The 56689-nt window shown below is 69.9% G+C and carries 55 protein-coding genes and 1 riboswitch (1 of these 56 cut by a window edge); of the genes, 27 read left to right on the plus strand and 28 right to left on the minus strand.

Annotated features, from left to right (window positions below):
• Positions 1-25 precede the first annotated feature (25 nt).
• The 7 genes from RUH65_RS00615 to RUH65_RS00645 all read right to left on the minus strand — a co-directional run bounded on the left by RUH65_RS00615 (position 26) and on the right by RUH65_RS00645 (position 4341).
• On the minus strand, positions 26-901 hold the full coding sequence (locus RUH65_RS00615; protein ID WP_313815322.1) for a copper resistance protein CopC: 876 nt from the start codon (positions 899-901) through the stop codon (positions 26-28).
• 116 nt (positions 902-1017) lie between these two features.
• Complete coding sequence (locus RUH65_RS00620; protein WP_313815231.1) at positions 1018-1800, minus strand: hypothetical protein; 783 nt, start codon at positions 1798-1800, stop codon at positions 1018-1020.
• Positions 1801-2001: 201 nt separating this feature from the next.
• Positions 2002-2286, minus strand: a complete 285-nt coding sequence (locus RUH65_RS00625) for an HU family DNA-binding protein (protein WP_115932098.1) — start codon at positions 2284-2286, stop codon at positions 2002-2004.
• A gap of 429 nt (positions 2287-2715) precedes the next feature.
• Complete coding sequence (gene rpsN / locus RUH65_RS00630) at positions 2716-3021, minus strand: 30S ribosomal protein S14 (protein ID WP_115932099.1); 306 nt, start codon at positions 3019-3021, stop codon at positions 2716-2718.
• Between the two features lie 3 nt (positions 3022-3024).
• On the minus strand, positions 3025-3192 hold the full coding sequence (gene rpmG, locus RUH65_RS00635) for a 50S ribosomal protein L33 (protein ID WP_159552753.1): 168 nt from the start codon (positions 3190-3192) through the stop codon (positions 3025-3027).
• A 1-nt stretch (position 3193) separates the two neighbouring features.
• The gene (gene rpmB, locus RUH65_RS00640) at positions 3194-3430 is read right to left on the minus strand and encodes a 50S ribosomal protein L28 (protein WP_115932101.1); all 237 of its coding nucleotides are present in this window, start codon (positions 3428-3430) and stop codon (positions 3194-3196) included.
• A 422-nt stretch (positions 3431-3852) separates the two neighbouring features.
• Positions 3853-4341 carry a MarR family winged helix-turn-helix transcriptional regulator gene (locus RUH65_RS00645; protein ID WP_396179355.1) on the minus strand — a complete coding sequence of 163 codons (489 nt, stop codon included), beginning with the start codon at positions 4339-4341 and terminating at the stop codon, positions 3853-3855.
• Positions 4342-4646: 305 nt separating this feature from the next.
• On the opposite strand from RUH65_RS00645, the gene RUH65_RS00650 reads away from it, so the two are divergent.
• Positions 4647-6026: an aspartate aminotransferase family protein gene (locus RUH65_RS00650; protein ID WP_313815235.1), complete on the plus strand. Its 1380-nt coding sequence runs from the start codon at positions 4647-4649 to the stop codon at positions 6024-6026.
• Here RUH65_RS00650 and RUH65_RS00655 read toward each other — a convergent pair.
• Positions 6016-6579, minus strand: coding sequence for a DUF6328 family protein (locus tag RUH65_RS00655; RefSeq protein WP_313815236.1), 564 nt, complete (start codon positions 6577-6579; stop codon positions 6016-6018). The two genes, RUH65_RS00650 and RUH65_RS00655, sit on opposite strands and share 11 nt — an antisense overlap.
• Positions 6576-9206, minus strand: a complete 2631-nt coding sequence (locus tag RUH65_RS00660; RefSeq protein ID WP_313815238.1) for an ATP-dependent DNA ligase — start codon at positions 9204-9206, stop codon at positions 6576-6578. The genes RUH65_RS00655 and RUH65_RS00660 overlap by 4 nt, the downstream gene beginning before the upstream one ends.
• Positions 9207-9250: 44 nt before the next feature.
• Here RUH65_RS00660 and RUH65_RS00665 point away from each other — a divergent pair, with 44 nt between their 5' ends.
• Positions 9251-10264: a Ku protein gene (locus tag RUH65_RS00665; RefSeq protein WP_313815239.1), complete on the plus strand. Its 1014-nt coding sequence runs from the start codon at positions 9251-9253 to the stop codon at positions 10262-10264.
• Between the two features lies 1 nt (position 10265).
• A complete protein-coding gene (locus RUH65_RS00670) occupies positions 10266-11264 on the plus strand; it encodes a DNA topoisomerase IB (protein ID WP_313815240.1) in 999 nt (332 codons plus the stop codon).
• Here the strand turns inward: RUH65_RS00670 and RUH65_RS00675 are convergent.
• A complete protein-coding gene (locus tag RUH65_RS00675; RefSeq protein ID WP_313815241.1) occupies positions 11261-11545 on the minus strand; it encodes a Rho termination factor N-terminal domain-containing protein in 285 nt (94 codons plus the stop codon). The genes RUH65_RS00670 and RUH65_RS00675 overlap by 4 nt on opposite strands.
• A 155-nt stretch (positions 11546-11700) precedes the next feature.
• Between RUH65_RS00675 and RUH65_RS00680 the strand changes: the two genes are divergently transcribed.
• Complete coding sequence (locus RUH65_RS00680) at positions 11701-12942, plus strand: divalent metal cation transporter (RefSeq protein ID WP_313815324.1); 1242 nt, start codon at positions 11701-11703, stop codon at positions 12940-12942.
• Between the two features lie 5 nt (positions 12943-12947).
• On the plus strand, positions 12948-13736 hold the full coding sequence (locus RUH65_RS00685; protein WP_313815243.1) for a putative hydro-lyase: 789 nt from the start codon (positions 12948-12950) through the stop codon (positions 13734-13736).
• 6 nt (positions 13737-13742) lie between these two features.
• Here the strand turns inward: RUH65_RS00685 and RUH65_RS00690 are convergent, their stop codons facing one another.
• The 7 genes from RUH65_RS00690 to RUH65_RS00720 all read right to left on the minus strand — a co-directional run bounded on the left by RUH65_RS00690 (position 13743) and on the right by RUH65_RS00720 (position 22468).
• Positions 13743-14441 carry a GntR family transcriptional regulator gene (locus RUH65_RS00690; protein WP_313815244.1) on the minus strand — a complete coding sequence of 233 codons (699 nt, stop codon included), beginning with the start codon at positions 14439-14441 and terminating at the stop codon, positions 13743-13745.
• Entirely contained in the window at positions 14434-16212 is a 1779-nt protein-coding gene (locus RUH65_RS00695; protein ID WP_313815245.1) for a biotin carboxylase N-terminal domain-containing protein, read from the minus strand. The genes RUH65_RS00690 and RUH65_RS00695 overlap by 8 nt, the downstream gene beginning before the upstream one ends.
• Positions 16209-18002, minus strand: a complete 1794-nt coding sequence (locus RUH65_RS00700) for a carboxyltransferase domain-containing protein (protein WP_313815246.1) — start codon at positions 18000-18002, stop codon at positions 16209-16211. The genes RUH65_RS00695 and RUH65_RS00700 overlap by 4 nt, the downstream gene beginning before the upstream one ends.
• Entirely contained in the window at positions 17999-18775 is a 777-nt protein-coding gene (locus RUH65_RS00705) for a 5-oxoprolinase subunit PxpA (protein WP_313815247.1), read from the minus strand. The genes RUH65_RS00700 and RUH65_RS00705 overlap by 4 nt, the downstream gene beginning before the upstream one ends.
• Positions 18776-18913: 138 nt before the next feature.
• A complete protein-coding gene (locus RUH65_RS00710; protein WP_313815248.1) occupies positions 18914-19957 on the minus strand; it encodes an alcohol dehydrogenase catalytic domain-containing protein in 1044 nt (347 codons plus the stop codon).
• A 123-nt stretch (positions 19958-20080) separates the two neighbouring features.
• Entirely contained in the window at positions 20081-21319 is a 1239-nt protein-coding gene (locus RUH65_RS00715; protein WP_313815249.1) for an alpha-hydroxy acid oxidase, read from the minus strand.
• A 39-nt stretch (positions 21320-21358) separates the two neighbouring features.
• A complete protein-coding gene (locus tag RUH65_RS00720) occupies positions 21359-22468 on the minus strand; it encodes a glutathione S-transferase C-terminal domain-containing protein (RefSeq protein ID WP_313815250.1) in 1110 nt (369 codons plus the stop codon).
• Between the two features lie 11 nt (positions 22469-22479).
• On the opposite strand from RUH65_RS00720, the gene RUH65_RS00725 reads away from it, so the two are divergent.
• From RUH65_RS00725 to RUH65_RS00735, 3 genes are all read left to right on the plus strand, one after another.
• Complete coding sequence (locus RUH65_RS00725; RefSeq protein WP_313815251.1) at positions 22480-23346, plus strand: MBL fold metallo-hydrolase; 867 nt, start codon at positions 22480-22482, stop codon at positions 23344-23346.
• A 180-nt stretch (positions 23347-23526) separates the two neighbouring features.
• Positions 23527-24366 carry an SDR family NAD(P)-dependent oxidoreductase gene (locus RUH65_RS00730; protein ID WP_313815252.1) on the plus strand — a complete coding sequence of 280 codons (840 nt, stop codon included), beginning with the start codon at positions 23527-23529 and terminating at the stop codon, positions 24364-24366.
• A 27-nt stretch (positions 24367-24393) separates the two neighbouring features.
• Positions 24394-24933, plus strand: a complete 540-nt coding sequence (locus tag RUH65_RS00735) for a universal stress protein (RefSeq protein WP_313815253.1) — start codon at positions 24394-24396, stop codon at positions 24931-24933.
• A gap of 104 nt (positions 24934-25037) precedes the next feature.
• Here RUH65_RS00735 and RUH65_RS00740 read toward each other — a convergent pair whose 3' ends face one another.
• Entirely contained in the window at positions 25038-25793 is a 756-nt protein-coding gene (locus tag RUH65_RS00740) for a GntR family transcriptional regulator (protein WP_313815254.1), read from the minus strand.
• A 305-nt stretch (positions 25794-26098) separates the two neighbouring features.
• Between RUH65_RS00740 and RUH65_RS00745 the strand changes: the two genes are divergently transcribed.
• From RUH65_RS00745 to RUH65_RS00770, 6 genes are read left to right on the plus strand one after another with little or no spacing between them, the layout of a single operon-like run.
• Positions 26099-27220: a TIGR03364 family FAD-dependent oxidoreductase gene (locus RUH65_RS00745; RefSeq protein WP_313815255.1), complete on the plus strand. Its 1122-nt coding sequence runs from the start codon at positions 26099-26101 to the stop codon at positions 27218-27220.
• Between the two features lie 50 nt (positions 27221-27270).
• Positions 27271-28215 (plus strand): phosphate/phosphite/phosphonate ABC transporter substrate-binding protein, encoded by a 945-nt coding sequence (locus RUH65_RS00750; RefSeq protein WP_313815256.1) that lies wholly within the window; start codon positions 27271-27273, stop codon positions 28213-28215.
• A gap of 13 nt (positions 28216-28228) precedes the next feature.
• Positions 28229-29071, plus strand: a complete 843-nt coding sequence (phnC, locus tag RUH65_RS00755; RefSeq protein WP_313815257.1) for a phosphonate ABC transporter ATP-binding protein — start codon at positions 28229-28231, stop codon at positions 29069-29071.
• Positions 29068-30762, plus strand: coding sequence for a phosphonate ABC transporter, permease protein PhnE (gene phnE, locus RUH65_RS00760; protein ID WP_313815258.1), 1695 nt, complete (start codon positions 29068-29070; stop codon positions 30760-30762). The genes phnC and phnE overlap by 4 nt, the downstream gene beginning before the upstream one ends.
• A gap of 50 nt (positions 30763-30812) precedes the next feature.
• Complete coding sequence (locus tag RUH65_RS00765; protein ID WP_313815259.1) at positions 30813-31496, plus strand: HAD-IA family hydrolase; 684 nt, start codon at positions 30813-30815, stop codon at positions 31494-31496.
• Positions 31493-32536 (plus strand): zinc-binding dehydrogenase, encoded by a 1044-nt coding sequence (locus tag RUH65_RS00770; RefSeq protein ID WP_313815260.1) that lies wholly within the window; start codon positions 31493-31495, stop codon positions 32534-32536. Before RUH65_RS00765 ends, RUH65_RS00770 begins: the two co-directional genes overlap by 4 nt.
• Positions 32537-32558: 22 nt before the next feature.
• Here the strand turns inward: RUH65_RS00770 and RUH65_RS00775 are convergent, their stop codons facing one another.
• Complete coding sequence (locus RUH65_RS00775) at positions 32559-34199, minus strand: mechanosensitive ion channel family protein (protein WP_313815261.1); 1641 nt, start codon at positions 34197-34199, stop codon at positions 32559-32561.
• A 103-nt stretch (positions 34200-34302) separates the two neighbouring features.
• Between RUH65_RS00775 and hisD the strand changes: the two genes are divergently transcribed.
• The 7 genes from hisD to RUH65_RS00810 all read left to right on the plus strand — a co-directional run bounded on the left by hisD (position 34303) and on the right by RUH65_RS00810 (position 40388).
• Complete coding sequence (gene hisD, locus RUH65_RS00780; RefSeq protein WP_313815262.1) at positions 34303-35610, plus strand: histidinol dehydrogenase; 1308 nt, start codon at positions 34303-34305, stop codon at positions 35608-35610.
• 89 nt (positions 35611-35699) lie between these two features.
• Positions 35700-35819: riboswitch (SAM riboswitch) on the plus strand.
• A 73-nt stretch (positions 35820-35892) separates the two neighbouring features.
• Positions 35893-36438 carry a flavin reductase family protein gene (locus RUH65_RS00785; RefSeq protein ID WP_313815263.1) on the plus strand — a complete coding sequence of 182 codons (546 nt, stop codon included), beginning with the start codon at positions 35893-35895 and terminating at the stop codon, positions 36436-36438.
• Between the two features lie 90 nt (positions 36439-36528).
• Positions 36529-36999, plus strand: coding sequence for an RNA-binding S4 domain-containing protein (locus RUH65_RS00790; RefSeq protein ID WP_313815264.1), 471 nt, complete (start codon positions 36529-36531; stop codon positions 36997-36999).
• A 249-nt stretch (positions 37000-37248) separates the two neighbouring features.
• Positions 37249-37452, plus strand: a complete 204-nt coding sequence (locus RUH65_RS00795) for a cold-shock protein (RefSeq protein ID WP_115932123.1) — start codon at positions 37249-37251, stop codon at positions 37450-37452.
• Positions 37453-37589: 137 nt separating this feature from the next.
• Positions 37590-38594 carry an aldo/keto reductase family protein gene (locus RUH65_RS00800; protein ID WP_313815265.1) on the plus strand — a complete coding sequence of 335 codons (1005 nt, stop codon included), beginning with the start codon at positions 37590-37592 and terminating at the stop codon, positions 38592-38594.
• Between the two features lie 223 nt (positions 38595-38817).
• Positions 38818-40002: an Ig-like domain-containing protein gene (locus tag RUH65_RS00805; protein ID WP_313815266.1), complete on the plus strand. Its 1185-nt coding sequence runs from the start codon at positions 38818-38820 to the stop codon at positions 40000-40002.
• A gap of 71 nt (positions 40003-40073) precedes the next feature.
• Positions 40074-40388, plus strand: a complete 315-nt coding sequence (locus tag RUH65_RS00810) for a hypothetical protein (protein WP_313815267.1) — start codon at positions 40074-40076, stop codon at positions 40386-40388.
• Between the two features lie 22 nt (positions 40389-40410).
• Here the strand turns inward: RUH65_RS00810 and RUH65_RS00815 are convergent, their stop codons facing one another.
• Positions 40411-41745 (minus strand): MFS transporter, encoded by a 1335-nt coding sequence (locus RUH65_RS00815; protein WP_313815268.1) that lies wholly within the window; start codon positions 41743-41745, stop codon positions 40411-40413.
• A gap of 186 nt (positions 41746-41931) precedes the next feature.
• Between RUH65_RS00815 and RUH65_RS00820 the strand changes: the two genes are divergently transcribed.
• Complete coding sequence (locus tag RUH65_RS00820; protein ID WP_313815269.1) at positions 41932-43086, plus strand: MFS transporter; 1155 nt, start codon at positions 41932-41934, stop codon at positions 43084-43086.
• Positions 43087-43169: 83 nt separating this feature from the next.
• Here the strand turns inward: RUH65_RS00820 and RUH65_RS00825 are convergent, their stop codons facing one another.
• Together RUH65_RS00825 and RUH65_RS00830 are read right to left on the minus strand one after the other, a co-directional pair.
• Entirely contained in the window at positions 43170-44408 is a 1239-nt protein-coding gene (locus RUH65_RS00825; protein ID WP_313815270.1) for an MFS transporter, read from the minus strand.
• Positions 44405-45163: an IclR family transcriptional regulator gene (locus RUH65_RS00830; RefSeq protein WP_313815271.1), complete on the minus strand. Its 759-nt coding sequence runs from the start codon at positions 45161-45163 to the stop codon at positions 44405-44407. Before RUH65_RS00830 ends, RUH65_RS00825 begins: the two co-directional genes overlap by 4 nt.
• Positions 45164-45317: 154 nt before the next feature.
• On the opposite strand from RUH65_RS00830, the gene RUH65_RS00835 reads away from it, so the two are divergent.
• Complete coding sequence (locus tag RUH65_RS00835) at positions 45318-46367, plus strand: ABC transporter substrate-binding protein (protein ID WP_313815272.1); 1050 nt, start codon at positions 45318-45320, stop codon at positions 46365-46367.
• Positions 46368-46410: 43 nt separating this feature from the next.
• The gene (locus RUH65_RS00840; protein WP_313815274.1) at positions 46411-47481 is read left to right on the plus strand and encodes an amidohydrolase family protein; all 1071 of its coding nucleotides are present in this window, start codon (positions 46411-46413) and stop codon (positions 47479-47481) included.
• Between the two features lie 82 nt (positions 47482-47563).
• Here the strand turns inward: RUH65_RS00840 and RUH65_RS00845 are convergent, their stop codons facing one another.
• The 3 genes from RUH65_RS00845 to RUH65_RS00855 form a co-directional block, all read right to left on the minus strand.
• Positions 47564-48739: an amidohydrolase gene (locus RUH65_RS00845; protein ID WP_313815326.1), complete on the minus strand. Its 1176-nt coding sequence runs from the start codon at positions 48737-48739 to the stop codon at positions 47564-47566.
• Positions 48740-48872: 133 nt separating this feature from the next.
• A complete protein-coding gene (locus tag RUH65_RS00850; protein ID WP_313815275.1) occupies positions 48873-49637 on the minus strand; it encodes a hypothetical protein in 765 nt (254 codons plus the stop codon).
• Positions 49638-49687: 50 nt separating this feature from the next.
• Entirely contained in the window at positions 49688-50455 is a 768-nt protein-coding gene (locus RUH65_RS00855) for a DUF5058 family protein (RefSeq protein ID WP_313815276.1), read from the minus strand.
• A gap of 142 nt (positions 50456-50597) precedes the next feature.
• On the opposite strand from RUH65_RS00855, the gene RUH65_RS00860 reads away from it, so the two are divergent.
• Positions 50598-51629: an Lrp/AsnC family transcriptional regulator gene (locus RUH65_RS00860; protein ID WP_313815278.1), complete on the plus strand. Its 1032-nt coding sequence runs from the start codon at positions 50598-50600 to the stop codon at positions 51627-51629.
• 9 nt (positions 51630-51638) lie between these two features.
• Here RUH65_RS00860 and RUH65_RS00865 read toward each other — a convergent pair whose 3' ends face one another.
• On the minus strand, positions 51639-52175 hold the full coding sequence (locus tag RUH65_RS00865; protein ID WP_313815279.1) for a DUF3237 domain-containing protein: 537 nt from the start codon (positions 52173-52175) through the stop codon (positions 51639-51641).
• Positions 52176-52286: 111 nt separating this feature from the next.
• On the opposite strand from RUH65_RS00865, the gene RUH65_RS00870 reads away from it, so the two are divergent.
• A complete protein-coding gene (locus RUH65_RS00870) occupies positions 52287-53699 on the plus strand; it encodes an MFS transporter (RefSeq protein ID WP_313815280.1) in 1413 nt (470 codons plus the stop codon).
• Between the two features lie 37 nt (positions 53700-53736).
• On the plus strand, positions 53737-54642 hold the full coding sequence (locus tag RUH65_RS00875; RefSeq protein WP_313815281.1) for a LysR substrate-binding domain-containing protein: 906 nt from the start codon (positions 53737-53739) through the stop codon (positions 54640-54642).
• A gap of 12 nt (positions 54643-54654) precedes the next feature.
• On the opposite strand, the gene RUH65_RS00880 is transcribed toward RUH65_RS00875, so the two are convergent.
• Positions 54655-56622: an FMN-binding glutamate synthase family protein gene (locus tag RUH65_RS00880; RefSeq protein WP_313815282.1), complete on the minus strand. Its 1968-nt coding sequence runs from the start codon at positions 56620-56622 to the stop codon at positions 54655-54657.
• Between the two features lie 66 nt (positions 56623-56688).
• Position 56689, minus strand: partial view of an acyl-CoA thioesterase gene (locus RUH65_RS00885; protein WP_313815284.1) — a 1-nt sliver only. The gene runs 557 nt beyond the window's last position; just 1 of its 558 coding nucleotides falls inside the window; its start codon lies beyond the right edge, outside the window — the gene reads right to left on this strand; its stop codon straddles the right edge of the window (only 1 of its three bases is visible, at position 56689).

A 56689-nucleotide genomic window follows, 5' to 3' on the forward strand; every position in this document is an offset into this window, starting at 1 on the left:
TGCCGTCCAGCGGCGCCGTGACAGGTCAGCGGCCGCTGGTTCCCGTACCGCTCGGCCCTCCGTCGGTACCGTCGGTACCGTCGTCGCCGTTGGTTCCGTCGGCGTTGCCGGCGCCGTCCCCACGGCTCGGGGAGCCGGCGTCGATGGCCCTGGCCTTGCGGAACACCATCAGCATGGCGACCACGACGACGAGGACGCCGCCGATGGCCACCGGCCAGACCCAGCCGGCGACAGGTCCGGCGGGTGCCTGGCTGTTCTCGGCCGTGGCCTCGCCGGACGCCGGGTCGGTGGCCGCGGTGCCGGGTTCGGCGGTTGCCGCCGTAGTCGCGGGATCCGTGGCGGCGGTGCCGCCATCCTCGGCCGGGGAGCCGGCGCCATCGGTGGCGGTCCCGGCGCCATCGGCGCCCGTGCCGTCCTCACCCGGGGAGGCGTCCGAGGAGACCGGCGCGTCCGGGTTCGGCACCCCACAGTCCTCCGGGGCTGCCGATTCGGGTGCGGCCGGGTCCTCCAGCGTGAACTCGTAGCCTTTTTCCTCGGAGTGGCCGTCGGAATACACGACGCGGTAGTCCACCGTGTATTCGCCGTTGGGCAGGCCCTCGCACAAAGCGGCGGTGAGACTCGGGCCAGTGACCTCGGCTTCGCCGTCCTGCCACTGGTGGCCGTCCTCGTCCGTGACCGTCACGAGGTTCTGAATGCCCTGGCCGGTGGTCAGGTTGCCGGAGAATTCCAGGCCGATCTCGGCCGGGGTCTCGAGGACGGCGGTGCCGGCAGCCGGGGTGGCGGACAGCAGCTGATCGTGTGCCGCCGCCGGGGAGGCGGTGGCCAGGATGAGGAGCGCGGCGGTGGGCCGCCGTGCCAGCCCCCATGCCGCGGGCGCGCCGGGAGTGCGGGGTTCGTGCAGGAGTGGTTGTTCTGTGCGTGGTCATGGTGTCCTTCACAGCCCGCGCCGTGAACGGCACTGGGCAGGGGTCTGTCGGGTGGAGGGTGGGGCTTGCCTGGCGGAGGATCAGGGGAGGATCAGGCGGCCAGGGCGAACTCCGGCGGACCGCGCAGACGCTGTGACGCCAGCAGCACCTCATCCGGACGTCGCGCCACCCGGACAGCGCGGACGGCCACCCGGCGGACGGGCACGTCTGGGACCCACCGGGCCAGCCGAGCGCCCGGGGACCGCAGGACGAGCCCGACGGCGAGTGCCCCCACCCGCGCCGCGAGCAGTTCCCCGCGGCGCAGGACCAGGACGGTCCCGACGGCGGGCAGCACGTGGGCGAGCACCATCGCGGCGGAGAGCGTAGTGAGGGCGTCGTCGGCGACAGCGGGGCTGGGCACACCGACCAGGGAGCCGGCGCCGAGATCGCCGGACTGGTGGGCCTGGTCTGCGGACCCCGGATGGCCTACTTGTCCTGCATGGCCCGCCGCCGCCCTAAGCCTGCTGAGTGCGCCGGCATCGGCGGGCACGGCGGCGATGGAGTAGAGCCAGTGGAAGAGCAATTGGCTGGCGCCCACCCCGGAGGCCAGGCGCCACCAGGACAGCCGGCGCCCGGCCAGCGCGGTGCAGAGGGGGCCGGCCAGCGCGAGGGTGAGGATCCAGACGATCGGTGCCGGACCGGCGTCGTGCAGGTGAGCTGGAAGATTGCCGTGCGCGGGCAGATCAGCCGAGCGCGTGGAAACGGACGCAACGGTGTGGGATCCTGCGGCCCAGAGGGTGGCGACGACGGCGGCCGCCCAGCCGCGCAGTAGGCGGGCGTGGCCGCGCACCGGGGTGGCGCGGGGCGCCGGGTACCGAGCAGGGTCTGTGTCCACCGTGCACCTCCCGGGCGTCGAGCGCTTGGACCGTCCTCTATGCTACGAAGATTCTACCGGCTGTAGAAAACTGCGAGACCGGGCGGACGAGGGCCCGGGGCGCCAAGGTGTTAACCGACGAAGGCGCCCCACCGAGTGGAGCGCCTTCGTCGATGGCCGGGTGGCCGGACCTGTGGGGGCCCTGGCCGGGGCCGTTCTGGATCACTTGCCGGTGGCAGCAGCCTTCAGCTTGGAGCCAGCGGAGATCTTGACCGAGTGGCCGGCCGGGATCTGGATGGTCTCACCGGTCTGCGGGTTGCGGCCGGTGCGGGCGGCGCGATCGGTGCGCTCGACGGCGAGCCAGCCGGGGATGGTGACCTTCTCGCCCTTGGAGACCTGGGCGGAGAAGATCTCGAAGACGGCATCCAGCACGCCGTTCACGGCGGCCTGGGAGTTGCCGGTCTTCTCGGCGGCGGCGGCGACAAGTTCACTGCGGTTCATAGCCATGTGTCCTCCTGGACTTCGATGGTGGTTTCCGTTGGCCCGAACCGGTCAGATCCGGGCACGTGCTTCGAAAGCTACCACCCGACAGCGCGGAAACACGCCGTGGAAGCCTGCAAACACGCGGATTCTGGGCGAATTTCCACAAATTTCCGCCTTCGGGGGCCCTCCTAGCGGCAACGGGCCCTCTCCGCAGGGGAGAGAGCCCTTCGACCCAGGGGGCCAGGCCACGGTGGCCCAGGCCTGCCGGGCGGTGGTCGCGGCCGGTCAGGAGGTGCGCCCCGAAAGGCCATCTAGAGGGTTGCCGGCACCAGGGACGGAGAACGGCCGAAGGGGTGGGAGACCCAACGGTCTGCCACCCCTTCGGATGGTGTGTTTGGCGCCGGGAGGCACCGTCACCGGGCCAGCGGCCGGCGGGTTGTCACCGGGTAGACGTCACCAGGACGACTTGGTGATGCCCGGCAGCTCGCCACGGTGGGCCATGTCACGGAAACGGACACGGGAGATGCCGAACTTCTGGAAGGTACCGCGCGGGCGGCCGTCGATGGCATCGCGGTTGCGGACGCGGACCGGCGAGGCGTTGCGGGGCAGCTTCTGCAGGCCCACGCGGGCGGCCTCGCGCGCTTCGTCAGAAGCGTTCGGGTCGACCAGGGTCTTCTTCAGCTCCAGGCGCTTCTCGGCATAGCGGGCAACGATGACCTTACGCTGCTCGTTCTTGGCAATCATGGACTTCTTAGCCATGCCTCAGCGCTCCTCTCGAAATTCGACGTGCTGGCGTGCGACCGGATCGTACTTCTTGAGCACGATGCGGTCCGGGGTGTTGCGGCGGTTCTTGCGGGTCACGTAGGTGTACCCGGTGCCGGCGGTGGACTTCAGCTTGATGATGGGACGTACGTCCTTGTCCTTGGCCATGTCAGAGCTTCACTCCCTTGGCGAGCAGGTCGGCGATGACGGCGTCGATACCGCGCACGTCAATGGTCTTGATGCCCTTGGCGGACAGGGTCAGCGTCACGTTGCGGCGCAGGGACGGAACCCAGTAGGTCTTCTTCTGGATGTTCGGGTCGAACCGGCGCTTGGTGCGACGGTGCGAGTGGGAAATGCTGTGGCCGAAACCTGGCCCAGCCCCGGTTACCTGGCAGTTTGCTGCCATGATCACTCCTCGTTGCAAGTAGTAGTAAAAGAACGGGCGGAACCCGTTGTGAAGCCTCCGGACGAACCGGGCGCTCCACGAGTCCCGCCACCAGTTGTGACACCGCGCTCTTACTGCGACTTTCCGAAGGGGTAACCAGGCTGGGTGAGATCCAACCGAAGTGCCCTATATCGCGGGGGAAGACGGTGAGTCCCCAGCCGGCGCCGGTGAAGGCTGGCCGGAGATCCGGTTACGGGAAGCACGTTGTTTTCCGATGTCCTGGCGACCCCTGCCGAACAGGGGCACACCACAACTCAACGCGGCTTAACGCCGTTCCATCTTAGGGCACAGTCCCGCATCGTTCAAACCGGAGGAGCGGCGCTGGTCAGCCGGGCGGGCGCCGGTCAGCCAGGGTGAGACCAGACGGGCGCACCGGGGGCCGGTCAGGCAGGTCGGGGCTGGTCATTCGCCAGGGCTGGATCCCGGAAGACCCAGTGGTCCGGGTCCAGGTGCGCGAGAATTTTGGAGCCGATCCGACCGAGGTCGGCCAGATCGCGGTCATCCAGGCTGTCCAGCAACCGCGCGCGCACGCTGGCCACGTGGTGGGGGGCCAGCCGGACGATCTCAGCCATCCCTCCCTCCGTGATGACGGCCATGGTGACGCGGGCGTCCTCGCTCGAGGGGTTACGTCGCATGAGGCCACGACCCTCGAGCTTGCGGGCCACATGGGACAGCCGTGACAGGGAGGAGTTCGTGCGGGCGGCCAGCTCGCTCATCGGCAACGCCTCGGCGCTCTCGGAGAGCATGGCCAGCACCTGGTACTCGAAGAAGCTGACGGTGCCCTCCACCTGAAGGTCGGCCTCCAGCGTGGGCATGAGCTGCATGTGGGTGGCCACGAGGGTCAGCCAGGCCCGGCGCTCCGCGGCGGACAGCCAGCGGACGCCGTCAAGGCCGGTCTCCGCGGAGGAGTCCGCGCCCGGGTCCGCCTGAACAGAATCTCTCACGGAGTCCATGGTGCCATGGTGCCATTCCGCCGGCCGTGCCCGGCACGCATCACGCCACGTGAACATCCTGGTTCGACTTGGTTCGCCATGGTCCGCGCTGGTTCGCACGTGTTCGCATTCGTCCGCGCAGGCCCGCCGTCGCGGTACATCAGGCATGCTGGTGGACGGGAGTGTTCCCTGACACGTCACGATGGACACCCCACCACGCCCGCCGGCCAGTACCAGGAGAGTCGATGACCATTCTGCCCGTGACCCCTGACCCGTCCATCAGTGAGGACCTGCTGGCCGCCGGCCGCAAGGCCTACGACCTCGACCGCGAGCACGTGTTCCACTCGTGGAGCGCCCAGCGGACCATCACGCCGATGACGGTCGTCAAGACCGAGGGCCCGTACATCTGGGACGGGCAGGGCCACCAGCTCATCGACTTCTCCTGCCAACTGATCAACACGAACATCGGCCACTCCCATCCGAAGGTCGTGGCCGCCATCCAGGAGCAGGCCGCGGACATCGCCACCATCAACCCTGCCCACGTCAACGCCGCCCGGTCCGAGGCGGCCCGGCTCGTGGCGGACCTGGCACCCGGGGACCTGAACCATGTGTTCTTCACGAACGCCGGGGCGGACGCCGTGGAGCACGCCGTCCGGATGGCCCGGGTCCACACGGGCCGGCCCAAGGTGCTGTCCGCCTACCGCGCGTACCACGGGGGCACGGACCTGGCCTTCGCCCTGACCGCCGATCCCCGGCGGAATCCCGTCGACACGGCGACGGCCGGCGTCGCGCATTTCATGCCCTCCTATCCGTACCGCAGCTACTTCAACGCGGCCACCGAGCAGGAGGAGTCCGAGCGCGCCCTGGCGCACCTGGAGCAGACCATCCTGCTGGAGGGGCCGCAGTCGATCGCGGCGGTGATCCTGGAGTCCGTCCCCGGCACGGCGGGGATCTATGTGCCTCCGGCGGGGTACCTGCAAGGCGTGCGGGAGCTGACACGCACGTACGGCATCCTCTTCATCGCGGACGAGGTCATGGTGGGCTTCGGCCGCACCGGCCAGTGGTTCGCGGTCAACCACTGGGGCGTGGAGCCGGACCTGCTGACCTTCGCCAAGGGCGTGAATTCCGGTTACGTGCCACTCGGCGGGGTCGCCCTCTCGGACGCGGTCTACGAGACCTTCGCCGAGACCCCCTACCCCGGCGGACTGACGTACTCCGGCCACCCGCTGGCCTGTGCCGCGGCTGTGGCCACGTTGACCGCGATGCAGGACGAGGGCATGGTGGCCAACGCGGCACGGCTGGGTGAGGAGATCATCGGACCGCGCCTGCGGGAGATCTTCGAGGCGCACCCCTGCGTGGGAGACGTCCGCGGTCTCGGCGCCTTCTGGGCCGTGGAGCTGGTGAAGAATCGGGAGACCAAGGAGCCCATGGCTACCTATGGCGGTTCCTCGCCCGAGATGAATGAGCTCGTGGCCGAGTGCAAGAAGCTCGGTCTTCTGCCGTTCCAGAACATGAACCGCATCCACGTGGCGCCTCCGCTGAATGCCCCGGACGAGGTGGTGCGCCACGGACTGGACATCCTGGACCAGGCGCTGGCCGTCACCGACCGGTACGTCACCGGCTGATCCGGCGACCGGCCGACGGGCCGGGGCGCAGCAGCGGCGGCAGTACCCCCATCAGCACCGCGATCACGAGGGCGGTGGCACCGGTGATCCACCAGGCCACGTCCGTGGCCACCAGGACGTGGGCGATGAACGCCACGCAGCCGGCCAGCAACAGCCCCATCCCGGCCAGGCAGATCCGCACCACGCGGTCCCCGAGCGCCACGGTGCGGTTCTTGACGAGCCGGCCGAAGAAGCGCCGGTGGATCACCACGGGCAGCAGCATCAGGACGGTCAACAGCACCGCCGTCACGAGCAGCGCCAGGTACCACCCCTGGAGGTGGCTGGCGACCTCCGCGAACCGGGCCTGGAACGGCAGCGTCATCAGGAACGCCGTGACGATCTGCGTCCCGGTCTGCATCACCCGCAACTCCTGGAGCAGGTCACTCCAGTTGCGGTCCAGCTTCTCCCCCGGCGTCTCATGCCGGAAGGCCGTCTCCGGGGAGCCGTTCTCATCGGCCTGCGCCGGGGATTCCCTCTCTCCGGCTGGCTCGGGGCCGAGTTCCGCGCGGCTCACGGAATCTCCCAGCGCACCTCGTCAGGGGACTTGTCCTCGCGCCAGCCACGCCACGAGGCCTGGCGGACCCGGCCGGAACGGGTCCGGCCGGCCAGCGACACCTCACCCACCAGGGACGGGGTGACCCACCAGGCGTCGGACCGGTCCCCGGCGGGCACGTCCGGCACCGGCGGGGTCTTGCGGTGCAGGCGCCGCAACCGGGACTCGGCCTCTGCCAGCTGGGTCGCCGAGAATCCGGTCCCCACGCGCCCGGCGTAGCGCAGCTCACCCTCCTCGTCCGGGACGGCCACCAGCAGGGAGCCGATCCCGCCCGACCGTCCTCCCCTGCCCTCCCGGGCCCCGATGACCACGACCTCCTGGTGCTGTTGCAGCTTCAGCTTGATCCAGGCGGAGCCGCGCCGCCCCGGCAGGTACAGCGAGTCCGTCCTCTTGGCGACCACGCCCTCGAGCCCGAGATCGCGGCTGGCCCGCTGGGCCCGGGCGAGCGTCCCGCGGTATCCCGGAGGCACGGACACCACGTCTCCGTTGCCGACGCCGGCCTCCAGGATCTCTCGACGCTCACCGTAGGGGGTGCGTAAGAGGGAACGGATGTGCCGTCCCGAGCCGCCCGGCGGCCCCAACTGGAGGACGTCGAACACCAGATACCGCAGTTCGATGTCCTCCGCATCGACGGTGGCCCCGTCGGTCTGACGGGTCCGTCCGGTCCGGCTGGACCGGTCCTGACGCCGCATTCCCCGGCTGGTGCGGCCGCTGACCTCCTGGAGCAGTCCGAAGTCCGGCCGGCCCTGGCCGTCCAGGGCCACCACCTCCCCGTCGAGTACCGCCCCGCCGTACTCCTCCGCCGGTCCGGTGAGCAGCTCGGTGAGTTCCTGCAGGGAGGGGTAGTCGGCCGTCAGATCCTTGCCGTTGCGGCTGGCCAGGACGACCTGTCCGGGCGACACCCCGGCCAGGAGGCGGTAGCCGTCCCACTTCATCTCGTAGGACCAGTCCTCGTCCGCCGTGAGGTCGGAGGGCTGACCGGCGGTAGCCAGCATCGGAGCGGGCAGGTCTGCCACCGTGAAAGCGGAGTCCTCTGAACCTTTCGCCGCAGGTTTCCCGGTGGCCTCCTCCGCGGGTTTCCTGGCTGGTTTCGCAGCAGGTTTCCCCGCAGGTTCCCCGGTGGCCTCCGATGCGGGTGGTGTGGGGTTCGCCTCCGGCTGGTCCTGCATGAGGTGGAGCAGCCAGTTGTCCTCCCCGCCCATGCCGAGGGCGTTGATGAGGGCGTAGCGCCGCTGCACCCCGCCGAGGCCGCCGTCCGGCCGCCCGGACAGCACCGCGATGACCTCCTTGCCCTCCCGCCACTTCTCGATCTCGATGGTCCCGGCGTCCCAGATGGTGACCTCCCCGGCGCCATACTCGCCCTTCGCGATGGTGCCCTCGAAGGTGCCGTACTCCAGGGGGTGGTCCTCGGTCTGGACGGCCAGCCGGTTGGTCTCGGTGTCCAGGGGTGGCCCCTTGGGCACCGCCCAGGACACGAGCACCCCGGAGTGCTCGAGCCGGAAGTCCCAGTGCAGGCGCCGGGCGTGGTGTTCCTGGATGACGAAGGTCGGCCGCTCGTCTTTCCCGAGCTGCCGCTCCGCCGGCGCCTCCTCCGGCACCGGCTCGGCCGTCTTGGTCGCATCCCGCATGGACCGGTACTTCGCCAGGCGGTCGATCGCGGCGCCGGTGCCTGCGCTGCGGGCGTCTGTGCCGTCCGGCACCCAGCCGAGGGGAGCCAGGGGGTCCTGGCCGTCGGCGACCCGCTCCAGCACCTCCCCGAGCTCCAGGTGCTTGAGGTCTGGGTCGTCCAATTCCGCCCAGCTGCGCGGCGCGGCCACCCGGGGCCGGTCCCGCCCCCGCAGCGAGTAGGGAGCCACGGTGGTCTTGGACCGGTAGTTCTGGCTCCAGTCCACGAACACCTTGCCGGCGCGGCTGGCCTTGCGCATGCTCGAGATGACCTCGTCCGGGTGATCGGCCTCGAGCGCCCGAGCCAGCTCGTGGGCCACGGCGCTGATGGCGTCCGCGTTGTGCTGGCCGTCCAGAGCGGCGTAGAGGTGGATTCCCTTGGATCCCGAGGTCACGGGGAAGGACTCCATGCCCATGTCCGCGAGGATGTCCCGGCACCAGCGCGCCACCTCGGCACAGTCGGCCAGGCCCACCCCCTCCCCCGGATCCAGGTCCAGCACCAGGCGGTCCGGATTGCGAGGCTGTCCGTTCCGCCCGAAGCGCCACTGGGGGGTGTGCAGTTCCAGGGCGGCGACCTGGGCGAACCAGGCCAGCACGGCCGGCTCGTTGGCCAGCGGATAGGTGTTGGTGTGATCGGAGTGCTCGATCCTGCCGGTCGGGATCCAGGACGGCGCCGAGTCCTCCAGGTCCTTGCGGAAGAACACCTGTCCGGGCTGCTCCGCCGTCCCCACGCCGTCCACCCACCGCTTGCGGGTGACCGGGCGATGGGCCACCTGCGGTATGAGCACGTCCGCCACCGCGAGGAAGTACTGCATGATCTCGGCCTTGGTGGTGCCGGTGGCCGGGTAGAGCACCTTGTCGAGGCTGGAGACGGAGAGCTGGTGTTCACCGACGGTGTAGGTCTGCCGCGCGGATCGTGCCATGTGAACCCTCCCGCAACGGTCGATCGGGGCCTAGGCTGGCCTCCATGCGAGCCGTTTGGTCTGGATCTATTACCTTCGGACTGGTGAACGTCCCTGTCAAGGCGTATTCGGCGACGAAGAGACATGATGTCGCCCTGCACCAGGTCCACGATGCCGATGGCGGGCGGATCCGCTACCAGCGGCGATGCGAGGTGTGCGGGAAGAAGATCGACTACGAACACATCGACAAGGCCTATGAGGACGGCGAGCAGACGGTGGTGCTGACGGACGAGGACTTCGAGTCCCTGCCGGAGACCCAGAACGACGAGATCGAGGTGGTGCAGTTCGTCCCCTCGGACCAGATCGATCCCCTCACGCTCGGCAAGAGCTACTTCCTGGAACCCCAGGGCAAGTCCCCCAAGTCCTATCTGTTGCTGCGGCAGGCCCTGGAGGACACCGACCGCACCGCCGTGGTGACGTTCTCCCTGCGGCAGAAGACCCGCCTGGGGGTGCTGCGGGTCCAGGACCGGATCCTGGTGCTGCAGTCCATGCACTGGGCCGATGAGGTCCGCGAGGTGGACTTTCCCGCCGTCCGGTCCCGCGCCAAGATCGGCGCCAAGGAGAAGAAGCTGGCGTCGGCGCTGGTGGACCAGTTCGCCTCCGACTTCACGCCGGAGGACTTCGTGGACTCCTATCAGGTCGAGTTGCGCCAGCTCATCGACGCGAAGCTCGAGCAGGGCGAGGCCCTGGACACCGAGGCCACGTTCGGCGAGCGTCCGGACGAGTCGGACGGCGGGGACACCGGCGAGGACGCCGAGGTCATCGACCTGATGCAGGCCCTGAAGGCCTCCCTGGACAAGAAGCGGGGTGGCCGCAAGACCGCAGCGAAGAAGTCCCGATCCACGTCCGGGACCAAGGCGTCGGGAACGGAGAAGCCCGACTCGAAGGCGTCGAGTTCGAAGACGTCCGGAGGCCGGAAGACAGGTGCGAAGAAGTCCGGCTCGGCCGGCAAGAAGCCGACGAAGTCCAGCGCGACGTCCGAAGAGAAGTCCGGCTCCCGCCGCCGCAAGAGCGCCTGAGATGGCCCGGCTGCGGAGGTCGACGCCGGGCACCGGGGGCTACACCCGGCGCCGGGCGGGCACGGGGTTCAGTTACCGTGGTGCCAACGGGCACCGGATCACCAACGCCGCCACCCTCGAACGCCTCCGGGCCCTGGCCGTCCCGCCCGCGTGGACGGACGTCTGGTTGGCCGCGGATCCCCAGGCGCACATCCAGGCCACCGGGGTGGACGACGCCGGCCGGACCCAGTACCTCTACCATCCCCAGTGGCGTGCCCGGCGCGATGCCGAGAAGTACGAGCGGGCGCTGTCCTTCGCCGAGGCCCTGCCCGCGCTCCGCCGCCAGGTGACCCGGGACCTTCGCCCTGCCGCTGCGGCCGGCGCGAACGGGGACGCGGCGGGCCGGCGTCGGACGCTGGCGGCCGCCGTGCGGCTGATGGACCGGACAGCCTTGCGGATCGGCGGCTCCGAACACACGGGACAGCTGGAGGCCTTCGGGGCCACCACCCTGCAGCGCCGGCATGTGGACGTCCATGTTCCCCACGTGCACCTGGTGTTCCGCGGCAAGTCCGGCAGTGCGTGGGACGTGACGGTCAAGGACCCGGACCTGGCGGACTTCTTTGACGGCATCCCAGCCACCCCGCGCACCGCGCCGGCGGTGGCGTACCCCGTCAGAGCCGGCCGGCGCCGCCAGTGGAAGGGCGTGACGGCGGCGGAGGTGAATGACTACCTCAAGGACCTGGCCGGGCTGGAGTTCACCGCCAAGGACTTCCGCACGTGGCAGGGGACCGTGGCGGCGGCGCGATCCCTGGCCCGGTCCCACCGGGCCGGAGTGAGCGGCCCGGAGGCGGTCAAGATCGCCGTGCAGGCCGCGGCCGAACTGCTCCACAACACGCCCACCGTCGCCCGGGAGTCCTACGTGGACCCCCGGGTGGTGGACCTGTTCGAGCGCGGACGGGTAATGGACCTGGACCGTCAGCCGGACCGGGCGCTGCTGCAACTGCTCACCGGCGGTGACTAGTGGTTGCGCAGCTTCTCGATCAGCTCGTCTTTGCGGAGATCGGAGTAGCCGGAGAGGTCGAGTTCCTTGGCGCGGTCCTTCAGCTCCTCGACGGTCCAGTCGTCATAGGAGCCGGACTCGCCGCCGCGCTCACCCACCTCGGACCGGCTGTCCCGGGCGGCGGCATTCGAGATCCGGGCCGCCTTCTCCTTGCTGGCCCCGTCCTCGCGGAGGGATTCGTACATCTCCTCGTCCTTGATCTGCGGGGCGTCGGATTCCTTGGATGCATTCTTCTTGGCCATGCGGCCAGTCTGCTCCCGGCGAGCGGTCCGTTTCAACAGCTCGCTGATTGTTGAACAATGCATTGCCATGATTGTTGAACAACCTGTAGTGTTCCCACAGATTCGATCGGTGACCGGCATCACGCGCCCCCTGGAAGGACCACATGAAGGAACCCATGCAGGACCCCGCCCTCGCGAACGCCCCCACCGCGCGGAAACGGCGGCCGAGGAACGCCCAACGCACGGCCCTGCTCGGTGCCCTGTTCCTCATGGCGACCAGCGCCATCGGTCCGGGCTTCATCACCCAGACCACCACGTTCACCGTCCAGCTCGGCGCTGCCTTCGCCTTCGCCATCCTGATCTCGATCCTCGTGGACATCGCCGTCCAGCTGAACGTCTGGCGCATCATCGGCATCTCCGGACTGCGCGCCCAGGAACTCGGCAACAAGGTCCTGCCGGGCATCGGCTGGGTGCTCGCGGTCCTGGTCTTCGCGGGTGGTCTGGTCTTCAACATCGGCAACATCGCCGGAACCGGCCTGGGCGCCAATGCCATGCTCGGCGTGGACCCGAAGATCGGCGGCCTGGTCTCCGCGGTGGTCGCCATCCTGATCTTCCTGTCCAAGCGGGCCGGCATGGCCCTGGACCGGATCGTCGTGATGCTCGGTGCCGTGATGATCCTGCTCATGCTCTACGTGGCCGTCGTCGCCGCGCCACCCGTCGGCGAGGCCCTGAAGAACACGGTCATGCCGGAGACCGTGGACATCCTGGTCATCACCACCCTGGTGGGCGGCACCGTGGGCGGCTACATCACCTACGCCGGTGCTCACCGCATGATCGATTCGGGCATCCGCGGCCCGGGCGCCGTGAAGGAGATCACCCGCACCTCCGTCCTCGGCATCATCGTCACCGGCGTCATGCGGGTGCTGCTGTTCCTGGCGATCCTCGGTGTGGTGGCCGGCGGCGTGGCCCTGACGAGTGACAACCAGGCGGCTGAGGCCTTCCAGCACGCCGCCGGCGAGATCGGGCTGCGGATGTTCGGCGTGATCCTGTGGGCCGCCTCGGTGACCTCGGTGATCGGCGCCTCCTACACCTCGGTCTCCTTCATCACCAGGACGGACGGCAGCCCCCGCCGCCGCAACCTGCTCACCGTGGCCTTCATCGCCGTCTGCGCCGTGATCTACGCCTTCCTGGGCCAGGCGCCCCAGACCCTGCTGGTGTTCGCGGGGGCGTTCAACGGCCTCATCCTGCCCATCGGCTTCGCCGTGCTGCTGTGGGTCGCCCTGCGCCGCCGGGACCTGCTGGGCGGCTACCGCTACCCCGTCTGGCTCATCGTCATCGGGGTGATGGCCTGGCTGGTGACCGTGTTCCTCGCCGTCTACTCCTTCGCCCCCGCCATCGACCTGCTGACCGGGGCCTGAACCGCATGAGCGAGAACCTGTCCACCCTCTCCCCCGCCGAGGCCCGGGCGCGCTTCCGCGCCGGGCTGGTGCGGCCGACGTCGGGCATCTCCGCCGGGTATGCCCAGGCCAACCTGATCATCGTTCCGGCGTCCCACGCCTTCGACCTGCTGCTGTTCGCCCAGCGCAATCCCAAGCCCATGCCCCTGCTCGGCGTGCTCGACGCCGGCCAGGTCACCTCGGGCCTGCTGGCCGGCGGTGACATCCGCACGGACGTCCCGCGGTACGTGGTCTACGAGGACGGGGTGCCGGTGGCGGAACCCACCGAGATCACCGACTGGTGGCGGGACGACCTCGTGACGTTCATCGTCGGCTGCTCCTTCACCTTCGAGGCGGCACTGGTGGCCGGCGGCGTGCCGGTGGCCCACCAACAGCAGGGGGTGAACGTGCCGATGTACCGCACCTCGACCCGGTGCGCCCCGGCCGGGAACCTGGCCGGGCCCCTGGTCGTCTCGATGCGGCCGGTCCCGGCGTCCCAGGTGGCCGACGCCGTCCGGATCACCTCCCGCTATCCCGCGGTCCATGGGGCACCCGTGCACGTGGGGTCGCCGCACGAACTCGGGATCACGGACCTGTCCCGGCCGGACTTCGGCGATCCTGTTCAGATCCCGGCCGGGCATATCCCGGTCTTCTGGGCCTGCGGGGTGACCCCGCAGGCGGCCGTCATGGAGTCGCGGCCCCCGCTGGCGATCGGCCACGCGCCCGGCCACATGCTCATCACCGATGCGCGGGACTCCGACTACCTGGTGCCCTGACCCGGGTCAGCGCCCCCAGCGGTCCAGGTGGCCCAACAGTTCTGCCTCGGCGGTGTCCAGATACGTCCGCAGGGCGGCGGCTGCCTCCTCGCGGCGGCCGTCCCGCAGCATCCGGACCAGGTCACGGTTGTGCTCGGCGTACCCCGAATGGAAATCGGGGGCATCGGACATCCGGTAGAACACCAGCCGCATCCGGGCCAGCGTCCGGTCCATGACCGTGGACAGGGTCGGCGAGCCGGCCATCGCCACGATCACCCCGTGCAGCTGCTGATTCGCGTCCGCCATGCCGGGGACGTCACCGGCCGCGAGCGCGTCGAGCGCGCGCCCGACGATCTCGTCCAGCTCGGCCAGCGCCGGAGCGGTCAGCTCTCCCCAGAGCAGGGCGGCCGGCTCGATCATCCGGCGGATCCGATAGATCTCGCGGATGTCCTCCGCATCCGGCTTGGCCACGAAGACCCCGCGGTTGGGCACGCGTTCGACGATCAGCTCCTCCGCGAGCGTCCCGAAGGCCTCGCGCAGGGTGTTCCGGGAGACGGCCAGCTCGGTGGCGAGGGCCTGCTCCGCCAGCTTGGCCCCGGGCAACAACTCACCGCGGGAGATCCTGGCCCGCAGGAGGTGCGCGGCCCACGCCCCCGTGTGCGCGTGCGCGGCCCGCGCCGTGGGTGCCGGGGCTGGGGCTGGGGCTGGGGCTGACGGCTCAGTCAAGGCGACCCAGCTCCTGCCCACGTTCCACCGGATCACCCGGCGTGAGTCCGGCACGGGCGAAGACACCGGCCGCCGGCGCGGGCACGGCCGTCTCCATCTTCATCGCCTCCAGCACCACCAGATCCTCCCCGGCGGCCACCTCGGCCCCGTCCTCCACGAGCCACGTCACCACGGTGCCGTTCATCGGGGCGGGGACGACGCCGGCCCGTTCCCCTGAGGGGGCGGGTCCCGGCCCGCCGTCGGTCCCCGTGGCGTCACCGTTGCCGCTGCTGTTGCCGCCACTGCGCAGGGCACGCACCAGTTCGGCGGGCAGGCCGAGGCTGACGGCCTTGCCGTCCACGGTCACGGTCATCTCGGTGCGTTCGGCTCCGGGGGCGGCGGCGGCCAGATAGGGCGAGGCCTCCAGCTCGGCGGCGAAGGTGGACTCGATCCAGGTCGTGTGGACGCCGAGACTGTCCTGCGAGGTGAAATCCGGGTGGTCCAGAACGGCCTGGTGGAACGGGACCACCGTCGGCAGGCCACGGACGGCCAGTTCGCGCAGAGCCGTCCGCGCCCGCCGGAGGGCCTGCTGGCGGTCCTCCCCCCAGACGATGAGCTTGGCCAGCAGCGAGTCGTACTCGGCCGGAACGGTGGATCCCGAGCGCACTCCGGTGTCCACGCGGATCCCTGCACCGGTGGGCGCCTCGAAGGCCTCGACCGTTCCCGGGCAGGGCAAAAAGCCCAGGGCCGGGTCCTCGGCGTTGAGCCGGAACTCGAGGGCATGGCCGCGCGGGGCCGGGTCCTCGCTCAGAGAGAGCCGCTCCCCCGCGGCGATCCGGAACTGTTCACGGACCAGGTCCACGCCGGTGGTCGCCTCGGTGACGGGGTGCTCCACCTGGAGGCGGGTGTTGACCTCGAGGAAGGAGATCAGTCCGTCCGGGGCCACCAGGTACTCGACGGTCCCGGCGCCGGTGTACCCGGCCTCGCGGCAGATGGCCTTCGCGGAGGCATGGATGCGCTCGAGCTGCTCCGTAGTCAGGAACGGGGCCGGGGCCTCCTCCACGAGCTTCTGGTTCCTGCGTTGCAGGGAGCAGTCCCGGGTACCGGCCACCACCACGGTGCCATGGGTGTCCGCCAGCACCTGCGCCTCCACGTGCCGCGGCTTCTCCAGAAACCGTTCCACGAAGCACTCGCCGCGACCGAAGGCCGCCACGGCCTCCCGCACGGCGGAGTCGAAGGCGGACTCCACCTCCTCCATCCGGCGCACGATCTTCAGACCGCGGCCCCCACCACCGAAGGCGGCCTTGATGGCCACGGGCAGGCCGTGCTCCTCGGCGAAGGCCCGCACCTGGGCGGCGTCCTCTGCCGGCCCATCGGTTCCCGGGACCAGGGGTGCCCCGGCGGCCACGGCGATCCTCCGGGCCGAGACCTTGTCCCCGAGAGCACGGATCGCCGCCGGGGACGGACCGATCCAGGTCAACCCGGCCTCCATCACGGCCTCGGCGAAGTCCGCGTTCTCGGACAGGAAGCCGTAGCCCGGGTGCACGGCGTCGGCCCCGGAGCGCCGGGCGATCTCCAGCAGCCTGCCGATGTCCAGGTAGGTGTCCGCGGCAGAGGTGCCCTCCAGCGCATAGGCCTCGTCAGCGAGGTGCACGTGCAGCGCGTCCGCATCCGGATCCGAGTACACGGCCACGGAGGTGAGGCCGGCATCCGTGCAGGCGCGGGCCACGCGCACGGCGATCTCCCCGCGGTTGGCGATCAGGACCTTGGTCAGGGTTGCGTGTGGGCTCATGGATCAATCCTCTCGGGGACGGTCTCCGAGGAGACGGTCGCGGGCGGGGTGGTCTGGGGCGGGGCGGCCTGGGTCGGGGTGGTCAGCACGAACCGGACGTGCGCCCCGGGGGGCAGCTGCGCGGCCAGGGTCAGGTCCTCCGGGAGCACGACCCCGATCACGGGGTAGCCGCCGGTGACGGGGTGATCGGCCAGGAACAGCACGGGCAGCCCGGACGGTGGCACCTGCAGCGCACCGGTCACGGCTCCCTCGCTGGCCAATTCGCCATCCCGCCTCCGTTCCAGGGGTTTGCCGGCCTGCGCCGTCCCGCCCTCGGACACGGCGAGCCGCACGCCGATGCGGTTGGATTGGTCCGTCACGAGCCAGTCCTGGCCGGCCAGCCGGTCCAGCCCTGCCGGGCCGAACCAGTCGTCGCGGGGTCCGGGGACCACCCGCAACACGGTCGTCGCCTCGGCCCGCGGCATCGGGCGCAACGGCGCTTCAGCGTTCCCGACGGCGGCATAGCGCGGGCCCGCGCCCGCCGGGACCTCGGTGCCGGCGACCAGCGGTGCGGGCCCGAGCCCGGACAGGGAGTCCGTCGAGCGGCTGCCGAGCACGACGTCGGCCTCCAGTCCTCCGCGCACGGCCACGTAGGTGCGCAGCCCGGCCGTGGGCTCGCCGATCTCGAGGGTCTCTCCGTCATAGAGGGCGAAGGGCGCCCGATGGGCCACGGCCCGGTCGGACGGCAGCCCGCCTGCGACGGCCGTGATGACCGCCGGGGTCTCGGCACCGGTCAGCGCCAGGACCTGGTGTCCGCGTGCGCGCAACCGCAGTCCGCCGAGCAGCGTCTCGATCACGGCCGCTCCCGGGGCGTTGCCCACGACTCGGTTCGCCTGTCGGGCCGAGTCTGCGTCTGCGGCACCGGCGGCGGAGACCCCGAGGTCGCCCTGTCCCGGACGGCCCTGGTCTTGGATGAGCGACTGCAGCCCGGGGTGTTCGATGACCACCGCTGGGCCGGTGCCGGTCGCCGCGGTGCCGGCCGGCGTCGTACCGGGGTCACTGTTTCCCGCCGGTCCGATGCGCGCCTGCTCCCGGACCGCCCGGTAGCGGACGCGGTCCCCCGGGGCCACCAGCGCGGGCGCCGGACGGTCCAGGTCCCACAGGATGGCGTTGGTGCGGCCGATCAGTTGCCAGCCGCCCGGGGAGGACCGGGGGTAGACGGCGGAGAAGCGTCCGGCCAGGGCCACCGAACCGGCCGGGACCGTGGTGCGGGGGCTGTCGCGGCGGGGGATGTCCAGGACGCGGCCATCCGCTGGGTGGTCGACCAGGTGGTCCGCTCGGCTGGCCGCCGGCTGGTCCGCCGGCCCGTCCGCCGGCACCAGGTAGGTGAATCCGGGAGCGAAGCCGCCGAAGGCTCCGATCCAGTCGGTCCCGGTGTGCCAGCAGATGAGTCCGTCCCGGCCCAGGCCGGTCAGGTTGCCGACCTCGTCCAGGTCCTCGCCGTCGTAGACGACCTCGATCTCCACCAGACCGCCCGCCTGCAGATCACCCTCCACCGGGCCCCACGTGCGCAGGACCTCCACGGCAGACAGGGCCGCCCCGCGATGGGAGAAGGACAGCGCCAGGGTCTCGGCGGCGGCCAAGACCTCGACCTGGCCTGGCAAGGGATCGGAGGCGAGACGGGCGCGCATCGCCACCACGTCGGCCAGGGACCCGCATTCGAGGAGGAAGGCCCGGGTGCCGGACCAGCGGACACCGCGCGGGGTTGCGTCTGCCACCGCGCGGTGGGTGCCGGGTGCGGTTCCGCTCACGCGAAGGAACCGATCCGCACCCCGGCCCCCTCGAGGCCGGCCCGGACGGCGGCCGCCATGGCCACCGCCCCGGGGGTGTCACTGTGGACGCAGATGCTGGCCGCCTCCACCCGGATCTCCGTGCCGTCCACCGCGGTCAGTGTTCCCTCGGTGGCGAGCCGGACCATGCGTTCGGTGATCAGCTGCTCGTCCTGGAGGACGGCGCCGGGCTCACGGCGGGAGACCAGGGTCCCCTCCGGGGTGTAGGCCCGGTCGGCGAAAGCCTCCGTCACCACGCGCATCCCCTCGGCCGAGGCCATCTCGGCGGCCACCGCCCCGGGCAGCAGGAGGAGCGGCAGCTCGGGATCGTAGGCCTTGACGGCGTCCACCACGGCGCGGGCATGCACCGTGTGGTGGACGATCGTGTTGTACAGGGCGCCGTGGGGCTTGACGTACCGGACGGCGGCCCCGGCCGCACGGGCCATCGCCTCCAGGGCACCGATCTGGTACAGGACGTCGTCGGCCAGTTCAGTGGGCGAGCAGTCCAGGAACCGGCGGCCGAAGCCGGCCAGATCCCGGTAGGCCACATGCGCGCCGACCGTGATCCCCGCCGCCGCGGCATCCCGGCAGGTCTGCGCTATGACCGACGGGTCGCCGCCGTGGAAGCCACAGGCGACGTTCGCGGAGGACACCGAGCGGAAGATCGCGGCGTCGTCGCCCAGGGTGTACGAGCCGAAGGACTCGCCGACGTCACTGTTCAGGTCGATCTGTGCTGTGCTGCCCTGTGCGTTCACGGTGGTGACCTCCGTCTCTCTTCATGGTCACCCCAGCATGCCCCACAGCCACCGATTGTTCAACAATCCGACCCTGTGGGGCAGCTCAGGATCCACCGATCGGCGCCGTGAACTCGTCAGTGAACGCCGGGGCCGTCCTCAGGAATGCGGCACGACGACGGCGCGGCCGGAGACCTTCCCGTCCACCAGGGCCCGGTAGGCCTCGAGGGCCCGGTCCATGGGGTAGGTCGTGTACATCGGCTTCACCTGCCCGGCCTTGAACAGGTCGACCACCTCGTAGAGCTCCTCGATGGTGCCCCAGTAGGTGCTGGTCAGCTCCACCTCGTAGGGGGCCGTGAAGAAGGACCAGTCATAGGAGCCTCCGGCGATCCCGACGATCGTGCAGCGGCCCTGACGTGCCGTGGAGCCCATCGCGGTCCTCACGGTCGGCCCGACGCCCACGAAATCGAACGCGGCGTCCACGCCCTTGCCCCCGGTGAGCTCGCGGATGCGCTCGACCTGGCCCTCGCCACCCGGCACGGTGACAGCCCCCAGCTTCTCCGCCTCGGCCATGGCCTCCGGCTTCATGTCCGTGGCGATGATGGTGGCACCCGTGAGGGCCTTGAGGATCTGCACGCCGAGCAGACCGAGGCCCCCCAGGCCGATGACCAGGGCGTACTTGCCGCCACCGTTGAGGTGCGGCAGAGCCAGCTTGATCGCGTGGTACGGAGTCAGCGCGGCGTCGGAGAGGGAGGCGGCCGCGACAGGATCGGCGTCCCCCAACGGGACCAGGTTGCGGGCGGGTACGCGCACGTACTCGGCCATGCCGCCGTCGCGCCCCAGGCCGACGCCCAGGTATGGCATCGTGGCCGCGTTCTCGCAGTAGGTGTCCTGGCCGCGCGAGCACGCCCGGCAGTGCTGGCACCCGATGGGCCCGTAGACGAGGTAGGCGTCTCCCTTGTTCAGGCCGTCCACGCCAGGGCCGAGTTCCTCGATCCAGCCGGAGTTCTCGTGGCCCAGGGTGAAAGCCGGGGGAACGGCGCCCGGGGCTCCCTCGGTGAAGTCCTGGAAGATCGCCACGTCGGAGTGACAGGCTCCGGCTCCGGCCACCTTGAGCAGGACCTCGCCGGGACCGGGAACCGGCTTCTCCACGTCCTTGAGCTCGGGGAAGGTCTGGTAGTTCTCAAACACGACGGCACGCACGGGTCCTCCTGGAAAGCGGGCTTGGCATGGTCCGGTGACCACTATCCGAGTCCTACACGCCGCCGACAGCACGGCGCAAGGGTTCCTCTCACTCCGCGATACCAGCCGTGGAGGCCGTGCCCGTCAGAGCCAGGGGGCGCGGGCCCTGCCCTCGCGCCGCAGGTCCGCCACCGATGCCGCTCCCATGAGCATCATCGCCACCCGGGTCTCCTCGGCGAGCAGCTCGATGGCCCGTTCTACGCCCTGCCGCCCGCCGGCCATGAGGCCGTACAGGTAGGCCCGGCCGATGAGGGTGAAGTCCGCCCCCAGTGCCAGTGCCGCCACGATGTCCGATCCGGTGAGGATGCCGGAGTCCAGGATGATCTCCACGTCCGGTCCGGCCTCGGCGCGCACCTCGGACAAGGCCTTGAGGGACACGGGAGCCCGGTCAAGCTGGCGGCCGCCGTGATTGGAGACCACGAGCCCATCGGCTCCGGCGTCCAGCGAGCGCCGGGTGTCCTCCGCGGTCAGCACGCCCTTGACGAACAGCCGGCCGGGCCACACGCTGCGGATCCACTCCAGGTCCTGGATGGACAGGGTGGGGTCGAACATGCTGCTGATGATCGCGGGCAGGTCCTGCGCCGAGGTGCTGAGCGAGGCGAAGGACAGCGGGTCGGTGGTCAGGAAGTTGAACCACCACTCGGGCCGGTGGCTGGCATCCAGCACCGTCTTGAGGCTCAGCCGGGGCGGGATGGTCATGCCGTTGCGCACGTCCCGCAGCCGGTTCCCCGCCACCGGGGTGTCCACCGTGACCAGCAGCGTTCCGAAACCGGCCGCCGTCGCGCGCTCGATCAGGTCCAGCGACCGCTGCCGGTCCTTCCAGAGGTACAGCTGGAACCACCGGGTGCCCGGGGTTCCGTGCAGTCGGGTCCCGACGGCGTCGCTCACCTCGGCGACCTGCTCCAGTGAGCGGGTGCCCATGGTGGAGAGCGTAAAAGGGATCCCCGCGGCGGCCGCCGCGGCCGCGTCCTCACCCTCAGCGTGCATGAACCGGGTGAAGCCCGTGGGGGCGATGCCGAAGGGCAGCGCCGAGGTGGCTCCGGCGATGGGCGTGCTCAGGTCCGCCGCGGCGGTGCCGTGCAGGATCCGCGGCAGCAGTTCCGTGGCGGCGAAGGCCTCCCGCGTGCGCCGGGCCGTCAGCTCCTGACCGGCAGCACCGTCCACGTAGTCGAAGGCCGGGCGCGGGGTGCGCCGCTGCGCGATGGTCCGCAGATCGTCGATGTCCGCGGCGCGGGCCAGCCGGGCGGCCCGGCGGTCCAGTCCGGGGCGGCCGAACTGCATCAAGGGCCGCAACTCGGAGATCCGGGGGAACTGCCGTCTCATCAGGTCCTTCCGTTCAGGCTGGGTACTCAGGCCGGTTACTCAGGCCGGGTAGAGGGGATTGTGGCCGTCGGCCACCCGCTCGGACTCGCGCACCGGCCCCGGGGCGGTCCCCTGCCCGAAGGGCGAGCCGCCGAGCTCCTCGCGCCCGTGCTCGGTGAGCCAGCCGCCCAGATCGGGGCCCCGCGGCACGATCCCGGTCGGGTTGATGTCCCGGTGCACCTCGTAGTAGTGGCTCTTGATCTGCGTGAAGTCGATCGTGTCCCCGAAGCCGGGCGTCTGGAACAGGTCCCGGGCGTACCCCCACAGCGCCGGCATCTCGTCCAGTTTGTTGCGGTTGCACTTGAAGTGACCGTGGTAGACGGGGTCGAAGCGGGCCAGGGTGGTGAAGAGCCGCACGTCGGCCTCGGTGATGGTGTCCCCCATCAGGTACCGTCGGTCCCTCAGCCGCTCCTCGAGCCAGTCCATGGCCGTCCAGAGACGCTCATAGGCGGAGTCGTAGGCGTCCTGGGAACCGGCGAAGCCGCAGCGGTACACGCCGTTGTTGACCTCGGTGAAGATGCGGGTGACCACCTCGCGCATTTCCGGCAGCTGCTCCTTCGGCACCAGGTCCGGTGCGCCCTCACGGTGGTGTTCCTTCCACTGGGTGGAGAAGTCGAGGGTCATCTGCGGGTAGTCGTTGGTCACCACGGCGCCCGTGGGGATGTCCACGATCGCCGGGACGGTGATGCCGCGAGGGTAACCGGGGAAGCGCCGGTAGTAATTCTCCTGGAGGCGCTCGGTGCCCAGGACGGGGTCCTTGCCGCCGGGATCCAGATCGAAGGTCCAGGACCGCTCATCATGGGTGGGGCCCGGGGTGCCGAGGGAGAGGACGTCCTCCAGGCCCAGGAGCCGGCGCACGATGATGGTGCGGTTGGCCCAGGGACAGGCCCGGGCGGCCACCAGACGGTAGCGGCCGGGTTCCACCGGCCAGGCCTCTGCGCCGTCCGTCAGCCCGCCCCGCGCCCGGCCGATCTGGTCACCGGCGACCCGCGGAGCGGCCAGTGCGGCGGCCGGGTCAGCGACGATCCGGTCCTGGATGTAATTGGTGTCCCGGGTGAATTCCTGCCCGGCCATCACGTAGCTGCCCTGTCGGTTCTCGTTCTGGTCCATACACTGAGCCTATGGCCTCCACCTCACCCCTCCCAGCACCTCTGCCGGAGCAGTCGCCGGCCTCCGCGCCCGCACCACAGGCGGACTCGCACCTGACGACGTCCGTCCTGGCGGACAACCCCTCGGGCATGACACTGGAGGGCACCAACACCTATCTGGTCGGGGATCCTGACGCCGAGACCGTGGTCCTGGTGGACCCGGGTCCCGCGGAGGGTGCCGAGCAGCACCTCGAGGCCGTGCTCGAGGCCGCCGGTGGCCGCCGGGTCGAGCTGATCCTCGTGACCCATCACCACGGGGACCACACCGGCGCCGTGGACCTCTTCGCCGCGCACACCGGGGCGCCGGTGCGCGGCGGCTCCCCGGACTGGGCGCGCGGCGGGGCACCCCTGGTGCCGGGCGAGCGGATCCCGGCGGCCGGCGTCGTGATCACCGCCTGGCACACGCCCGGCCACACCGCGGATTCCTACTCCTTCGCCCTGCCCGACGACGGCGCGGCCGGCTCGGTGCTGACCGGGGACACGGTGCTGGGCCGGGGGACGACGGTGATCGACCACCCGGACGGCACGCTCGCGGACTACCTCCACTCGCTGGAGACCCTCATCGCCCTCGGGGACGCCACGGTGCTGCCGGCCCACGGTCCCGTCCTGCCGTCCATGGCGCAGGTCGGGGCGATCTACCGCAACCACCGGCGGCAGCGCCTGGATCAGGCACGCCAGGCGCTGGCGGGCCTGGAGGAGGGGCAGCGGCACACGTCCTCGATCGACGAGCTCGCCCGGCTGCTCTCCCACACCGTGTACCCGGACATCGACGAACGGGTGCGACCCGCCGCCGTCAAGTCCCTGTCCGCCCAGTTGGCCTACCTGGAGACCGAGGTCTGACGAGGACTGACATCGGCCGCTGCCGAGAGTGTCCAGACTGTGATCTCCCGCGCCGCCGATCTGCCGTCATTCACGGCGTGTGCGCGAATATCATGGGATGCGGAGGGCCCACCACCTCCACCCCCACCTCCCGAGTACTTTTCGGCAGTCGGACGACAGTCCTGAAGCAAGGCGGACCACGTGGCAGAACAACTCGATGAACGCTCACTCCAGCAGGACGAGTTCGTCCCGGTCGGCGCCTCACCCCGGGGCACCGGCCAGACGATCCTGATCACCGGTGCCACCGCCGGGCTGGGTGCGGAATTCGCCCGCCAGCTCGCCGGTCAGGGCCACCACCTCGTGATCACCTCCCGCAACCCCCACCAGCTGGTCGCCAAGGCACGAGGTCTCGAGGCCCAGTACGGCATCAGCGTGGAGACCCTCACCACGGACCTGTCCACCGCGGAGGGCGTTGAGGTGGTGGCCGCGCGGTTGCGCCAACGCGAGCAGCCCATCACCATGCTGGTGAACAACGCCGGCTCCGGACTGGCCACCGAGTTCCACGCCAGTGAGGCGGAAGACGAACTGGCCATGCTCAAGCTGCTCGTCGAGGCACCGATGCTGCTCTCCCACGCCGCCATCCAGGCCTTCCTGGCCCGCGGTGGCGGCCGGGTCATCAACGTCTCCTCCGTGGCCGGCTTCCTCCCCGAGGGCAGCTACGGCGCCGCGAAGGCCTGGTCCATCAGCTTCAGCCGATGGGCCAACACCCGGTACAAGCCGGACGGAGTCACCATCACGGCCCTCTGCCCGGGACCGGTGCGGACCGAGTTCCACACCCGGGCCGGCATCGACACCTCCAAGAGGCCCAAATGGGCCTGGATGGACGCCGAGGACGTGGTGCGCGAGGGCCTGACCGCCGCCGCCGAGGGCCGGAGTGTGTGCATCCCCTCCCGCCGGTATCGTTCCCTCATGACGGCCGCCCGGTTCAGCCCGGATGCCGTGGTGGAGCGGTTCAGCCGGATCGAGCCCAAGGCCACCTAGCCCCTGACGACGAGAGAAGGACTGACCATGACCATTCTCGTCGGTTACACGGCCAGCAAGGAATCCAGGGCCGCACTCGAGGAGGCCATCCGCATCGCCCGGTTGACCCATGAGGGCCTGCTGGTGGTCAACGCGGGTCCCGGCGGGGAGCACCAGCACGGCTCCATGGTCACCGAGGACCAGCAGCTGGAACTCCAGAGCCTCCTGGACTCCACCGGCCTGTCCGCCGAGTTCCGCCAGTACGCCCGTGGCCGCTCGACGGTGGATGAGCTCAAAGACGTGGCGGACGAGGTCCAGCCCTCCGTCGTGGTCATCGGCCTCAAGCGCCGCGGCACCTTCGGCCGCTTCGTCATGGGTTCCGTCTCGGACGGGCTGCTCAAGGAGCTCGACCAACCCGTGCTCTGTGTGAAGGAGAATCCCGCCAAGCCCTCCGGCGTGGTCCGCGATGCACCGTCCAAGGACATCACCGCCGTCCCGGAGCCGCGGCCTCTGGAGGAAATCCCGGACAACTCCGATGCCACGGACGTCACTGACTCGGCCAGTACCGACACCGGCCCTCGGCGTTAACCTGACGGCCCGGCTGATCCGGCCGGTCCGGACGGGTCGCATGGGCCGGCTGTCCAGCAGGCCCGAAGACCGGCAGACCGCGTCCCCGGGCACCAGGCCTCGCGCTATCGGGCGGACACCATGGTCAGCGGCGAGGGATTGCCGCGGGTGGCGGTGAGGGTGAAGCTGGCGGTCCCGGGCAGATACCTGTCATCGGAGGCCTCGACCGGGGCGCCCGTGCGGGTGAAGGCCCGGCGGCGCACCCGGAGCAGCGGCGTCCCCACCGGGACCTGAAGCAGGCCGGCATCATCCTGGTCAGCGCCGATGGCGTCGATGGTCCGGGTGGCATGGTGGATGTCCACCCCGGATTCGATCAGCCGCTGATAGATGGACCCGGAGTCCGTGTCGAAGGACAGGACATGCTGCCCCACCTCGAGGGGGTAATTGAGGCGCTCGACCATGGCCGGCGCCCCGTCCAGGAGTCGCAGGCGGAAGACCGAGACCACCGGGGCGCCGACGTCCAGTTCCAGCGACGCGGCGAGAGCGGGCCACGCCGGGCCGCGGGTGACGGTCTGGGTGGCCTGCCCCGGCTCGAAGCCCGATTGACGGCACCACTCGGAGTAGGAGATCACCCCGTCGAAGGATTGGGTGGGGACATCGTCCAGAACAGTCGACCTCCGTCCCCGGCCGGAGGTGATCAGCCCCTCGGTGCGCAGCGTGGCCATGGCCTGGCGGACCGGCCCGCGGGAGGAATTGAACCGTTCGCAGAGCTCGGATTCCGAGGGCAGCGGGTCTCCCGGAACGAACTCCTTGCGGTGGATGGCACTCCGGAGATAGGCGGCGATCTCCTCATGTTGCTGACGTGCGGCAGTCGTCGTCACTTCGGGCTCCCCCTCGAGCTCAGCAGGGTCCGGCGAAGATGCCGGCGGCCCCGGGTGCGGTGGTCACGTGGGTTCCTCGAGTGGCGTTGTCTCGCCGTCCAGGAGGCTGGCCCACGAATGAAGCCTATCTATACATCATCGAAACGCGCTATAGGGCCATCATATCCCGATCACCGAGTGTCCACCGGCGAGGCTGAAACGGCCTTCAGACTGGGGTTTTCTCGAGGGTGTCCATCCGGTGAACAGTCGTCAAACTTGTCTATATATGGTCATTCTGGCGTCCCAGCGTCCCTACGATCATTTGTATGGACAACTCCTCCGACCTCCTCGTGATCGGCTCCGGGATCATCGGTCTCGCCACGGCATACCGCGCGCACCAACAGGGCCAGATCGTCCGCGTGATCGACAGCAACGACCGTCCCGTCGGGGCCTCGATTCAGAACTTCGGCCATGCCTGCTTCACCGGCCAGGACGACCTCATCCAGCCCGTCGCCGAGCGAGCGCGGTCCGGCTGGCTCGAGGCCGCCCGCGAGGTCGGGTTCTGGGCCGCTGAATCCGGCACCCATGTCCCGGCCATGACCGAGCTCGAGCATCAGGTGCTCCGCGAGTTCGCCGAGCACCGCGGCCCGGAACAGGTCCGTCTCCTCGCGCGTGACGACGTGGCCGGACGCATCGGACATCCTGGCCTACCGGCGATCGGGGGCGCCCACCTCCCCCTGGACCTGCGGGTGAATCCCCGCGAGGTGGCTCCTGCCGTGGCCCGCTGGTTGTCCGCCCGGGGCGTCGACTTCGTCTGGGAGACCCGGGTCACCGCCCTCGCGGACGGGAGCGTGCAGACCAGCCGCGGCGACTACACGGCCCGGCAGGTCGTGGCGTGCCCCGGAGACCAGCTCGGGCAGCTCTTCCCCGAGGTGGCAGCACGCCATGGAGTACGCGTGTGCACCCTGGTCATGTCCCTCATCGAGCGGCCCGCGGCCGTTCCGGCGGACCTGGCGTTGCTCACGGGTACCTCACTGGCCCGGTACGACGGCTTCGGCGCCATGCCCTCCAGCGGCGCCTTGCGCCGTGAACTCGTCGAGCGGGAGCCCGACCTCGTGGGGTGCATCGCCAACCTCATGGTCACCGGCATCCCGGACGGCCTCCTCATCGGGGACAGCCATGCCTATGCGCACAGTCCGGAGCCCTTCATCGACGAGGACGTGGCCCGCCTCCTCCTCGACCGTGCCGGCGCGATCCTGGGCATCGAGACGCCGGTGGTCCGGCAGCGGTGGCTCGGACGGTATGCCGACAGCGCCTCGACCAACCTCATCCTCGAGCGTCCCGACGATCGCACCACCGTTGCCGTGGTGACGTCCGGCATCGGTATGACCCTCTCCTTCGGCATCGCCGACCTCATCCTCTCCGGAGAGTCCGTCCCCGGATTCTGACGGTTCCATCCCCCAGTTTTCCGACTGTTTCCGACCCCGAAAGGCACCCCATGAAGAACGCCCGCCGTAGCTCCCGCACCCTCCGCACCGCCGTGATCGCCGCCACTGCGGCGGCCTCCCTTCCCGTTCTCGCCGCCTGTGGCTCATCAGGGCCCACCGAGACCCTGACCTTCGCCGCCATACCGGCCGAATCCTCCGCCTCGCTGGAGAGCGACTATTCCAACATCGCTCAGCTGATCGAACAGGAGACCGGGATCAACGTCGAGTTCCAGAACGCCTCCGACTACGCGGCCGTCATCGAGGGCCAGCGCGCGGGCCAGATCGACATCGCCTCCTATGGCCCCTTCTCCTACGTGATCGCCAAGGATTCCGGCGTGAACCTCAGTCCGGTCGCCGCCCCCACCAGCGACCAGGACCAGGCACCGGCCTACACCTCACTGGCCTACGTGGCCGCGGACTCGGACATCCAGGACCTGGCGGATCTGCAGGGCAAGAAGGTCTGCTTCGTGGACGTCGCCTCCACCTCGGGGTATCTGGTGCCCATGAAGGGGCTGCTGGACGAGGGCATCGACCTCGACGCCGATCTCGAAGCAGTCCTGGCCGGCGGACACGATGCCTCCCTGTTGTCCTTGGATTCGGGTGCCTGCGAGGCCGCCTTCGCCCACGACACCATGCTGAACACGCTGGTCACCTCCGGTCAGGTCGAGGAGGGCGCCGTGCGCCCCGTGTGGGAGTCGGAGCCGATCACCGAGGATCCGATCGCCCTGAACCTCGACACGATCGAACCCGACGTGGCCGAGCAGATCACCACCGCCATCCGCGATATGGGCAACAAGCCGGCACTGGTGGAGGCCGGCATCTGCACCTCGGAAGACGAGTGCGAGTTGCCCGAGGAGATCGAGTACGGCTACCTGCCCGTCGATGACTCCGATTTCGATGCCATCCGCGAGATCTGCGCCGCCACCGACGCAGACGCCTGCCACAGCGTCAACTGACAGGATCCCGGCCATGCTTGCCCAGAACACCACCCTGGACCGCGCCGCCCGCCATCTCGACTCGGCCCCAGGCACCGCCGTCCGTCTGCAGAACGTGACCAAGGACTTCGGAGGCGGGGTGCTCGGCCTCGACGATGTCTCCCTTGAGTTCAACACCGGGGCCATCACCGCACTGCTGGGCTTGTCCGGTTCCGGCAAGTCCACCCTGCTCCGGCATCTCAACGGACTGCAGCGGCCTTCCGCCGGCACCGTCTGCGTCCTCGACCAGGATGTGGCCTCCCTGCGCGGCGACTCCCTGCGGTCACTCCGCCGCGAGGTCGGGGTGATCTTTCAGCACTTCAACCTCATCGGGCCCATGTCCGTGCTGGAGAATGTGTGCACCGGACGTCTGGGGTCTCTGAAGGGCCCCCGGCTGTCCTTGATGATGTACCCGAAGGCGGTGCGTCATGAGGCTCTGGACAAGTTGGATCGCGTGGGCCTGGCCGATCGTGCCTTCCAGCGTGCCGACACCTTGTCCGGCGGGCAGCAGCAGCGTGTGGCCATCGCCCGGGCACTGATGCAGCACCCCCGGATCCTCCTCGCCGACGAGCCGGTGGCCTCGCTGGACCCGGTCTCGGCCCGCGAGGTCATGTCCCTGCTCCAGGAGATCTCGGCCGAGAACCGCCTGACGGTCATCACCTCACTGCACCAGGTCCAGCTCGCCGTCGATGTCGCCGAGCGCATCGTCGGGCTGCGCAGCGGCAGGGTCGTGCTGGATCAGTCCACCGAGGGGTTGGACGCCGCGGAGGTCTCACAGATCTACTCCAGCGTGTCCGGCGTCGGACCGGGCGGCCCTGCGCACGGAGGCCACGCATGAACACCGTGACCGCACCGGCACCTCCCGTCGACCTCCCTCGCCGGCCCGCACCGAAGCCGAAGAATGTAGCCCCCGCCGTGGTCCTGATAGCGCTGCTGGCGGCCGGGATCTGGTCGGTGGACGCGGTGGGCATCAATGTCCAGGCCATCGCCAGCTCCCTGGACAATGCCGTGGCCTTCACTCAGCGGATGTTCCCGCTGGACTTCCCTCCGCTGGCGGAGACCATGGGGATGGTCCTCGAGACCCTCGCCATCGTGTTCCTGGCGACCTTCCTCTCCGTCGTCCTGTCCGTTCCGCTGGCCCTGGCCGCGGCCCGGGCCACTGCCACGGGACGCCTCTCCCAGGGGATCGCACGCACGCTGATCGTCCTGGCCCGGGCCGTCCCCGACCTGGTGTTGGCGATCGTGTTCCTGCGCCTGTTCGGTCTGGGCGCCACCGCAGGAATCCTCGCCATGGGCATCCATTCGGTGGGCATGATCGCCAAGTTGTACGCCGACGCCATCGAGGAGCTCGACGACGGCCCGCGGGAATCGATCGAAGCTGCCGGCGGGCATCGCCGCCAGCAGATCGCCGCGGCCATCCCGCAGGTGCTCCTGCCGCAGATGGTGGCCACGGCACTGCACCGCTTCGACATCAACCTGCGGACCTCCGTGCTGCTCGGCTACGTCGGTGTGGGCGGCATCGGCCTCGCCATCGCGGACGCGCTGCGGACTCTGGACTACCAGCGGGGAATGGCACTGGCCTTGCTCGTGCTCGGCCTGTGCATCGCCATCGAACTGCTCTCCGGTGCCATCCGGGCCGCGATCATGAAACGATCCGGTCGCGCGGTGACTGGGGGCACCTGGTCTGACAAGCTCTTCGCCGCCGGCGCCACCGGTGCTGATCGTGCGGCCGGCGCGCGTGCCACGGTGCGGCTGACTCCCCCCTGGACGGCCGCACGCGCCCAGCGGTTCCTCTCCGGTGCGCTCATCCTCGTTCTGTTGGCCGCCTCCCTCTGGCGGGTCGACATCTCCCCGGAAACCCTGTGGCAGGGGCTGCTGTCCCTGCCCGAGACCCTCGGCCTGTTCCTGCCGCCCTCCGCCGGTGGCACGTGGGACAGCCTGATGGAGCAGTTGCTGCTCACCGTCCAGATCGCGTTGGCCTCCACCCTGATCGGTGCGGTACTGGCTGTGCCGATCGGCATCCTGGCCGCCAACAACGTGGTCGCCAATCAGGCCGTCAGGACCTTCTTCCGCGTCCTGATCGTGGTGGTGCGGGGCATCCCGGAGCTGATCCTGGCCATCATCTTCGTGGTCATCTCCGGACTCGGCGGCGTGGCTGGCACCCTGGCCCTGGCCGTGGGCGCGGTGGGTCTGCTCTCCAAGCTCGTGGCCGACTCCCTGGAGGAGACCGATACCGAGGTCCAGGACGCCATGCGCACCGCCGGGGCCTCTGAGGCGCAGGTCTTCTTCGCCGCGACGCTCCGGCAGGCCGCTCCGGCGTTCATCGCCCACACGATGTACCTGCTGGACTCCAATATCCGCGCCGCCACCCTCCTCGGTGTCGTCGGCGCCGGCGGCATCGGTTTCCTGCTCCTGAATGCCTCCCGCGTGAATCAGTTCGACGTGGTGACCCTGATCCTGATCCTCATGGTCGTGGTGGTCCTGGCGGTCGAGGCCCTGTCCATGTGGTTGCGCCGGGCCGTCCGCTGATGACCCCTGCAGACACCCCGAATCCACCCCCACCAGAAAGTGAGAACACCATGATTGAACTCGCCATCTTCGACATGGCCGGCACCACCGTCAACGACCGAGACGAGGTCTATCGAGTCCTGCGCGCATCGACCGAGCGTTTCGGCGCGCAGTACTCGGATGAGGAATTCCAGCAGTGGATGGGCACCGAGAAACGCTGGGCCATCAGGAACCTGTTGCAGCTCGGCGGGCTGGAAGCCCACGAGTCCCTCGTCGAGGAGGCCTGGATGTGGTTCCGTGCCGAACTGCGCCGAACCTACACCGAGCAGCCCCCGGTGGCGCTGGCCGGAGTCGAGCAGGCCTTGCGAGACCTCAAGGAGCGCGGCGTCAAGATCGGCCTGACCACCGGCTTCTCCCGCGAGATCACCGATCTGGTCCTGGACGCGATCGGCTGGAGCGGGTCCGGAATCATCGATCTGTCCGTCGCCGGTGACGAGGTCCCGGCCGGCCGTCCCGAGCCGTTCCTGATCCAGGCCGTGATGGAACGCCTCGGGGTGTCCGAGGCCGCGGCCGTGATCAGCGCCGGTGACACCGCCGCGGACGTGGAATCGGCCCGACGCGCGGGCGTCACCTCCATCGGCGTGCTCACCGGGCACCTGTCCCGCGCCGACTTCGAAGCGCTGGGAGCCGACCTCATCCTCGCATCCGTGGCGGACCTGCCCGCGCATATCGTGATGTCCGGAGCCTCTCGGTGAGGGAGGCGGCCACGGCCGTCCTCTGGCGCGGCGGCGCGGAATTCCAGTCCGTCCAGGTGCCGATGCCCCAGCCTGGCCCCGGAGAGACCCTGGTGCGGCTCACGGCTGCCACCGTCTGCGGCTCGGACCGGCACACCGTCAGCGGGCGCCGTTCCTCGGCCTGCCCCTCTGTGCTGGGGCACGAGGGCGTGGGAGTGGTCCTCTCCACGCGAGGTGGTCACACCGTCCAGGGCTCACCCCTGCGTCAGGGTGACCGTGTGGTCTTCGGCGTCACGAGTTCCTGCGGGCAGTGCGAGCCGTGTCTCCGAGGCCTCACGGCCAAGTGCACCAGCGTGCAGAAGGCCGGTCATGAGCCGTTCGAGGGCGAGTGGCCGTTGTCCGGAACCTACGCCAGCCACATCCTCCTGCGTAGCGGCCAGGCCGTGGTCAAGGCACCCGCCATCCTCCAGGACGGCGTGGCCGCGACCGCGGGGTGCGCGGTGGCCACCGTGATGGCGGTCCTCGAGCGTGCCGGTGAGTTGCGCGGCCGCCGGGTCCTGGTCAACGGGGTCGGCATGCTGGGCCTGGTGGCGGTCGCCGCGGCCGTCGACCGCGGTGCCTCCGAGGTCATGGCCGTGGATCCGAACGCAGACCGCCGCCGGCTGGCCGAGGGTCTCGGTGCCGTGGCCCGACCTCCCGGGTCCGAGCCCGGGAATCGAGGCACCGTGGACGTGTCCCTCGAACTCTCGGGGGCACGTGCCGGCATCCAGACCTGTATCGAGGCCTTGGGCATCGGCGGCACCGCCGTGCTGGCCGGAAGTGTTGCCCCCGTGAACGCGGTCGAGGTGGATCCTGAATGGATGGTGCGTGGATGGCGCACCATCACCGGAGTCCACAACTACGAGCCACGCCACCTGCAGGAGGCGGTCGACTTCCTGGGGTCGGCCGGGCGTACCCTGCCCTGGGACGACCTTCTGGACGGGCCCATCTGCGCAGACCAGCTGGCGGCCGAGTTCCGCAGGACCGACGTGCAGCGCCTGCGCACTGTGGTGACCCTCTAGCCGCGAGGGCGTCCTCCCCTGGCTAGAGCCGCCGGTTGCCCTCCTCGGGCTCCGCACCCTCGGCGTCAGCCGTCTCGGGATCCACACCCTCCGAGTCAGCGGCTTCGGCGGCCTTCTCCTTGCGTTCGGCGAAGGCCGCCTCGCCCGGGCCGGCGAACTCGCGATTGCGCTCCACCGCGGTGATGGAGCCGGTGAACACCGTGGAGTCGTCGCTGGACCGGGTCAGGGGCGTGGAGCCGGTGACGGCCGCGGTGGCGCCGGTGGTCGGCTGTTGGCCCGTCGCGGGATGGACCTGCGGCAGGGGGCTGGTGGGGGTCCGCGGCTGGGATCCGCTCGCGCCACCGGACACGCCACCGGACGCGCCGCCGTCGTGATCCTGCCCCACCGGCACCTCCGTGCCGGGCTCGACGGCACGGAACTCGCCTGTACCGGACTCGGCGCCGACGGGCGCCAGGGACGGCGCGTGCACGGGCGTCTCGGCGAAGCGCTGCGCGTAGATCGCCTCCGGATGCTCGCTGCGCAGGAAGTTGACGAGGTCCTCCCGCACGAGGCAGCGCAAATCCCACAGGTCGCCGGCATTGCGGGCGGAGACCGCCACCCACAGTTTCACGGTGCCGCCCAGGGCCTCACTCACCTGGATGGTGCTGTCCTTGCCGTCCCAGAGCTCGGTGGAGGCGAGCAAGGCCTTGAGGCGTTCGCGGGTGGCGTCCACCGGCACCCGCCAGTCCACGTCGATCTCCACGGTCCCGGACAGGGCGGAACCGGTGCGGGTCCAATTCTCGAACGGCGTGGTGGTGAAGTGGCTGGAGGGGTAGATCACCCGGCGGCCGTCCCAGATCTTGACCACCACGTAGGACAGCGTGATGTCCTCGATGGTGCCGTAGACCCCGTCCGCGGTCACCACGTCCCCCACACGGATCGCATCGGTGAACGCCAGCTGGATGCCGGCGAACACGTTGGTCAGGGTGGACTGCACGGCGAGGCCGGCCACCACGGAGATCACGCCGGCCGAGGCCAGCAGGCCGGCGCCCACGGCGCGGACCTGCGGGATGGTCAGCAGGACGATGGACACGGCGATGACGATGACGGCGGCCTGGATCACGCGCCGCAGCAGCACGGTCTGGGTGCGGATCTTGCGGTCCCGGCGGTCGTCCACCCCCTCCGAGGCGTACTTGCCGAGCAATCGCTCCTCGACGATCCGCACCACTCGCAGCGCCAGCCAGGCGAGCGAGCCGATGATGCCGGCCATCAGCAGGAAGTTCACGCCGTTGAACCAGGCATAGGTGGCGGCGGTCAGCCCGAGGGCGATCCGCACCGCCAGCAGCACCGCGGCGAGCGCCACCGGGACCCGGCACCGGGCGACCTGGCTGCGCAGCTGCGGCTTGCGGCGCAGCAGCGCGTTGACCAGCAGCCAGGCGACCACCAGCACGGCCAGCGCGAACGCCACGGAGATCGCCACCGTGGAGAGCATCCCCCAGAACGGTCCGAGCGAGTCCACGGCCCCTTCGGCCCCTTCGCGGACGGTGTCCGGCATGTTCTCCGGGGTTCCGCTCGGATCGGGTGTCGATGCGGAGTCCGTTCCCGTCCCGGAGGCGAGAAGCGAGGCGAACGGACTGGAGGGAGGCGCGGTGAACAGATCGGTGAAGAAGGACGAACTCGGCATGGCCCCAGTCTGTCATCTGGTTCTCCGTCGTTCCTGAACGGGGGGAGAATGGACGCTGGACCACCGGAACCAGCCGAACCCTCGGAATCACAGGAGCCACCCCATGCTTGCCACCACGGACCTGCGCGGCCGCACCTACGATCCCGCCACGGTGCTCCCCCGCGCCGAGACCGACGTGGCCGCCGCCGTGCCCAAGGTCATGCCGATCCTGGACCGGGTGCGCACCGAGGGGGTCCGGGCCGTGCTGGATCTCGGCGAGCAGTTCGACGGCGTCCGGCCGCCGTCGTTGGCCGTGCCGGCCGAGAAGCTCTCCGAGGCGCTCGAGTCGCTGGACCCCGAGATCCGTTCCGCCCTCGAGGAGTCCATCGACCGCGCCCGCAAGGTGCACGCCGCCCAGATTCCCGCGGGGTCCACGGTGGAGCTCGGGGAGGGCGCCGTCGTCGAGAACCGCTGGGTCCCGGTGAACCGCGTGGGCCTCTACGTTCCCGGCGGCCGCGCCGTCTACCCCTCCTCCGTGGTGATGAACGTGGTCCCGGCCCAGGCCGCCGGGGTCGCCTCGCTCGCGGTCGCCTCCCCGCCCCAGAAGGACTTCGGCGGCCTGCCGCACCCCGTGATCCTCGCGGCGTGCGCGCTGCTCGGCGTGGATGAGGTCTACGCCGCGGGCGGCGCCCAGGCGGTGGCCATGTTCGCCTACGGCGTGGCGGACGACGACGGCACCCGCCTGTGTGCTCCCGTGGACATGGTCACGGGGCCGGGCAACATCTTCGTGGCCGCCGCCAAGCGCGCCCTGCTCGGCACCATCGGCATCGATGCGGAGGCCGGGCCGACCGAGATCGCCGTGTTGGCCGACGGCACCGCCGATGCGCGGTGGGTGGCCGCCGACCTCATCAGCCAGGCCGAGCACGACCCCATGGCCGGCTCCGTGCTCATCACCACCTCGCCCGAGCTGGCCCGCGACGTGGCGGCCGAGATCGAGCGGCAGGTGCCGGGCAGCCTCCACGAGGAGCAGATCCGCCAGGCCCTGGGCGGCCCGCAATCCGGGATCCTGCTGGTGGGGACCATGGACGAGGCACTGGCCGTGGCCGATGCCTACGCCGCCGAACACCTTGAGATCCACACGGCACACCCCTTGGAGACGGCCCGCCGGGTGACCAATGCCGGCGCCGTGTTCGTGGGCCCGCACTCGCCTGTGCCGCTGGGTGACTACTCCTCCGGCTCCAACCACGTGCTGCCCACCGGCGGCTCCGCCCGCTACTCCTCCGGGCTGAACACCGTGAGCTTCCTGCGCCTGCAGCAGCTCATCCGCTACACGGAGACGGGCCTGAAGGAACTGGACACCAAGATCGCCGCCCTGTCCACGGCCGAGGGGCTGCCGGCCCACGGTGAAGCCGTCTCCCTGCGCTTCCGCTGACCCGCGGCTCCCGCGGCGACGGTCACGCGGGTTCATAGTCCGAGAAATCCTTTGACCGCTCCGGAAGTCCATCGTTAGTGTGGACCCAGAATCACGAGTTCCCGCTGTTACAGCCCTGGCTTGCGGGACGGCAACCCTCTTCACGCAGTAGTGGGGTGCTCCAGGTGAGGATTCGGCCTACCGGATGCCCCGGCAGGCAAGTACCGCGTTTCTGCTGGTGCCGATCGGGACGTTCCCGTGGCGTACCGCCGTGCAGATGCGCCTTCGGACGGAGGACCCACCATGACCGCCCTGGCTACCCACGACCTGCAGCAGACCGCCGACCTCGATCGCGAGCTGAACACCCCGACTCTTCGCTCGGCCTTCTCCCACTTCCCCTCCGGCGTGGCCGCGCTCGCCGGCGTCGCCAACGGGGAGAAGGAGGGCCTCGTGGCCTCGTCCTTCACCGTCGGAGTCTCCCTGGAACCGGCCCTGGTCTCCTTCGCCGTGCAGAACACCTCCCGCACCTGGCCCCGGCTGAAGCGGGCCGAGCGGATCGGGATCTCCATCCTCGGTGAGGGCCACACCAGCGTCTGCCGTCAGCTGGCCTCCAAGGAGGGGGACCGCTTCGCCGGCCTGGACCTCCGGACCACGGACGAGGGAGCGATCTTCCTGCACGGCGCCGCCCTGTGGCTGGACACCACCGTCTACTCCGAGCTGCCGGCCGGTGACCACACCATGGTGCTGCTCGAGGTGCACGGGGTGCACGACCACTCCGCGGAGCACGAGCCGATCGTGTTCCACCGCTCGGCCTTCCGCAACCTGCGCACTGCCGAGGGCAACCAGTAGCCCCTCCTTTTGCGGGCAGAGAAGAGTACTGTTTTCTGCCCGCATAGCGATCCCGGGGACGGCGCTGGGCGCGGAGGTAAGATGTCCGGCATGCCTTCCGCCACCCCGTCCGCGCGGCGTCCAGGTTCAGGCCCGGGCGCGACGCCGGCCGGTCCGGTCCGGTTGGATGCCTGGCTCTGGGGCGTGCGCATGTACAAGACCCGGTCGGCCGCCACCACGGCGTGCCGGGCCGGTCACGTCCGCCTCAACGGGCAGCCGGCCAAGGCCGCCCAGCCGGTCAAGCCGGGCGACACCATCCGGTTGCGCCTCCCGGGCCGCGAGCGGATCCTTGAGGTCACCGGATTGGTGGCCAAGCGGGTCGGCGCTCCCGAGGCGGTCCGGCACTACCTCGATCATTCCCCGGAACCCGTACCCCGGGAACTGTTGGCCGTGCCCCGCCGAGACCGCGGCACAGGCCGGCCCACCAAGCGAGACCGGCGCCAGCTGGACCGGCTCCGCAACCGTGCCGCCCCAGAGCAGGACCCTGACTCACGTCTCGATCACCGCCTCGATCCCGGGTGATGCCCCGGACCGGTGACGGACCCAGATGAACACCGGGAAAAGAATGCGCACCCAGGAAAATTTGGGGCTTCTGTTCCGCGTCATCTCCCGTATTATGTGTCACAGAAGTAGTAGTAGCAGTAAGTCCGTCACCACTGCGGACCGGTTGGCCCTCGGGCCGCTCGGGGCGTTGTAGGAAGCGGTTTCGCACACGCCGCTTCGCCCCCGTTGGAAGACCGACGGGTTTACAACCTCAGGAAAGGGCCCATCATGGCTACCGGTACCGTCAAGTGGTTCAACGCAGAGAAGGGCTACGGCTTCATCTCCCCGGACGATCAGTCCGCTGACATCTTCGTTCACTTCTCCGCCATCGAAGGCAACGGCTTCCGCGAACTGCAGGAAGACCAGAAGGTCGAGTTCGAGTCCCAGCAGGGCCCCAAGGGCATGCAGGCCGCTGCAGTCCGCCCGCTCTGACCGAGCTCGCCTGAACCCTTCAGGCTCCAGAACGGCCACCCTCCCCCCGGGGACGGTGGCCGTTCTGCTGTGACCAACGCGCCATGTCAGCGCACCACGATGGCGAGATCCGGTGAAATCCGGTTTAGGGTACAACCATGAAATTTCGCTACCTGGGCCACAGCGGCCTCAAGATCTCAGAGATCATCTACGGCAATTGGCTCACCCACGGCTCCCAGGTCGAGAACGAGACGGCCCACGCCTGTGTGAAGGAGGCCCTGGCACAGGGCATCACCAGTTTCGACACAGCGGATACCTACGCGAACACCAAGGCGGAGAGCGTCCTCGGTAAGGCCCTGAAGAACGAACGCCGGGAGTCCCTCGAGGTGTTCACCAAGGTCTACTGGCCCACCGGTCCCAAGGGCCCCAATGACACCGGCCTCTCCCGCAAGCACATCATGGAGTCCATCAACGGCTCCCTGCGGCGCCTGGAGATGGACTACGTGGACCTCTATCAGGCCCACCGCTTCGACGTGGAGACCCCGCTGGAGGAGACCATGCAGGCGTTCGCGGACATCGTCCGCGCCGGCAAGGCCCTCTACATCGGCGTCTCCGAATGGCCGGCGGACAAGATCCGCGAGGCCCATGCCATGGCCGCGCAGCTCGGATTCCAGCTCATCTCCAGTCAGCCCCAGTACTCCATGCTGTGGCGCGTCATCGAGTCGGAGGTCGTCCCGGCCTGCGAGGACCTCGGACTCTCCCAGATCGTCTGGTCTCCCATGGCCGGGGGGATCCTCACCGGCAAGTACCTGCCCGGCCAGCAGGCTCCGGAGGGCTCCCGCGGAGCGGACGAGAAGGGCGGAGCGCGTTCGATGGCCAGCAAGATGACGGACGAGGTCCTCACCGCCGTCCAGAAACTGCGCCCCATCGCGGACGGCCTCGACGCCACCATGGGACAGCTCGCCATCGCCTGGGTCCTGTCCAACCCCAACGTGGTCGGCGCCCTGGTCGGAGCGTCCCGCCCCGAGCAGATCGCCGAGAACGTCAAGGCCCTGGACCTCACCCTGGACCAGGCGACCCTCGGTGCCATTGACGCGGCCATCGGCCACGTCGTCACTGATGACCCCTCGCTCGTGTCCGTCCCCGAGGGCCGCGCCGTCTGACGTGGCGGGGGCACGACTCCACTAACCGTGACGATTCCGTGATGTGGACATCCCAGTAGATCACGGTATGATCACAGTTAGCCGGTGTTGCCCGTTCTGCTGGACGGGGCGGGCAACACGGGGTCAAGTGCCAACCAACGGGGGGCGGAGCATGACCACCACGGCAGGACGCTCTCCTGGCCACGCCTCCCTGAGCCGATCTTTCCCACTCCTCGGACGCTCCGTGGCCACCACCGCCGGCACCCTGGTGTTACTGGTCGGACTGGCCGGCACCGCTCTCGCCACCCCGACGCCCTCCCCCAGCGACTCCGTGGATCCCACGCAGTCTGCGGCTCCCGCGCCCCCATCGCCCTCCCCCTCGTCCTCGCCCCCCTCCGGCGCCAACCAGCCTCCGCAGATCGTCTGCCCCGGTCTCGTCACCGAGGCCGGAGACACGGAATCCGTGCGTATCCATGTCCTCGATCCGGACGGGGACACCATCACCCTGAGCGCGGGGACGTCCTGGCTCGGCGGCCAGGCCACGGTGGAGGGACACGTGGTGACGTACACGGCGCCCACCGACGCCGACGGCACCGACGGCGTCATCGTCACCGCGGATGATGGACGGGGCGGAACGTCCGAGTGCGAGATCTCGATCCTGGTGCAGACCGGGCCAAGCCCCACTCCCACCCCGACTCCCACACCAACCCCCACTCCGACGCCCACGCCGACGAGTCCGGACCCCACCCCGAATCCCACGAGTTCCGCCCCGGAGCCCAACCCCGAGCCGACCCGCGGGTCGGGCACCCCGACCCAGGCTCCGACGTCGACCCCCACGGCGGGCCCGAGCCAGAACCCGACCACGCCAGGCGACTCGACCCCGACCAGCGGCGCGCCCACCGGGACGTCCGGCAACGGAGACGGCGGCAACGGCACCGACCCGGACGGCTCGGCCCCCGGAGAGACGGGTGGCAGCGACTCGGATGGCGACAGCTCGGGCGGCAGCGGTGGGTCCGACGGCCAGACACCGGACGGTACCGGATCACCTTCCGCACCCGCGGCCGAGACGCCGAGCGCGCAGAAGCTCAGCAACCTCATCAGGGACACCGCCATCGCAGGCCCGGTCCGGGCCGTGGCGGATGCCGAAAAACTGATCGCGGGTATCTCCGCCGGCATGACGTCACGTCCCGGCGGCGGAAACTTCCCCGGCGGGGACAGCACCGGCAGCGCTGCCGACGGCGCTGACGGCGCTGCCGGCTCCAGCGGTGAAGCCACCGATGGCGCTGGCGGTGCGGAGCCCGTGGCGGCCGCCGAGCGGAGCGCGCACACCGGGGCCACCCTGTGGCTGTTCGCGGGGGTGGGCTTCATGATGATCGCCCTCATCGCACTCGCCCTGGCGGCCCTGCCCCGCGGCGGCCGTCGGCACTAGACTGACCGGACGATGCGGCCGTTCGGACGGATTGTCCGCCGGAGGGCCGCCCGAGATTCAGGAGGTTCGAGTTGGCCCGCTACGAAGACGATCTGGAACAGCAATTCATCGAAGAACCCGAGAACGACCTGGAGCAGCCGGCTGACGGCCGCGACGGGACCACGGACCACGGGTCCTCCGATGACCCGGAATCACTGGATGCGATCGACCCGCTGCGCCGGGACACCTTCCTGCTGGACGGGGACGAGGACTACAACGGCGTCCCGGACTATCAGGAGGGCAGTTCCGATGATTCGGGCGGCGCCGCCGAACCGGACGAGGACTCCGAGTGGGCCGGCCGGGACGACGAGGAAGAGGACGAGGAAGGCTCAGACGTCACCGCCTAGAACCGATCCGGCGTAGACCCTGCTAGCGCTTCCGGCCGGAGACCAGTCGCTCCGTGCCGGAAGCGGCCAGGATCAGGCAGGCGCACCAGATGCCACCGGCAGGCCCGAGGGGTGCGGCCGCCAGGCCGGCCACCACCGGCATCGCCACCTGCCCCACCCGGTTGCCGACCAGCCGGAACGCCAGGGCGGGTCCACGCCACGTGGGGGGCACCGCCTGGGACACCAAGGACATGGTGAGCGGCTGCCCGATGCCCAGGGCGAAACCACCGACGGCCATGAGCACCACGGCCAGCCAGACGGCGTGCCACCCTTCCAGGGCCGGCGGCACGAAGCCCAGGGCCACGGCGGATGCCAACAGGGACACGAGCACGAGGTGGTGCCGCTCCCACCGCCCGGACATCCAGGGAAGCACGATTCTGGACACGAACGAGGCGCCGCCGCGGACGGCCAGCAACAGGCCCACCCAGAACGGTGAGACCCCGGCCGCCTCACCGACCAGCGGCATGAACGCCGTGAGGATGTCCAGCATCGCCAGCAGGGCCAGGGACGCCATCATGTGCGAGGGGATCCCGGGGACCCGCCAGATGGCCAGCATCGTCGGCTTCCCCGGCCCTGCCGTGCCCTCGTCGCCCGCAGCCGCGGCAGTCTCGGTGTCCGACGCCGGCCCCGCCGGTCCGCCGTTCTCGTCTCCCAAGCCATGGGCCCGGTCCCCCGGCTCCTCCGTGGGCTCCGCGGGCAGGCGCCGGGTGCGGCGGCCGCCGTCGGCGCGCATGAGGTACATCACCGGCACCGCGAGCAGGGAGCAGAGCGCACCGAGCCACAGGGCCCCGTCGATCCGGCCCGCGAACTCCGCGCTGTGGGTGGCCTCGCTGAGCGTGGCATTGCCGAGGATCAGCCCGGAGATCAGCGGTCCGGACATCTGTCCCACGGAGAAGGCGGCGGTGAACCACCCGAAGGCGGCATCCATGTTCTCCGGGGCGGACCGGCGGCCGATCACGGTCTGGCCAGCGATGGTGAACAGCAGGTGGCCCATGCCGAGCACGGCCGAGGACACCATCAGCACGGCGACGGTGGAGCCGAAGGCCAGTCCGACGCCGCCCAGTCCCAGCACCAGCGCCCCCAGGGCGATCATGCCCCGCAGGGTGGGCAACCGGCTGCTGAGCCGTCCCAGGGACATCGCGAACACCAACGGGAGGATGGCATACGCGGCGGTGGCCAGGCCGACCGTTGTCTCTCCGGCGCCCAGGGCCAACAGCTTGTAGCTCGTGACGGGCCGCAGCAGGTTCAGGGCGGTCTGCGTGAGGACGGCTGCGGCGATCATGACCCAGAGCCAGGTCAGGTTTCCGCGGTTTGCCATGATCTCCAGAGTAGTCCTCGCCCGGCCCCGGGCCGGCTCCATGGCCTCGGACTAGAATGATGACGGCCCTGCCCTCGCCGAGGCCCCTCTCCACACCTCAGAAAGCCGGTCTTTTCCGTGTCCTCCGCGTCCAGCGTCCCGCCGCCTCCGCGGCTGCTATGGAGCCGGAACTTCATCCTCTCGGCCGTGACCAACCTGTTCCTGGCCATGGTGTTCTATCTGCTGGTGACGGCGATGGCCCTCTACGCCGTGAACGAGTTCCAGGCGACGGACATGCTGTCCGGTCTGGCGGTCAGTGCCTTCGTCCTGGGCGCCGTGGTGTCCCGCCTGGTCACCGGCCAGGCCATGGAGATCATCGGGCGCAAGAGGGTCCTCGTCACAAGTCTGGTGCTCTTCCTCGTCGCCTCGGCCTTGTACGTGGTGGCCGATGGCCTCGGTCTGTTGATCGCCGTCCGTCTGGTCCACGGGCTGGCGTTCGGCGCGGCCAACACGGTGCTCGCCACCGCGGTCCAGGGCATGATCCCGCCCGCGCGCCGCAGCGAGGGAACCGGCTGGTTCGGCACGTCCACCACGGTGGGCACCGCCCTGGGGCCGTTGCTGGCCTTCCAGCTCACGGACCGGTTCGGTTTCGACTCGCTGTTCTACCTGTGCACGGCCTTCTCCGTCTGCGGCCTGGTGGCCGGCCTGGTGGTGCGGCTGCCGCGGGCTCAGCATCACCAGCAGGTCGCCGGGCCCCCGCGGTTCACCGTGCGGGGCGTGATCTCCTGGAAGGCCCTGCCCGTGTCCCTCGTGATGCTCATGGGCGGGCTGGCCTATTCCGGGGTGCTGGCCTTCCTCAACGGCTACGCCCAGGAACAGGGCATCAGTTCCACGATCGCCAGTGCCTACTTCATGGTCTACGCCGTGGTCCTCGTCCTCTCACGCTTCGTGGTGGGGACCCTGCAGGACCGTCATGGCGACAACGCGGTGGTGTTTCCCCTGCTGGCGTGCTTCGTGGCCGGCATGGCGGTGCTGGCCCTCTGGCCGGCCAACGGCGGGTTCCTGGTGGCCGCCGCCCTGTGCGCGCTCGGCTTCGGGGCCCTGTTGACCTCGCTGCAGTCGGTGGCGGCCACCGTGGTGCCGCCGTTCCAGATCGGCGTGGCCACCTCCACGTACTTCCTCATGCTGGACATCGGCACCGGCGTGGGCCCGGTGCTGCTGGGTGCCCTGCTGCCGGTCACCGGGTTCTCCGGGATGTTCCTGATGCTGTCCGGGTTCCTGCTGCTGACCATGCTGGTCTACTGGTTCGCCCACGGCCGCCGCAGCGCCGGCGGCCCCACAGCACCGAGCGTGCCCCAGTGATCAGCAGCGCCATGATGGCCGCCAGCAGACCCACGTCGGCCGCAATACTGCGGTAGTGCGTGGTGGAGCCGCCGAAAGACTCGTCAGCCCCGGCCGGTGGTGCGGACCATGGCCACGGCCAGGCCGAGCAGGACGGCATAGGCCACGCCGACCAGCACCCAGCCGAGGACGAATCCGCCGGTCAGCTCCACGATCGCGCCCATCCCCACGGGCCCGACGGCGAAGCCCGCGTACATGCCCATGGTGGTGGTCCCGCTGGCCGCGCCGATCCGGGTGGCGTCCACGGCCTGCATGGTCCCCGCATTGACGACCACGTTGGTGCCCAGCACGGTCAACCCGTGCAGGACGACCCCGGCCCAGAACAGGGCGGGCTGGCCCCAGAGGGAGGAGGTGGCCATGCAGGCCATCCCGAGCAGGGCACCGGAGGAGATCAGCAGCAGCAGCGTGCCCGGCCGGCGCCCGGCGCCCAGGGCACGGCCCCAGTAGATGCGGCTGGCCACGCCCACCACGCCGGAGAGCCCGGCGGCGAGGCCGCCGATGAGCAGGCTGTAGCCGTGGTCCCGCACCGCGAAGAGCGGCAGGTACACGTTGGTGGCCTGGGTGCCCATGCCCGAAAAGAAGGCGACGGCGGTGAACAGCCAGACCTGGACCGGCAGGGACGCCGTCGAGCCGGGTCGCCGGCGCCGGAACCGGTCCGCGAGGACAGCACGGACGGCCGACCAGTCCGTGGGGTCCTCCGGCGGGATGTGGCGCAGCGACCACCACAGCAGCGCCAGGACCCCCACGGCGGCGGCGAGCGCAGCACCGGACCAACCGGCCCAGAGTGCCGCGGCCGGGAAGAGCAGCCCGGCCACCAGCTGACTGGCCTGGACCCCGGACTGTTTGACCCCGATCCACCCGGCCCGCTTGATGGCGGGCACCGACGAGTAGATGACGCGGTTGGTGGTCGGATTGGCGATCACCTGCGCCGGGCCGACGAGCACGCAGGCCACGATCAGGGTCCAGTACTGCGGGCCGAGGGCCGAGACCAGCAGCGCCAGCACGGTTCCGCCGTAGTTGAAGACCAGTTGGCTGCGGATGCTGAGCACGTCGGCGAGCCGCCCGATCACCATGGAGGAGACGGCGGCGCTGACGAACAACACCGTCACGAGGAGGCCGAACTGGCCGGCCGAGACCCCGAGCTCCCGGATCAACAGGTCCGAGGTCGCCGAGAGCCCGTAGTTGAGCAGCGGGCCCACACCCATGGCGATGAGCAGCACGGTCAGCAGCGCCGCGCCGGCCTTCGGCACCTCGGGTTCCGGTGCCGGCCTTGACTGGCTCACTCCATTCCTCGATTCCCTAGAGCTGTGGAAAACGCCTCGGCGGCCTGCTGGAGCTGGTCGATGAGGACTGACAGCCCGGCGTCCGGCAGCCGCTCCGTGGGGGCCACGACGGCCAGGCCGGCCACGGTGCGCCCGGTGAGATCCCGCAGTGGCACCGCGATGGCGGAGATCCCCTCCGTGCTCTCGCCGCGGGACACCGCGTAACCGGCCAGTCGGATTCTAGCCAGCATCCCCGCCAGGTCCGGCACGGTGTCCACGGTGTGGTCCGTCAACTTCTTCAGACCGCCACCGAACATACCGGCGACGTCGGCCGGGGCCAGGTCCGCCAGCATCACCCGGCCTCCGGCCGTGCCGTACGCCGGCATCCGGGCACCGATGCGAGGAGAGGCGCGGAGAACGTGGGTGGACTCGATCCCGTCGACGAACTCGACCTCGGAACGGACCAGCACGGACAGGGAGACCGACTCCCCCGTGGCCGCGGCCAGGGACTCCATGGGCCGGTGGGCAGCCCGCCGGATCTCCCGGTTCTCCACCACCCCACCGGCCAGGGAGAGCAGGGCGGCGCCCGGCCGGTAGACGCGGCTGTAGGGATCCTGGACCACATAGCCCCGCGAGGCCAGCGTCCCCAGGAGGCGGTGGGCGCTGGACGGGGCGATGCCGAGGTCCTCCGCGATCTCCCGCACGCGGACGCCGCCCTCCGCCATGACGCGGTCCACCACGGTCAGCGCATGGACCACGGACCTGATCTCCGTCATCGCCTTCTCCTCGTCCCTGGGCGCACATTGTTCGCTACAGCAGAACATTTAATCTAGTCGTTCCGCCTAGCGCTCCTGCATCCTACGCTTCTGGAAACACCGACGTCATCCACAGCAACTGGGACAGCCAAATCAGCACGAGCAAGGAGCCCGCATGAGAACCACCGTGAGGACGAGGACGAGCACCCGGAGCCGCAGCCGGTGGCTGGCACCGTTGCTGGCAGCACCCCTGCTGCTGACCGCCTGCGGCGATGGCGGTACCTCAGGCCAGGAGTCCGGCACCGGGTCGCCGGCCGAGGGCACCGCCACCGGAACGGGCGGGGCCGAGGGCGCCACGGAGGTCCGGGTGGCGGACACCGCCGGCATGCCCTCGGCCTTCCTGCAGTACGGGGTGAACGAGGGCTACTTCGAGGCGGAGGGCCTGGACGTCACGGTCGATGTCAGCATCGGCGGTGCCGCAGCCGTGCCGGCCGTGGTCAACGGAGAGACCCAGTTCGCCGGCTCGAACACCGTCAGTGCCATCCTGGCCGCCAGCAAGGGCCTTCCCATCACCATCGTCGCCGCCGGCACCCGCACCATGGAGGATCCCGGGGACGATTTCGCCCGCATCATGGCCTCCACGTCCAGCGGGGTCGAGGAGGCCGAAGACCTGGAGGGCGCCACCATCGCCGTCAACACGCTGGAGAACATCAACGACGTGGTCATCATGACGTTGATGGAGGACGCCGGCGCTGACCGCACCCAGGTCCAGTTCGCCGAGATGGGATTCTCGGACATGCTCCCGGCCCTGGCCAATGGACAGGTCGACGCGGCCCTGCTGATCGAACCATTCGTCACCATGGCCGTGGACCAGGGCGCCACCGAGGTCGCCAGCCCCTACGCCGAATCCCGTCCGAACATGATGGTGGGCACCTACATGACCTCGGAGGAGTACGTCGCCGAGAACCCGGAGACGGTGGAGGCGTTCCAGCGGGGCATCAGCGCCACCGGACAGGCCATCGCCGAGGATCCGGATGCCTTCCGCGAGGCGCTGCCGGACGTCACCACGATCGAGTCCGACCTCGCCGACCAGATCCACCTGCCCGCCTGGGACGCCTCGGTGGATCTGGAGACCCTGCAGTTCCTCAACGAGCGCATGGTCCGGTACGGGCTGATCGACGAGGAGATCAGCGTCGAGGACATCGTCACCGCGCCCACCGACTGAGCCGTCCCTTCCACCCCCCTGAGAGAACCGAGGACACCCGCACATGACCAGTGACACGACCGCCAGCCCCGCGCCCCGCCCCTACCGGCGCATCGCCACGGAGGAGGCCTGGGCCCCGCCGGAGATGTTCGACCTGTTCCGGGGGATCCTCGGCGACCACCCGGAGGACGATCCGGGGTTCATGAGCCTCATGGGCTACTACGTCCTCAACGACGGAGACCGTCCGCGGTTCATCCGCGAGCGCATGACGGACACCGAGGGGGTGCGCCTGCAGGAGATGGACGCGGCCGGCGTCGACCATCAGATTCTGTCCCTGACCGCCCCGGGCACCAATCCGCTGCCGCCGGTGCAGGCGACCGACCTGGCCCGGTTGTCCAATGACCAGCTCGGCGAGATCGTCCGGAACCGGCCCGACCGTTTCTCCGGGCTGGCCGCCGTGCCCTTCAGCGCAGCCGACGCCGGCGCCGCCGAGCTCGAGCGGGCCGTCACGCGACTGGGCCTGAAGGGCGCCATCCTGAACTCCCACGTGCGGGACCGGTACACGGACACGGACGAGTTCCTGCCCTTCTACGAGGCCGCCGAGGCGCTCGGGGTGCCGGTCTACCTGCACCCCAATGCCCCCTCAGCCAGCCTGTTCAAGCCGCTGCATGACCGAGGCCTGGACGGATCGATGTACGGCTTCGGGGTGGAGACCGGCCTACACCTGATGAGACTGGTGGTCTCCGGGGTGTTCGAGCGCTTCCCGAACCTGACCATGGTGGTCGGCCACCTCGGCGAGGCCGTCCCGTTCTGGCTGAACCGGATCGACTACATGTACGGCAAGCAGGTGGCCACGGGCCGTTACCCGCATGTGAAGCCGTTGCCGTTGAAGCCCTCCGAGTACATCCGCCGCAATGTCTGGATCACCACGAGCGGCATGCCCTGGCAGGACGAGGTGATGTTCGTGCGCACGATGGTCGGCGCCGACCGGGTCATGTACGCCATGGACTACCCGTACCAATACGAGCCCTCCGAGGTGGCCCTGCAGGACGAGCTGCCGATCTCGGCGGAGGAGAAGTTCGAGTTCTTCGAGGGCATCGCCACCCGGGTGTTCAACCTGGACCTCGGTTCCTGACTCGCACACGCTTTGAGTCGAGTTTGGGTGGGTCTTTTCGCCCGGCACCCACCCCAACTCGACTGAAAGTAGGGCGGCAGGCTCAGGAACCGAGTTTCGAGCGCACGGCGGCGAGCGCCGCCGTCGCCGCGGTCCACAGGGTGGGTTCCGGCACGGGGACGAACCGGGGCGAGTGATTGACGGGCGCGGTCCCGGCGTCCACCGCCTGGGCGTCGAATCCCCCGAAGAACCAGAAGACGCTGGGCACCCCCAGGGCACCGGGCAGGGCCCCGAAGTCCTCCGAGCCCATCTTGGGCTCACCGTCCTTGACGTTCTCGGCACCCAGGGCGCCCCGCAGGGCCTCGGCGAGCGACGCCGTCGCGTCCAGGTCATTGAAGTTCCGGGGGAAGCGGTAGAGCTCCTCGATCACCGGCTCGGGTGCCCCGGAGGCCTGCGCCTCGGCGGAGATGATGCGCCGGAGGGCGGCCAGCACCGTGGTGCGCACCTCCTCGTCCATGGTGCGCACGTTGAGGGTGAACTCGGCGGAGTCCGGGATGATGTTCTCCTTGAGCCCGGCGTGGAAGGTGCCGACCGTCACCACCGCGGACTCACGGGCGGAGATCTCCCGGGAGACGATTCCCTGCAGCCGCGTGACGATGTGGGCGCCGAGCACGATGGGGTCGATCGAGTCCTGCGGTTGGGAACCGTGGGACTGCTCCCCGCGCAGGGTGACCTTCCAGGAGTCCGCATAGGCCATGGCGGGTCCGGCGACGACCTCGACCGTTCCGGCCAGGCCCGGCATGACGTGCTGGCCGAAGATGACCTCCGGGTGCGGGGCGCGGTCCCAGAGGCCATCCTCCACCATCGCCTGGGCGCCGGCCGCCGTCTCCTCACCCGGCTGGAAGATCAGCACGACGGTCCCGGACCAAGTCTCACGCCGGGCCACCAGCATCTCCGTGGCGGTCATCAGCGCGGCCACGTGGGTGTCATGGCCGCAGCCGTGCATCACCGGCACCTCGGTGCCGTCGGCCAGGACGCCACGGGCGGTGCTGCGGTAGTCGACCGTGGAGTCCTCCAGGATCGGCAACCCGTCCGTGTCCGCCCGGAACCCGACGACGGGCCCCGCACCGTTGCGCAGCACGCCCACCACGCCGGTGCCACCGCAGCGGAAGTGCTCGATGCCCAGCGTGTCCAAGTGTCCTTCGATGAACTCCGCGGTGGCGTGCTCCTGCATGGACAGCTCCGGGTTCGCGTGCAGGTGCCGGTAGAAGCTCAGCATGCGCTCGCGCAGCTCGGCAGGAATCTCCGGGTAGTCGTTGGCGGACGGATCGAGAGGGGTCTGGGAGTGCACGGTGGCCTTTCGGAGTGGGACGGAGAGGGGACGGAGAAGGGACTGCGTCGAACGGGAGTGGTCAGGTGGACTCGGGCCGTGCAGGCTCGGCCGCTACCGGCTCGGCGGGCTCACGCTTGCGGACGAACCAGACGAGCACGAGCGTGGCGATGACGGCGATCGCGGTGGCTGCCATTCCCAGGGCGGGCACCAGGGGAACCAGCACGAACTGCACCAGGGCGGCCACGACGGCGGCGACCACGGTGGCCCGGACCTGTTTCAGGGAGACGATGGCCTGGACGATGACCGCGCCCAGCACGGCCGGCAGCACGTAGATGCGAACCACGTCCGCAACGCTCTCGGGGATGACGCTGATGAGCCACGTACCGAGAATGCCCACGAACACGAGCAGGGAGAGCAGGTGCACGAAGGCGGCCCCGCAGATGGCCATGACGGCCGCGAGGCCGCCGCGGTGTGAACCGGGTTTGGCGTTGATCGAGTCCTGGGCGACGAGGGCGGAGGGCAGCAGCTTGTTCGAGATGTTGCCGATCATGAAGGCCTGATACATCGAAGCGGGGCCCAGGATCGGGAAGTAGGTGATCGGCTCGATGATCCAGAGGACGAAGAAGGTGCCGGCGACGGCGGCGAAGGCAGTGAACAGCGCGGAGGCGGTCACACCGAGGTCCGCGAAGAAAACCAGGTAGAGCGGGCCGGCCAGCGAGAAGACCAGTCCGATCAGCATGGTCAACCGGCCCCAGCGCGAGGTGGTGGCGTCGAACTCGGCCATACTTCCCGATGGCGCGGTGGAGGTGGCACTGGAGGAGGGGGTGGTGGATGGTGCAGTCATGAGGACTCCTGGCGATGGCGGAAAGTCAAGGGGGGGGTGAGGCGGGGGGCTCAGGCGGCGGGGGCGAGTCCGGCGGACTGGGCGAAATAGGCAGCGGTGAGGCCGAGCAGGATGGCGATGCCGAGTCCCCATTCACGCAGCCACCGCATCCCGGGCAGCCGCGCCAGCAACAGGCACACTCCCATCACGAGAGCCGAGGCGGCCAGGGTGATGACGTGCACGGAGCTCTTGGGCACCTCCGCGAACCCGAGAGAGAGAAAGGCGCCGAGCAAGGCCGCCGCGGGAACCACGGTCATGAGGGCCGGGTTCACCTTGGCCATGCGATGTTCACCCCTCTTCAACAACGGGGTGAGGATCAGGGTGGCGAGCATCCACATGGCCCCGCCCAGACTCATGGCGAAGAACATGATGGCGAACGCCTGCTGGTCGTAGGACGGGCCGCCCAATTCCGCGCCGACGGTTCCGACGGCGATGCTGGCCGCGGCGGTCTCATACTGCACCGATCCGATCAGGCCGATGCGGACCAGGGTGGCCGGGGTGCCGAAGAGGGCCAGCACGGCGACCGCCACCAGCGCCACCGCCAGCGAGGGACCGATTGCGGCGATGGCCCCGGTGCGGAACGAGGTCTTCAGCTCCTGCTGGCTCATGCCGGCGGCCGGAGCCGCCTTGCGCGCGGCCAACATGTAGATGACCGATTGAGCACCGATGACCAGGAAGACGCCGAGGGCGCAGATCCAGAGCACGGGCATGTTGGCCAGCGCCAGGACATTGTTCGGATCAGAGGCCGGAGCGGCGTCCGTGGTGGCTGCAGCGAACATGGGGATCCTTTGATTCGTGAGGTCGGATCCAGCTCGAGGTCCGGAATCCGATTGGTGCAATTCGTCGCTATCATTGTGGTGTGCTCAACATCACTTCGAGATCAATCGCAGGAAATTTACATCTCACGGCAGATTTCACGAGATGATGAACCGACCCGTCGAACCCTTGGATGAGGGCGATCTCCCCTTGGTTCATGCCCTGCAGATCGGGCCACGGTTGCCCTGGACGGTGCTGGGCGAGATCCTCGACCAGCACCCGACCTCGCTGGCCGCCCGGTGGCGCCGCCTCGAAGACAGCGGTTCGGCGTGGATTACCGCGCATCCGCTGGGACACCCGGACCAGATGGCCCTGTCTTTCCATGACGTACGGTGCCGCCCCGGCCACCGGCGGGCGGTCGCAGCGGCGATCGGGCGGATTCCGGAGGTGTTCTCGGTGGAGGAGTGCCACCGGGACCGGGATTTCATGCTGACCGTCATCACCCCGGACCCGGCCCAGCTCACGGACGTCGTCTATCCGCAGCTCGAGGACATCCCTCAGCTGTCCGGATATGAGTCGACCTTCTGCACCCGTCTGCACCGCACCGCCACCGACTGGGAGCTCGACGCCCTGAATCCCGGTCAGCGGCGGGACCTCCGTGCGGCCGTCGGACCGCCGCCGGCCCCGACTGCCCATGCCGATCCCCTGCTGCCGTCACTCGGCCCCATCGCGCGGATCCTCGGCCGCAATGGGCGGGCCTCAGCCGCCCAGGTGGCCGCGGCCTCCGGCTTGCACCCTGCCACGGCGCGACGACGGCTGCAGCGGGTGTTGAGCTCCGGCATCCTGAGCTTTCGCTGCGACGTCTCACACCGGGCCGCAGGGTACCCCGTCATGTGTCAGTGGTTCGCCCGGCTGCCGGCCGCCGACCACGATGCGGCCGCCGCCGAACTGGCGCGGCTCGGGGCCCTGCGCATCTGCGCCTCGACCACGGGGCGCTCGAACTTCATGTTCATGACATGGCACCGCGCGGCCACGGACATCATGGCCATGGAGCGGCGGGCTTCAGAGAAGCTGCCCCGACTGGAGATCCGGGAGACCGTCATCATCTCCAACATCCCCAAACGTGCCGGGTGGCACCTGGACACCGACGGTCGGCGCCAGGAGGACTTCGTCGAGGTGGGGCACCACTGGCAGTGATGCGACTGGTCAGCAGACCGCCCAGAGATCGATGATCACCCGGTCCGGTTCGCGCCGGCCGGAGCCGATGACCACCGTGGACTCCAGCCAGGACCAGGTCTCGCCGGCCACCTCGAACCGGGGCGCGCAGCGGAAGTAGATCCGTTCGGCGGGCACCCGTTCTCCGCGGGCGAGGGCGGCGATGTCCTCGGCCGAGCCCGTGCGGTAGGCGGCATTCATGACGTAGAGCCGGTCGCCGTCGTCCGTCTCGATGACGTACCGCGCATCCAGGTCCGAGGCTGTGTCCGACTGGATGAGCTGGAAGTCCGCCCCGCCGGGCAGGATGTGACCGTTCAGCCCGGGCCCGGTCACGGTGCCGCCGGAGATCGGGATGACGCGGCGCAGTCCCCGGTGGGTCCGCCCGACCTCCACAGGATCGGCCACGTCCACCGCCACGGTGGCCAGGAACTCGAGTCGGGGCGGGGTGGGGCCGGCGGCCGCGTCAGGGCGACCAGCGCTGGCGGCAGAGGACGGTGCCGGGGTGGGGGCAGCAGAGGTCTGGGGCATGACCACCACGCTAGGGCCGGCTCCCCGCGGACGCCATGCACATCCTCCGTGCATCGGATGCACGGCGAATTCCGTTGAGATCGCCAACGGTCAGGGGCACCATGAGGTGTTATGGATCACAGCACTGTTTCCCCGTCCCGCGCCTCGGGTGGCCCCTCCCCGGACCCCGCCGCCGTCTCCTCCCGTGGCTCCGCCCGGGCCACCAGCCCGGCCACCAGCCCGGCGACCACCGCCGGGTCCGCGGCGCAGCGCGCCGGCCGGCCCCGGGACCTCGTCGCCGTCAACATCGGCAATGCCCTGGAGTGGTTCGACTGGAACATCTACGCGATCTTCGCCCCGTTCTTCGCCGCCCAGTTCTTCCGCGCCGAGGATCCGGTCTCCAGTCTGCTCTCCACGCTGGCCGTCTTCGCGGTCGGCTTCCTCATGCGCCCGGTGGGCGGGTGGCTGTTCGGCCGGCTGGCGGATGACAAGGGAAGGAAGTTCAGCCTGACCCTGGCCATCCTGCTCGCCTCCTTCGGCTCCCTGCTGATCGCCGTGGCCCCGACCTTCGACGCGATCGGCGTGTGGGCCGGCGTCGTCCTTCTGGTGGCCCGGCTGGTCCAGGGTTTGTCCCATGGCGGCGAGACCGGCAGTGCGTTCACCTACCTGGCCGAGATCGCCCCGCAGGACAAGCGCGGCTTCTGGGCCTCCACCCCGTGGCTCGGCGTGGGCGTGGGCACCATGCTCGCCACCGGCGTCGGCGTGCTGCTGACCGCCCTGCTCACCGAGGCGCAGATGGCCGAGTTCGGCTGGCGCATCCCCTTCGCCGTCGCGGCCCTCCTGGGGGTCTACGCCCTCTACATCCGCAAGACCATGAACGAGTCCGAGGTGCACACCGAGCGCAAGGAGCGGGACGAGCGCGAGGGGGCGGACTCCCCGTCCCTGCGAGAGGTCCTCTCCGAACTCGGCCGCGAGTGGAAGCCGCTGCTGCAGATCGTCGGCCTGACGATCTCCGGCGTGGTGGCCTTCTACACCTGGTTCATCTTCGCCCCCGGCTACGCCTCCCGCGAGTTCGGCATGGATCCCAACGCCTCCCTGGTGGCCGGCCTGTGCGGCCAGGCCGTGTTCCTGGTGGCCATCCCGGTGATGGGCAGGCTCTCCGACCGCTTCGGGCGCAAACCGGTGCTGATGGTCTTCGCGGCCGGCTTCGCGCTCGTGGCCTTCCCCCTGGAATGGATGCTCGGCCCGAGCCCGTTCATGCTCTTCCTGGCCATGGCCGCCGGCTCCGTGCTGCTGGCCGCGAACTGCGCCCCGCTCGGCGCCGTCTTCGCCGAACTGGTCCCGACCAAGCTGCGGGCCACCCTGATCGGCGTCGGTTACGCCACCTCCGGGGCGATCTTCGGCGGCACGGCACCCTACCTGAACACCTGGTTGTCCAGCATCGGGATGCACGGGCTGTTCGTGGGCTACATGATCCTGCTCTGCCTGGTTAGCGTGGTGGTCATCATCAAGATGCCGGAGACCGCCCGCCGCGACCTCCGCTGAACCCGCCGGCACCGGTCCGGCAGGAAGACGGGGACGGTTGCGACTGACACTGCGCCAACTCGAACACTTCTGCGCTGTGGCCAGGACCGGCAGCATCAGCGCCGCGGCCGCCCAGCTGAGGGTGTCCAGGACCTCCGTCACGGAGGCCCTGGATACCCTCGAACGCGTCTCCGGCACCGTGCTGTGCCGCCGCAGCAAGGCCGAGGGCGTGGTGCTCACCGCCTCCGGAGAGGACTTCTTCATCCGCGCCCGCTCGGTGCTGGACCAGGCCCTCGACCTCGAGGTGCCCGACGGCGCCCGGCAGCTCGGCGGGACCCTCGCCATCGGCTGTTTCCGGTCCCTGGCCCCCACCGTCCTGCCCGCGCTGTGGTCCGAGTTCGCCGCACGGCATCCCGGCGTCACCGTCTCCGTGACCACCGGGAACCGGGCCGAGCTGGTGGAACAGCTCTCCCTCGGCATCCTGGACGTGGTGTTGGCGTACAACCTCCATGCCCTGCCCGGATTGGGCTCCGCCGCCCTCTACGACACGACGATGTACGCCCTCCTGCCGGCCGACCACCGCTTCGCCGAGCGGGGACGGGCTCCCCTGGCCGACCTGGCGGCGGAGCCCCTGCTGCTCATGGACGTCTCCCCCAGTTCCGACGACATCCTCTCCTACTTCGCCCACCACGGCGCGGCACCGAACGTGCGGATGAAGTCCCCGGACTTCGAGCTCATCCGGTCCCTGGTGGCCCGCGGGCTGGGCTATTCGATCTTCATCCAGCGGCCCCGGCAGGACGTCTCCTACGAGGGCCTGCCGGTGGCCTGCGTTCCCCTGGACCCCGAGCCCCACCTGGAACGGGCGTCCATCGCCTGGTCGGAACGGCGGCGACTGCCCGCCCCGGCCCGGAGCTTCGTGGACCTGGCCATCACCCTGGGTCCGCAGGTCGCGCCGGTGACGTGATGACGAGGCCGATCAGGACCCCAACCGGCCCTCCGGCCGGGGCTCGTTGCTGACCACGGGGGTGGAGCCGGTGTCCGAGCCGGAGCGCCGCGGCCGCGCGCCGTCGATGTCCTTCTCGTCGGCGTTCCGCTCGGGCCGGCGGCCCTTGGAACGCGGTTCGCCCTCGCCCTCGCTCTGCCCCTCGCCGCTGCGATCACCGGCCGAGTCTGTCCCCGTGCCTCTGCCCGCGCTGGCGGAACCGGTCGCACCGGCGGAACCGGCCGGCGTCGGGACTGGGCGCCCGTCACCGGAGCGCAGGGAGGCCCGCAGGTCCCCGACGGACATCGCGGAGGTCTGCACGTCCAGCTCATCACGCCACTGCGGATCCGGCTCGGTCAGGTAGCCGACGGGGGCGTGCTCACCGAAGTGGTCGGCGTCCGCCTCACGCCAATCGGCCGCCCAGCCACGCGGCGGCTCGTTGAGCAGTTCGTCCTCCCGCAGCCAGTGGTAGATGGAGGCGTAGGAGCGGGTGTTGAGGTGGTCCACGCGGCGGCGCAGCATGCGGGTGTTCAGCTGGGACGGGTGGTTCAGGCCCATCGACGCCATGATCTGCACGGCCTCACGGACGGTGAGCTTCTGGTAGTTGTGCACGCGCTTGGACTTGTCCTCCACGTCCAGTGCCCGGGCGAGCCGCGGGTCCTGCGTGGCCACGCCCACGGGGCAGTGGTTCGTGTGGCACTTCTGGGCCTGGATGCAGCCGGTGGCCATCATCATGGCGCGGGCGGACATGGTGAAGTCGGCCCCCTGGATCAGCCGTTTGACGATGTCCGATCCGGTGGCGACCTTGCCGGCGGCGCCCAGCTTGATCATGTGCCGGAGCCCCGTGCCGACCAGGGCGTTGTGCACCAGCATCAGTCCCTCGGTCAGCGGGGTGCCCACGTGGTCGGAGTACTCCAGCGGGGCCGCGCCGGTGCCGCCTTCGGAACCGTCCACGATGATGTAGTCCGGGGCGGTCCGCTCCTCCCAGATGGCCTTGCACATGGCCAGGACATCCGTGCGCGAACCCACGCAGAACTTGATGCCGATCGGCTTGCCGCCCGAGAGTTCGCGCAGCCGGCCGATGAAGCGGACCATCTCCCGGGGCGTGGTGAAGGACGAGTGGGAGGCCGGGGAGATGCAGTCGACGCCGACCGGCACCTCCCGCGCCTCGGCGATCTCCGGGGTGACCTTGGGCCCGGGCAGGACCCCGCCGAGCCCGGGCTTGGCCCCCTGGGAGAGCTTGATGGTGATGCCCTTGACCTCAGGCAGGGTGGCCTTCTCCGCGAAGCTCACCGGGTTGAACCGGCCGTCCTCGGTGCGGCAGCCGAAGTAGCCGGAGCCGATCTCCCAGAACAGGTCCGCGCCGTTGCCGCGGTGGTACTTCGTCAGCCCTCCCTCTCCGGTCTCGTGGATGAACCCGCCCAGGCCGGCCCCCTTGTTCATGGCCACCACCGCGTTCTTGGACAGTGATCCGAAGGACATGGAGGAGATGTTCATCAGGGACAGGTCGTAGGGCTGGCGGCAGTCAGGGCCACCGATCCGCACGGTGGGAATCTTCTCCGGCGGCGCCACGGGGGCCGTGGAGTGCAGGAGGAATTCGTAGCCGATCCGACCCGTGTCCCGCTCGGTGCCGAAGGCCTTGTGGTCGTCCGCGCCCTTGGACCGCGAGTACACGATCGAGCGGGTGTCCCGGTCGAAAGGCTTGCCGTCGAAGTTCCGCTCGATGAAGTACTGCTGGATCTCCGGACGGATCGACTCCAGCAGGTACCGCATGTGCCCGAGCACCGGAAAGTTCCGCAGGATCGCGTGCCGCTTCTGCGTCAGGTCCCAGATGGCCAGCCCCACCAGCAGCAGGGCGACCAGCCCGAGGAAGATCCACGCCCAGAACCCGACCAGGTAGGCGATGACCAGGATGAGGACGAGCGTGGTGAGCCCGCCGATGATGAGGAGGCGGTTGTTCATGCCTCCCATCCTGCACCCGCGGAAGGCAGAACGCACGACGGCGGCGCGTGGCCTCCCGCGTTCAGGT

The sequence above is a fragment of the Citricoccus sp. genome (genome assembly GCF_032154715.1).
GTDB lineage: Bacteria > Actinomycetota > Actinomycetes > Actinomycetales > Micrococcaceae > Citricoccus.

Excerpts from the sequence above, each read along its gene's own strand:
- RUH65_RS00625 (WP_115932098.1), bottom strand. The coding sequence starts at position 2,286 with ATGGCTATGAACCGCAGTGAACTTGTCGCCGCCGCCGCCGAGAAGACC.
- rpsN (WP_115932099.1), bottom strand. The coding sequence starts at position 3,021 with ATGGCTAAGAAGTCCATGATTGCCAAGAACGAGCAGCGTAAGGTCATC.
- rpmG (WP_159552753.1), bottom strand. The coding sequence starts at position 3,192 with ATGGCCAAGGACAAGGACGTACGTCCCATCATCAAGCTGAAGTCCACC.
- rpmB (WP_115932101.1), bottom strand. The coding sequence starts at position 3,430 with ATGGCAGCAAACTGCCAGGTAACCGGGGCTGGGCCAGGTTTCGGCCAC.
- RUH65_RS00650 (WP_313815235.1), top strand. The coding sequence starts at position 4,647 with ATGACCATTCTGCCCGTGACCCCTGACCCGTCCATCAGTGAGGACCTG.
- RUH65_RS00660 (WP_313815238.1), bottom strand. The coding sequence starts at position 9,206 with ATGGCACGATCCGCGCGGCAGACCTACACCGTCGGTGAACACCAGCTC.
- RUH65_RS00665 (WP_313815239.1), top strand. The coding sequence starts at position 9,251 with ATGCGAGCCGTTTGGTCTGGATCTATTACCTTCGGACTGGTGAACGTC.
- RUH65_RS00670 (WP_313815240.1), top strand. The coding sequence starts at position 10,266 with ATGGCCCGGCTGCGGAGGTCGACGCCGGGCACCGGGGGCTACACCCGG.
- RUH65_RS00675 (WP_313815241.1), bottom strand. The coding sequence starts at position 11,545 with ATGGCCAAGAAGAATGCATCCAAGGAATCCGACGCCCCGCAGATCAAG.
- RUH65_RS00680 (WP_313815324.1), top strand. The coding sequence starts at position 11,701 with ATGCAGGACCCCGCCCTCGCGAACGCCCCCACCGCGCGGAAACGGCGG.
- RUH65_RS00685 (WP_313815243.1), top strand. The coding sequence starts at position 12,948 with ATGAGCGAGAACCTGTCCACCCTCTCCCCCGCCGAGGCCCGGGCGCGC.
- RUH65_RS00695 (WP_313815245.1), bottom strand. The coding sequence starts at position 16,212 with ATGAGCCCACACGCAACCCTGACCAAGGTCCTGATCGCCAACCGCGGG.
- RUH65_RS00715 (WP_313815249.1), bottom strand. The coding sequence starts at position 21,319 with ATGAGACGGCAGTTCCCCCGGATCTCCGAGTTGCGGCCCTTGATGCAG.
- RUH65_RS00720 (WP_313815250.1), bottom strand. The coding sequence starts at position 22,468 with ATGGACCAGAACGAGAACCGACAGGGCAGCTACGTGATGGCCGGGCAG.
- RUH65_RS00725 (WP_313815251.1), top strand. The coding sequence starts at position 22,480 with ATGGCCTCCACCTCACCCCTCCCAGCACCTCTGCCGGAGCAGTCGCCG.
- RUH65_RS00735 (WP_313815253.1), top strand. The coding sequence starts at position 24,394 with ATGACCATTCTCGTCGGTTACACGGCCAGCAAGGAATCCAGGGCCGCA.
- RUH65_RS00745 (WP_313815255.1), top strand. The coding sequence starts at position 26,099 with ATGGACAACTCCTCCGACCTCCTCGTGATCGGCTCCGGGATCATCGGT.
- RUH65_RS00750 (WP_313815256.1), top strand. The coding sequence starts at position 27,271 with ATGAAGAACGCCCGCCGTAGCTCCCGCACCCTCCGCACCGCCGTGATC.
- phnC (WP_313815257.1), top strand. The coding sequence starts at position 28,229 with ATGCTTGCCCAGAACACCACCCTGGACCGCGCCGCCCGCCATCTCGAC.
- phnE (WP_313815258.1), top strand. The coding sequence starts at position 29,068 with ATGAACACCGTGACCGCACCGGCACCTCCCGTCGACCTCCCTCGCCGG.
- RUH65_RS00765 (WP_313815259.1), top strand. The coding sequence starts at position 30,813 with ATGATTGAACTCGCCATCTTCGACATGGCCGGCACCACCGTCAACGAC.
- RUH65_RS00775 (WP_313815261.1), bottom strand. The coding sequence starts at position 34,199 with ATGCCGAGTTCGTCCTTCTTCACCGATCTGTTCACCGCGCCTCCCTCC.
- hisD (WP_313815262.1), top strand. The coding sequence starts at position 34,303 with ATGCTTGCCACCACGGACCTGCGCGGCCGCACCTACGATCCCGCCACG.
- RUH65_RS00785 (WP_313815263.1), top strand. The coding sequence starts at position 35,893 with ATGACCGCCCTGGCTACCCACGACCTGCAGCAGACCGCCGACCTCGAT.
- RUH65_RS00790 (WP_313815264.1), top strand. The coding sequence starts at position 36,529 with ATGCCTTCCGCCACCCCGTCCGCGCGGCGTCCAGGTTCAGGCCCGGGC.
- RUH65_RS00795 (WP_115932123.1), top strand. The coding sequence starts at position 37,249 with ATGGCTACCGGTACCGTCAAGTGGTTCAACGCAGAGAAGGGCTACGGC.
- RUH65_RS00800 (WP_313815265.1), top strand. The coding sequence starts at position 37,590 with ATGAAATTTCGCTACCTGGGCCACAGCGGCCTCAAGATCTCAGAGATC.
- RUH65_RS00815 (WP_313815268.1), bottom strand. The coding sequence starts at position 41,745 with ATGGCAAACCGCGGAAACCTGACCTGGCTCTGGGTCATGATCGCCGCA.
- RUH65_RS00830 (WP_313815271.1), bottom strand. The coding sequence starts at position 45,163 with ATGACGGAGATCAGGTCCGTGGTCCATGCGCTGACCGTGGTGGACCGC.
- RUH65_RS00835 (WP_313815272.1), top strand. The coding sequence starts at position 45,318 with ATGAGAACCACCGTGAGGACGAGGACGAGCACCCGGAGCCGCAGCCGG.
- RUH65_RS00840 (WP_313815274.1), top strand. The coding sequence starts at position 46,411 with ATGACCAGTGACACGACCGCCAGCCCCGCGCCCCGCCCCTACCGGCGC.
- RUH65_RS00845 (WP_313815326.1), bottom strand. The coding sequence starts at position 48,739 with ATGCTGAGCTTCTACCGGCACCTGCACGCGAACCCGGAGCTGTCCATG.
- RUH65_RS00850 (WP_313815275.1), bottom strand. The coding sequence starts at position 49,637 with ATGACTGCACCATCCACCACCCCCTCCTCCAGTGCCACCTCCACCGCG.
- RUH65_RS00855 (WP_313815276.1), bottom strand. The coding sequence starts at position 50,455 with ATGTTCGCTGCAGCCACCACGGACGCCGCTCCGGCCTCTGATCCGAAC.
- RUH65_RS00860 (WP_313815278.1), top strand. The coding sequence starts at position 50,598 with ATGATGAACCGACCCGTCGAACCCTTGGATGAGGGCGATCTCCCCTTG.
- RUH65_RS00865 (WP_313815279.1), bottom strand. The coding sequence starts at position 52,175 with ATGCCCCAGACCTCTGCTGCCCCCACCCCGGCACCGTCCTCTGCCGCC.
- RUH65_RS00870 (WP_313815280.1), top strand. The coding sequence starts at position 52,287 with ATGGATCACAGCACTGTTTCCCCGTCCCGCGCCTCGGGTGGCCCCTCC.
- RUH65_RS00880 (WP_313815282.1), bottom strand. The coding sequence starts at position 56,622 with ATGAACAACCGCCTCCTCATCATCGGCGGGCTCACCACGCTCGTCCTC.